Here is a 53,414-nt window from a genome sequence, read left to right as displayed (position 1 = left end):
CTGCCCAGCGCCTCGACCTTGCTGATGCCGGTGATCCAGCCGATCGCGCCGCCGACCCAGCGCACCAGACGCTGCATGATGCCCCAGTGATAAAGGATCGACACGATAGCCGCGAAAAAGACAATCACCGGCAGGGCGGCGATGAGGAAGGTGTTCGTGAAGGGATTGGAGCCCATGGGGCCGAAAATTGCCTCGATACCGACCTTGGAATAGTCGAGCAGCGCGATGACCCCGTTTGACATGCCCTGGATCATATCCACTCCCCACGGCGTGCGCAGGACGAGCAGAGCCATCACGGCCTGCAGGGCGAACGCCGCCCCGACGATGCGCAGCTTGATCCGTTTCTTGCCCGTCGACAGCAGGAAGGCGATAGCCAGGATCGCGAGGATCCCGAGGAGATTGATCACTATAGGTGGCATGCGGACCCCTTCGCAGTGCACTGGGAGCAACAAGGACTAGTTGCGGATGAAATCGGGCGCTACCTTGCGCGGCGGCCCCGATTAGTCAATTTGCGGTCGCACTTCCAGCTTCGGCTATCACCAGTCACGAAGGCACGCCCGTAATCACCATGACCGCACCGGCCAACGAACCCCGCATTCACGCTGCCACGACGCCGCTGGGCCTCTTCGTCTACACCCTCGTCTACGGCGGGATGACGGTGCTGGCCGGCGTGCTGGCCTTCAAGCAGGTGCAGCTTTACCCCACCGACCTCGCGGTCGAGGCGGGCATTTTCGCCTTCCTTCTACTGGTTGTGATCTCCAGCACCATCGCCCAGCTTTACGGAGAGAAGCTGGCCAACCGGATCGTTTGGTGGGGTTTCCTGCCGCTGCTCTTGGCCGCCCTGCTCATGCAACTCGTGCTCAACCTGCCCGCTTCGCCCGAAATGGCCGGTGGCCGTGCAGAGGACCTTGCCGCTTTCGAACGTGTTCACGCCACGATCTGGCGCGTCTGGGCGGCAGGCCCCGCGGCTTATATCGTTTCGCTCCTGCTCAACGTCTGGATCTTCTCGCGTCTTCGCGGGAACGACGAGAACACCGGTACGATCTCGCTCATGATACGCGGCGCGATTGCATCGGCCTTGAGCCAGGCCATCGATTCGGTGATTTTCATCACGCTGGCCTTTTATGGGCAGTTTCCGATCACCAACCTGCTAATCGGGCAGATCCTCGCCAAGGTCGTGCTCAGCATCGTGTTAGTCCCGTTCCTGATCACAGGCGGTGTGGCCTTCGCCAAATGGCTCGATAGCCGCAAGGCCTAAGGCCGGTCGATACCGTCCACGATATCGTCCTCAAGCTTATCGCCATGCAGGACCGATATATCACCGGTGGTTTCCAGCACGACGGCCCGTACCTTGCTCATTTCGAGGACGTTCGCCTCGCGCAGTTTGGCGATGACGTCATCTTTGGCGACGCGTGACGTTCGAAGCGCCTCGTCGATGAATTTTCCTTCCCACATGAGGAAGATCGGCCCGTTCTGTATGGCCTGCTCGAAGCTTTCGGACTGCTGACGCAATTTTGCGATCAGGAGTTGCAGACCGAACAGCGCCGCCAAAGCGCCCAATGCCTGAGCGAAAGCCGTCCATTCGCTGGCTTGTACGGCCCCGGCCAATAGCGAACCCGATGCGATGGTGACGACGAAATCGAAATTCGTCATTTTCGATAGGGATCGAAGGCCGATCAGGCGAATAACCAGAGTTACCCAAGCGATACCGATCAAGGAGAGGACGAGGGTTCGGGCGGCAATATCGAGCCAGGTTTCTTCGAAGAACATACGCCCCCAACCCACACGTGGCAGTGAAGGTCCGGACGTGATCTAGATTAGGCCGAACAACTCGCCCCGCCGAGCACGCAAAAGCGCGCGCAATGAGGGTGGTTGAGAGCCACGTCGCACGACGCCTCGGCCAATGTCTCGCCGAGATTGAAACCGGGATCATAGGGTATGAGCGTGCAGGCGACCACGCGTGGGGCCGCCTCGCCCTTGCGGTGCACGACCATGCGGCTGGTATTGCACATGACGTCGATGGGGGACTTGCCGAGGATGCCCCAGCAGGCGGTGGTGACCTCGGCGATGTCCTTGTCGGCGTCCATTTCGGGGAAGAGGACCAGCCGCGCCGGATCACGCGCGTCGATGGCAATGGCTTCGCTTTCGAACAGCGCCGCGTAGCATTCGCGCGCCTGCGCCTCGCCCTCGCCCGGCAACAGCCGTCCGGCGACCGCAATCGAAAAGCCGTGGTCCGAAAGCCAGCGCAGACCCGCGATGGCCGGCGCCCAGCTGCGCGGCCCGCGCTCGCCCTCGTGCACCTCGCGCGAGTGGTGGTCGAGGCTGACGCGCAGGGTCAGCCGGTCGCCATGTTGTTCGCGCAAGGCGAGCAAAACCTCTTCATGCCGCCGCATCGGCTTCATGGCGTTGGTCAGCACCAGCGCCTCGAAGCCCTGTTCCAGCGTGGCGGTGAGCATGGGCAGCATTTCGGGGTTCATGAAAGGCTCGCCGCCGGTGAACCCGATCTCGCGCGTATCCAGCCCCTTCGCCTCGGCCAGGAAGCGCGCAGCGTGATCGGCCGACAGATAGATCAGCGCGTCGTTGGTCGGACTGCTCTCGATGTAGCAGGTGGCGCAGGCGAGATTGCAGAGTGTGCCGGTGTTCAGCCACAAGGTCTCGAGCCTGGAGAGCGGCACCTGTGCGCGCGCTTCGCCCTTCGCAGTGACCCGCGGGTCGCTGAACTTTTCACGCGGGAGCGGCGCGGCATGGACCGCGAAGGGCGACGGCCCCACCGGAGCCTTGCGCGATTCCGTTCGCGCGCCGCTCATGCGAACTTCCGGCGCATGCGGGCGAGAAATTGCGCCCATTTCTTGGGGATCGGCCCAAAGACCGTCGGCTCCCACGCGCTGAAGGCCGCCGCTTTCGAAATCTCGCTGCGGGTCGGGTAGGCGATGATTGCGGAGCCTAGGGCAAAGGTGCTGCTCTTGCCGGTAATCGATTGCGCGAAGGGCAGCAGCAGCTCGCCGACGTTCTTGCCGACGATGCTCGCGCCGAGCACCTTCTTGCCCTTAAGCACCAGCTTGAGATGCCCCTTGTCGCTGGCTTCGGCGAGCGACCGTTCGTTGTGGTGGAAGGTTTCGGTCACCACGGTCACTTTCTCGCCATGCTTCTGGCGCGCTTCCTTCTCTGTCATGCCGATATGCGCCACTTCGGGCTCGGTATAGGTGACCCAGGGAAGCGCCGACCAATCGACCTTAGTCGGCACGCCCAGCGTGATCTCCAGCGCGACGTTCGAACCTTCATAGCCCGAGACATGCGTCAGGCGCGGTCCCTCGCGGCAATCCCCCACGGCGTAGATGCCCTTGACCGAGGTTCGGCGGCGATCGTCCACCTTGATGCCATTTGCGCCCATTTCGACGCCGATTTCCTCCAGCCCGAAACCCGTGCAATTCGCGCGGCGGCCGGTGGCGATGAGGAGATGCGAGCCCTCAACAGCCTCGCTGCCCACCTGCACGCGGACCACGCCATCGCGAGCCTCCACCCGCTCGGCCCTGCCCGATACGAAGCTCACGCCTTCGCCTTCCAGCACACTGCGGACGACGGCGACGCTGTCCGGATCGTCGCGGCCCATCAGTTCGCCCGGCTCGATCACCGTGATTTCGCTGCCGAGGCGGCGGAAGCCTTGCGCCATTTCCATCCCGATGACCCCGCCGCCGACGATCACGAGATGATCCGGCAGTTCGCCGAGATCGAACAGGTTCTCGTTAGTGAGGTAGGGCACTTCTTCCAGCCCCTTGATCGGCGGGACAGCGGGCTTCGATCCGGTGGCGATGACGATGCGCGGTGCGGTTAGCGTGCGCCAGCCGACCTCGACCGATTGCGGCCCGACCACCTGCGCCCAGTCGCGGAACACCTCGCAGCCCATTTCTTCGAACCGTTCCTCGCTGTCGTGCGGCGCGATGGCGGCAATGGCATCATGGATGTGCTTGTGCACTCCCGTCCATTCGACCCTGGGTGGTTCGAGCGTGACGCCGAACCGGCTCGGTTCGCGCGCTTCGGCGGCGCGCTTGGCCGCGGCGAGCAGCGCCTTAGACGGCACGCATCCGTCGTTGAGGCATTCGCCGCCCATCTTGCGCGCTTCGATCAGCGCGACGTCGAGCCCGAAGAGCGCGCAGCCACCTGCGGCGGTCAGACCGGCAGCACCGCCGCCGATCACGATCACGTCATGAGTGAATTTCATCGCTTGCTCCGTAACCCAATTTACCCGAGATGCGAATGAAACCCGCGAAATCTCTCGCCTTCCTTCGGTTGTCCGGACTGACCGGTTACATTGCATTGGCCATGACATGTTGAAAATTCTCGTGACCGGAGCGGCCGGCCTGCTGGGCGGCGAAGTGTGCGCGCGGCTGGTCGAAGCGGGCCACGCGGTCACCGGCCTTACCCATCGCAATCCCGAAATCCGCGCCAACGACGGGTCGCCTGTTCCCGTCGAAACGCTTCACGGCGATATTTCCTTGCCGCGCTTCGGTTGGGACGAGGATGAGTTTGCCACGATCGCACAAAGCCATGACCTGCTGCTGCATTGCGCGGCCACCGTGCGTTTCGATCTCGCGGAAGACGACTATCATGCGGTGAATGTCGAGGGCGTTCGCCACGCTCTCGCTCTCGCAGCAGCGGGGGGGATGGGTTTCCTCCATGTCTCGACCGCCTATGTCTGCGGCGCCCGCGATGGCGCGATCGCGGAGACCGATCCGCTCCCCGAAGGCGGTTTCGCGAACGGTTACGAGGCGAGCAAGGCGGCAGGAGAGCGCCTGGTCCGCGCAAGCGACTTGCGGTGGGCTATCGCGCGTCCGTCGATCGTGGTGGGCGAGCATCAAAGCGGCGCAATTCGCCAGTTCGACACGACCTATGCGGCCTTCAAACTGATTGCCGAAGGACGCGTGAAGCATATGCCCGCGCGCAGCGGCGCAACGCTCGATTTCGTCCCGCTCGATCATGTCGCGGCGGGACTGGTGGCGATGGCGGAGCGGATCAACGAGGCATCGGGGGGAACCTTCCACCTCCTATCCGGCCAGCCGCTGGCCGTGGAGGCCTTCACGGGGGCTATCGGCGCCTACCCGCAGTTTCACGAGCCCGAACTGGTCGCGCCCGAGGCCTTCGAACCGGCGCAGCTCCCGGCCTTGGAGCGACGGCTCTTCCGGCGGGTGGCAGGGCTCTATGCGAGCTATTTCCAGCGCGACCCGCATTTCGGGGATACGGGTTTTCGCGCGCTTACAGGTCTCGCGTGTCCGCCAACGGGCGACGCCTATATCCGGCGGCTGATCGACTATTGCATCGAATCCGGCTTCCTGCCGCGGGCCTAGCGGATATCGGGATAATGCTCGGCCATGCGGTGCCGGAGGCCGAACGCCCACAGGATGCCCACCTTGAAATAGATCCAGTTCGCCTTGAGCGGACCCCAGGCGGCGATCCTCCGGTCCGATGTATAGACCCGACGCGGGACCATTTTCACCCGCCCGAGCCGGGCAAATTTCACGCAGAGATCGGCTTCTTCCATCACCGCATCGCCCGGGGTGCAGCCTCCGATGGTCAAGAAATCCTTCCGGCGAAAAAACATGGCGTGGTCGCCGAACAGCAAGCGCACGCCGCGGAAGAAGAGATGCGGTCGGGTGATCAGCGGCGCATACCAGGTCTTGGCCCAATTGTGCAGCGTCGTGCCCCAGCGGGTCTTGTCCGCACCGCGGATGACGGGCGTGAAACTGGCAAGGGCAATCGCCTCGTTCGCCAGCGTCTCCTCGATGACGTGGACCATGTCGGGAGGAGGCAGCGTATCGGCATGCACCACGCAGATCGTATCGCCGGCGGCCTCTTCCACACCGCGATTGATCTGCAGCGCCCGCCCCCGCTCTTCTTCGAGCACGCGCCAGCCAGCAGCCCGCGCGATGTCGCGGGTCGCATCGGTGCTGCCGCCGTCGACCAGCAGGATTTCGAGCGGCTGCGGGTCGAGCTTGGCAAAGGCGTCGGCCAGCGCCGGCAGCGCCCGTTCTTCGTCGAGCGTCGGCACGAGCAGGGTGACGCTCATTCGAACTCCGGCCATTGCGCCAGGTCTTCAGCCGTGTCGATATCGGCCAGTTCGGGCAGCACTGCCGGACCGATCCCGTGGCGCACCAGCCGGGCGAGCGTTTCGGAGAGGACCGAGGGCGTGCTCCACGCCATGTCCCCGAAAAGGAAACGCACGGGCTCGCGGAAGCCGATGAGGTAATAGCCGCCGTCATTCGCCGGACCCAGAACGACGCGGCGGTCCTCCAGCGCGCCGGCGGCGGCTTGCAGCAGCGGCGCGGTGATGCCCGGGCAATCGCTTCCGATGAGCAGCGCAGGAGCGCCTACGCGCGCCATTTTCGAGCCGAGGTCGCCCTCGCCCTGATCGACGACGGCGACATCGCTGCCGAACAATTCATGAAAAGCCGCTATCTCCCCGCCGGTCACGCGCAGCTCGAAGTCGAGCCCGCTGCCCCGCGCGACCTCCACCGTCTGCGCCAGCAACCGCGCGTAGAGCCGCGCGGCCCCTTCCTCGCCGAGGGCGGGAATGAGGCGCGTCTTGACCTTGCCCGGCACGGGCAGGCGCGCAAAGATCGAAAGCCTGGGAGAAACCATCGCGCCCCACGATAACGCGCATGACGCGCGGCGAAAGGGGCGATGGCAGAAAAGGTGGTGAGCCGTGCTGGGTTCGAACCAGCGACCTACTGATTAAAAGTCAGTTGCTCTACCGACTGAGCTAACGGCCCGACCACGGGCGCTCACCTAGGGAGGGTCGCGCGAGGGGTCAAGCGTGGTTTGGCTTGCTTTTGTTTGTTCGGCCAATTTAGGTTAAAACACAGTCAGGAAACGCGCGCTGCGATCTGACGCAGGGTGAAACCGGTCACCGGATCGCGCCAGTCGGCCGCGACCTGCGCTGCGGGACCGGCGACGAAATCCCGCTGCCGAAAAAGCGGGTGCGGGATGGTCAGCTCTGGCGACAGCCATGTCCCGCCGCTCCAGAGGATGATGTCGAGATCGAGTGGCCGTCCGCGCCAGCGGCTGCCCTGCCGCCTGCGACCGAAAGCCACTTCGATGGTCTGCAATTCGCGCAGCATGCGCGGCGGGTCCCACGGCGCTTCGACAAGCGCGGCACCATTGGCGTAGAGACGCTGCGAGGGCCCGACGGGCCGGCTGGCACGGGTCCGCGACGCATCGATCACCGCGATTTGCCGCTCCTCCATCCGCGCCAGCGCCGCTGCCAGCACCCGTCGTGGATCTCCGAGGGAAGGCACCCGCATGTTCGACCCGAGGGCGATGACATAACGATGCGTCACGCACTGTCTCCGGGCAGTCGCGGGTGGCTCATCGCGCGGCCTAGATATCCTCGCAGATGCGCCCGTAGAGCTGGGGCCTGCGATCGCGGAAGAAACCCATTCCCGCCCGGTGCTTCGCCGCGCGGTCGAGGTCGAGGGTCCGGACCAGCACGCCGCTGTCGGAGGCTCCGTATTCGCAGGTGAGATCGCCCCATTCGTCGCTGATGAAGCTGTGGCCGTAAAAGCTCTGCTGGCGGTCGGCAGGACCTTCGTGGCCGATGCGGTTGGCCGCGCAGACGGGCATGCAGTTCGACACGGCGTGGCCGATCATCGCGCGGCGCCACATGCGGCTGGTGTCGAGGTCGGCGTCGTAAGGCTCCGAACCGATCGCCGTCGGATAAAACAAAACTTCGGCGCCCTTCAGCGCCATGACCCGCGCGCATTCGGGATACCACTGGTCCCAGCAGATGCCGACGCCGATGCGCGCGCCGAACACGTCCCACACCTTGAAGCCGTCATTGCCAGGACGGAAATAATATTTTTCCTCGTAACCCGGGCCATCGGGAATGTGGCACTTGCGATAGGTGCCCATGATCTGGCCATCGGGACCGATCATGGCGAGCGTGTTGTAATAGTGATGCCCGTCGCGCTCAAAGAAACTGGTCGGGATGGCCACGCCGAGTTTTCCGGCAAGCTCCTGCATGGCGCGCACGCTTGGGTCCTCGGCCAGCGGGCGAGCACGGGCGAAGAGTTCTTCTTCCTCCTCGCGGCAGAAATAGTCGCCGGCGAAGAGTTCGGGCGGCAGGATCACCTGCGCGCCCTTGCGCGCAGCCTCTTCGACGAGCGCGCCCACGGCGGCGATATTGTCGGCCTCGTCAGCCCGCGCGAGGGCGAGTTGCAGGACGGAAACAGTGAGTTCTCTCATGGGAGAGGAGCGTTATTTCTCCTTCAGCGCGAAGTCCACCTGGATATAGACCTGGCTGCGGCTGGTGCCGATCATCATGCCGGGCGATCCGCTTTCGGGTCGCGGGCCGGTCAGGACCGGCGGCGGCGGGGCCACGGGCGGCGGGGCGGCCACCTGGACCGCCATTTCGTTCATCGCTTCGGCGCCGCGCAAATACTGCTGCCCCTGCTGCCCGCCTGCATCGCGGATGTAGAGCACGCGGCTGATTTCCATGCCGGCCGCCTCGGCATAAGCCTCGGCGCGGTTGCGGGCGGCCTCGTAGGCATCGGCATAGGCGATGTTGGCGACTTCTTCCGGGTCGCTCACGGTGAGGCTGGGCCCGGACAGGACATTGGCCCCGGCCTCGGTCACGGCCGAAACGGCAGCGCCCGGGCGGTCCGGATTGTCCATCGTGACTTCGAACACATTGCTCGCCTGATACTGGCCCTTGCGGTCACCCCAGTCGATCCGGCGCACCGAGACGTTCTGCGTCTGGATATAATCTTCCTCGACGCCCAGTTCGCGCAAGGCCGCGACGATTTCCGCGATCTTCTCGGCATTGGCCTCGCTCGCCGCCTTGGCGCTGCGCGAATAGGTCTCGATACCGGCGTTGAACTGCGCGCGATCGGGGCGGCTCTCGGCCTGCCCGCTGGCGCTGACGGAAAGCAGCGTCTCGCCGTAATCGACACCGCGCGCTTCGTCGCTGCGGTCGGCACAGGCGGCCAGCGCCAGCGCCAGCGGCAGCGGCAGCGGCAGCGGCGCGGAAGCAGTCAGGATCAGTTCACGCATGAAAAATCCCCTCGATGTAACACTATTACGTCTAGGGGATTGGCTGCTCGCGAATGAACGCTGGCTGACGAAGTGGTCAGTCGGATTTCTTGAAGAGCAGCGTCATGCGGTCGCTCTCGCCTATCGCTTCGTAGCGCGCGCGATCCTCATCACCGAACTGGAGGACGGGAGGCAGTGTCCACACGCCGCGTTCCCAATTGGCGGGGTCGCGCGGGTTGGCGTTGATCTCGCTTTCGGCGGCCAGCTCGAATCCGGCGGCCTCGAAGATGGCCACTACGTCCTGAGTGCGCATATAGCCGCGCTGGCGGGCGCCGTAATCGTTATAGCTTGCGCCCTCGGGAGCGCGGTGCTGGACCACGCCGACCATTCCATCATCCTTCAGCATCATGCGCGCCGCCTTCAGAACCGTATCGGCTTCATTGCCCATGTTGAGGCCGTGCATCGAGCGGAAGATCAGCACGCGGTCGACGGTGCCGGCGAGCTCCTCGGGCATTTCGTCGATTTCGAAGGCGGCGGCATTGGCGGCGTTCACGCCCGCCATTTCGCCAACGCTCGTGGTGAAACGTTCGGTCCAGCCCTTTGCACGGGCTTCCTGCGCGCGGTCGCGATAGTCCTGCCCGTCGCTGTCGGGCTGGAAGGCGATATAGCGGCCGGCGGGCGAGAGATAGGGCGCCAGCACGCGGGTGTACCAGCCGCCCCCCGGGCCGAATTCGGCCACGGTCATGGTGGGCTCGACACCGAAGAAGTCGAGTGTCTGTTCGGGGTGGCGATACTGGTCGCGTGCGCGGTCGTCATCGCGCAGGTCGGCTGCGAGGACCGCGCCAATGGTCGGCACGTGATCGTCGGCGGCAAGCGGCGATGCCAGGAGGGCGGTCGCGGCGGCGGCAAGCAAAAAGCGCATAGTTCTGTCTCCCCTTGTGAAACGATTGATGCCCTCCTGCCCGTGCGCGCAGGCGATGACAAGCGTGCCTGCGCTTCCTACATGGCGCGGCAAAGGAGAAAAACATGGCTCAGGAACAGGTTATCGTCGCAGGCGGATGCTTCTGGTGCACCGAAGCAGTTATGAAGGATGTGATCGGCGTGACCGGCGTCGAAAGCGGCTATATCGGCGGCGACCAGCCAAATCCGACCTACAAGGAAGTCTGCACCGGCAACACCGGCCATGCCGAGGGCGTGCGCGTCACCTATGATGCGGACCAGATCGGCCTAGAGCAGATTCTCGATGTGTTCATGGGCACGCATGATCCGACCCAATTGAACCGGCAGGGCAACGATGTCGGTACGCAATACCGCAGCGCCATCTTCCCCGCCGAAGACCAGCGCGAAGCCGCCGAGGCCGCCATCGCCCGCTGGAACGAGGAGCACCCCGGCCAGAGCGCGGTGACAACAATCGAGACCGGTGAATGGTATCCGGCGGAAGACTATCACCAGGAATACTGGGAGGGCGAAGGCCAGCGGAACCCCTATTGCCTCGCGGTCATCCCGCCCAAGCTGATGAAGCTGCGGAAGAGCTTCCAGAAGTATCTCAAGGACGACGCCTAACAAAGAAGGGGCGGCCCGCGAAAGGCCGCCCCTTCTTTTTGTTCTTTGGTCAGGCTCAGCCTTCTTCGGTGGCCTTGCTGACGAGGATGTTCACCGAAACGCGGCGGTTCTGCGCCTTGCCTTCGGGAGTGCTGTTGTCTGCAGCCGGATCCGATTCGGACATGCCGGTCGGGGTCAGCATGCGCCAGGGCTGCCAGCCACACTTTTGCTGCAGGTAGTTCACGACGCGGCCTGCACGGCGCTCCGAGAGGACCTGGTTGTAGTCTTCGTTACCATCCGAGTCGGTGTAGCCGACGACAAGCAGGAGAGCGTTGTCCATGGCTTCGGCCTGCGAAGCGATGTCGCAGATCTCGCGCTGGCCTTCCGGCGAGATGTTCCACTTGCCGCTGTCGAAATAGACATTGGTCACGCCGCGGACGTTGTACTGGTCGATGTTCGCCATGCGGCCCTTCAAGGCTTCGGCAGCGGCGGCGTTGGCGTCGATGTCGGCGCGGTGTTCGGCGAACTGCTGCTGAGTCGCACCGCGGATCATCGCAGCGGTTTCCATGTCGCTCGCCTTGAGCTTGACCTGCTTGGCGACGAGACCGCCCTGGAACTGCAGGGTTTCGACTTCGACCGGCAGGCCATTCATCAGCTGGTCGGTGCGCAGCGTCTTGCTGCCGAGGCCGAGGAAGCCGCCGGTGGCCTTAACTTCGGTGCCTTCATCGACGATGATCGTTGTGTTCTGGCCGTTTTCCATCGTGACCTGGATCCTGTCGCCGCTGCGTGCGGTGATGATGCCTTCAACTTCAGGGCCTTCGGTCAGAGCCGAACCGTAAACGTCGATGTCGGTGCTGTCCTGGGCGGCAACCGGGGCTGCGAGCGGAAGGGCCAGGGCGGAAAGCAGGAGGGGGATACCTGCGGTTTTCGTAAATGCAGTCACTTGGGGTACTCCTAGATTATGCGACGCCGGATGGGGGGTATCGGCATCATGTCCGGTCACCCAGGGATGGGTGGTCCGGTTATGGAATGTCTACCTGATAGGCTTAACGTATATGCAGGCCGAAAGAGCCCACGGTCGAACTAACGAGGGCCTAGCTGTTGCCAGCGGCCTTTCACGAAAATGAACGAAGCTTTCAGGCTGGGCCGGCAGGGGGCGGTTCGGGCCGGGGGTGCGACGAGTTGAGCCGCACCCTGCCCTATTTGTGCCGCAAATCAATCCGTGCGGATCGCCCGGACGATGAAGAATCCATCGATTCCCCCGTTTTCGAGCAGCATTCCCGGGTCGGTGCGCAGGGTGCCGTCGTCCGAAGGGTTGATGCCATCGGGCAAATCGTCCTGGGCAATAGGCGCGATTCCGAGGCTGGAGGGTAGTTCCTGCCCCTCGCCTTCTTCGCGTTCGAGTGAGCAGGTCGCGTAGACAAGGACCCCTCCGGGCTTGAGCCATCCGGCGGCGCGGGCGAGCAGCGAGGCCTGGAGTTCCGCCATCTCCTCGATCTGGCGCTGGCCGATCCGGTGGATGACGTCGGGGTGCCGCCGCGCCGTCCCGGTCGCCGTGCAGGGCGCATCGAGCAGGATCGCGTCGAACTGGTGCTTGGGCTCCCACGCGAGCGCGTCGGCGCGCACGGCGGAAGCCTTTAGACCGGTTCGCTTGAGATTCACCTTGAGCAGGTCGAGCCGCCGTTTCGAGATATCGAGCGAGGTGACCTGCCAGCCCTGCGCGGCCAGCTGGAGCGTCTTGCCACCGGGCGCGGCGCACAGGTCGAGGACATGGCGCCCCTCGCCTGCCCCTAGCAGGCGCACGGGCAGAGAGGCGGCGAGGTCCTGCACCCACCACTCACCTTCCGCGAACCCGGGCAGCTTCTCGACATTCTCCCCGCGCGGCAGGCGCAGGTGGCCGGGCGTCAGGCTGTCGGCGGCGAGCCTGGTCTTCCAGATCTCAGTCTGGTCAGGATCCTTCAGCGTGAGGTCGAGCGGCGGCGGTTCGGCGAGGCCCCGCGCGATTGCTTCGGCCCGCTCGCCCCAGCGCTGCGCAACGTCTTCGGGCAGGGTGGGCGATTCAGGGAGCGCAATTTCGCGCTTTGTGAGGGTGGAAAAGACACCATGCGCCAGCCGCCGCGGACCGCCCGCCAGCAGCGGCAGGCAGGTCGCGATCACGGCATGCGGCGGAGTGTCGAGCCGCAGCCACTGGGCCAGCATCATGCGCAGCACCATGCGCGCCTTGGAATCATCCGGCAGCGCTTTCTTCGTCGCGCTGTCAATGCCTCTATCGAGATCGACCAGCCAGCGCAGCACTTCGCTCGTGATGGCGCGGGCGAGCGCCTTGTCCTCGAACTTGCGCACATCCTTCGTCGCTGCGTTGAAAGCGATGTCGAGCGTCTCGCCGCGCCGGAAGACAGCATCGAGCAAACGAAGCGCGGCGCGGCGCGCGTGAATTCCGGGGGGCTGTGCCATTGCCATGCGCCCCTACCCGCACTTGAAACCCTGCGCCAGCCTGCGCATTCTAGAGCCATGACCCATTCGACACGCTCAGGACAGGCAAAACGCGCGACCAAGCGGCCCGAGACATTCGAGAAGCCCGAACACTGGAGCAGCGAACCGCCGCCCAAGCCGCAAAAGGTCGACAACGAGGAAGACCTCAGTCCGACGCGCTATGGCGACTGGGTGAAGGACGGCATCGCGATTGATTTCTAGCTAGATCGCCTTGAGCGAAATCCTCAGGCCGTCGCGCGGCTTGGGGATCGGCCAGGGCTGCCAGTCCGGCTCCTGCACCAGTTCGATGCGATAGCGCGGCAGGAGCTGCGCCATCAGGATCTTCACCTGCATATAAGCAAAGTGCAGGCCAAGGCACATATGCGCGCCGCCGCCGAAGGGCACCCATGCGTATTTGTGCCGCGCCTTCACCTTTTCCGGCGTAAAGTGCATCGGGTCGAAGGCATGGGGGTTGTCCCAATTCTCTTCCTCGTGATGCACGAAATAGGCGTTGATGCCGACATGCGTCCCGGCCGGGATACGATAACCGCCGAACTCGAATTCGCGCAGCGCGCGGCGCGGGGTCGAGGGCACGGGCGGGACCATCCGCAGCGCTTCCTTGAAAGCCATTTCGAGCAGTTCGAGCTTGCCCATGTCGTCATAATCGAGATCGCGCGGGCGCCCGTCCGCGCCGATGCCGCCGGTCACGCTCTCCACTTCCTGCCGCAGCTTTTCCTGCCAGTCGGGATGCTTGGCGAGCAGCCAGATCAGCGAGGTCGCCGAACTGGTGATCGTGTCGTGCGCCGCCATCATCAGGAAGTTCATATGGTCGACCACTTCGTCGACCGGCATGAGGCTGCCGTCCTCATACTCGGCGGTGGCAAACTGGCTGAACATGTCCTGCCCCCCGCCCTCGGCGCGGCGGCGGTGGGTTTCGGCGGTAAAGAAATCGACGAGGAATTTGCGGCCGTCCACGCCGCGCTTCATCTGCGTGAAGGGCAAGGGCTTGCGCACCGGCGCCACCGAGGCCTGCACCATGTCGATAAAGGCGGTGTTGATCTTGTCCGCTTCCGGCCCCCATTCGATCCCGATGAAGCTGTCCGCGGCCAAATCGAGCGTTAGCGTCTTGATCGCAGGGTAGAACTGCATCGGACCTTCGCCCCAATCCTCCACCTTCTGCGCGATGCCGCGGTTGAGACTGCCAGAATAATGGCGCATCGGGCCCGGCTTGAAGGCGATCGACAGCGCGCGCCGATCGGCACGGTGATGGTCGAAATCCATCAGCATCAGCCCGCGCGGGAACAGCTGGTCGAGGATCGGGCCCCAGCCCTGCTCGGAGGAGAAGTTCTTGTTCCGGTCGAACAGCAGCAGCTCGTTCGCATCGGCCCCGATCAGGCCGACGTTCCAGCCGCCGAACGCCTTGTTCTTGTACACCCGGCCATAAATTTCAACCATGCGCCGCGTGAAGGCGTGCGGGTCCTTCAGCATCTTCAAGGTGTTGCCGACCAAGGGCCAGCCGCCTTCGCCCGGGATGTGGGCGAGATCGACTGCTGAGGGGGCACCCTCAGTCCAGTGGGTGGGGATCGGGTCGTGTGCTGCGAGAGTTGCCATGGGCCGACTATGCCAAGGCAAGAGTTAAGTAGCAATTAGCAATCTAAATCCAGCCGGAAATTTCGCGCCGGAGAAGTGTCTCCAGCATGACGAGGCCCGCATCCGAAGTGTTGAGACAGGAGAGCGCGGCAAATTTCTCGCCGCCTTCCTCGATAAACTGGTCGCGGCCCTGCATCGCCAGCTCTTCCAGCGTTTCGAGACAGTCGGCAGAAAAGCCCGGCGCGGCGATTGCCATGCGTTTCGTGCCCTTGGCCGCTTCCTCGGCGATGACGTGATCGGTGGCTGGCTCCAGCCATTTCGCGCGCCCGAAGCGGGACTGGAAGGTAGTGCGAATGCGAAACCGCCGGCCGTCTAGGCGCGCCTGCAGCAGGCGCGAGGTTTTCATGCAGTGGCAGTGATAAGGATCGCCGAGGTGCAGCGTGCGCTCGGGCATGCCGTGGAAGCTCAGGAGCAGGACCTCCGGCTCGAAGTCGAGCGCGCTCAGCTGGCGGGTGAGGTCCGCTTCCAGCGCGTCGATATAGGCCGGATCATCGTGATAGGGCGGCAGGGTGCGCAAGGAAGGTTGCCAACGCATCTTCCCTAGGGCTTCCCCAGCCTTGTCCACAACCGTCGCCGTCGTCGCGCCCGAATATTGCGGGTACATCGGGGCGAGCAAGATGCGCTCGCAGCCCTTGTCCATCAGCGCCTTCAAGCGCTCCGGGATCGAGGGCGTGCCATAGCGCATCGCCCAGTCGACCGTGACGCCATCGCCCAGCCGCACCTGCATGGCCTCGGCCTGCTGGCGCGTGATGACGGCGAGAGGCGAGCCGTCCTCGGTCCAGACTTGGCTGTAAGCGTGCGCGCTCTTCTTCGGCCGCGTGTTGAGGATGATGCCGCGCAGGATCGGCTGCCAGGCGATCGGCGGGATCTCCACCACGCGCCTGTCGGAGAGAAATTCGGCGAGATAGCGCTTCACCGGCCCCGGCTCGGGCGCGTCGGGCGTGCCGAGGTTGACGATGAGGACGCCCACGCTGCCGGACTTCACCGGGGGGTGGTCTGCGGGAAGGTTCTGCGGCTGCCAGGTCATAGAGAAACCGGCAAACGGTAAGAACGCTCGCCCGTCAAGGCAAAGAGCGCGTTGGCGACCGCCGGGCCTGCGACCGCCACGCCCAGTTCGCCGGGATCGAAGGGCTCGGCATCGCTGGCGACGAGATCGATCCGCATGTCGGGCACTTCGGCCAAGCCCGGCAGGCGCATCTCGCCCAGCGTGCGCGGCACGGGATGGCCGCTGTCGAAGGTCAGCGGCGCCCCCAGCGCGAGGCCGAGACCATAGAGAAGCCCGCCCTCGATCTGCTGGCGGGCAAGGTCGAGGTTCACCACACGGCCGATGTCGGCCACCGCGCTCAGTTGCGTCACCGCGATCCCGCCCTCGCCGCGGCGTACGTGGGCAACACAGGCGATGTGCCCTGCGGACAGCGGATCGCGGCCCATGCGGACCATGGCGACGCCCTCGCCGGAGCCGGACTGGCCGCCGTCCCAGTCCCCCAGCCGCGTGGCGCGGCGCAACGCCTCGGCCATGCGCGGTGCGCCGCCCAGCATCGCCATGCGATAGAGGAAGGGATCGCGTCCGGCGTTGCGCGCCAGTTCGTCGACGAAGCACTCGGTAAAGAAGGCGGTGTAGCCATGCGCCCCGCCGCGCATCCTTCCGGTCGGCAGGCCGATGCGCGCGGGAACGTGTTCGGTGGCGACATGGGCGATGGTATAGGGGGGCACGGCGCCCTCGACTGCGAAGGGATCGGCCTCTCCCACGCTCTCGCGCCGCGCAGCTTCGGGCACGTAATTGTCGAAGAGGCGATGGCCGGTTTCGCGCATCCACGAGGGCGCGGTGATCCGCGCGCGCCACGCCACGGGCTGGCCCTGCGGACCAATCGTGGCGCTGATCTCGCCCAAAACCGGGGCGCGCGGCGGCACCATCTGCAGGTCCTGCGCGCGCGACCATGTGAGCTGGACCGGTCGCCCGATCTCGGCGGCGATCTGCGCGACCTCGATCGCGTGCTGCTTCTCCAGCCGCGCATCGAAACTGCCGCCTGCCGAGACGGGATAAAGGATTACGTCGGAGGGTGACAGACCGATGGCCCTGGCCGCCGCATCGCGTGCCGCCGCTGGAGCCTGCGAGGCGATCCACAGTTCGAGCCGCCCGTCGGCCAGCCGCGCGGTCGCGGAAGCGGTCTCGAGCGGCGCGTGGAGGGCGGGCGCGACATCGTAGCGGCGCATCACCTGTGCCTCACCGATAAGGGAATCGGGTTCGCCGATCGTCTCGATCCGCTCCGCCCGGTCGCCCGCGTCTTCGCGAGCGCGTTCCATCGCGGTATCGAAGGCTACCTGCTCGACCGCGCCCGGCCCGGTGAAATAGGGACGCATCTTCGACAATGCCTGGTCGGCAATCCACCAGCTTTCGGCCACCGCGGCGAGCCAGCGCTTCGATTTGACCACGCCGACCAGCCCGCGCGTGCCTGCCGCCGCGTCCTCGTTGAAGCGCAGCAGTTCGGGCAGGCCGTGCGGACCGTGGCGGATCGAAGCGTAGACCATGCCCGGCAGGCGGATGTCGGCGGCGAAGATATGGCTGCCGTCGACCTTGGACGGCAGATCGAGCCGGGGGAAGATGGTCGGCGTCTCACCCTCGCCCGGCAGCGGTTCCTCGAAAGCGGGCATGGGCCGCAAGGGTGCCGGATCAGGCAGATCCAGTTCCGCCGCCTCGTCCACCAGCGCGCCAAAGGGCAGGCGGCGTTCCTGATGGATGACGAAGCCGTCGGCGACCTCGCATTCCTCCGGTTCCACCTCCCAGCGATCGGCGGCAGCGCGCACCAGCATGTCGCGCGCGCTGGCTGCCGCTTCGCGCAAGGGCATTTCGTAAGCGGCGAGGCTGGTCCCTGCCGCGGTGACGGAGAAGTCCCGGGTGCGGGCGAAGCGGGCGACGGTGCTGCCCTGCGGATCGTCGCTTGCGCCGAACAGGCCCTCCCATAGCGGCGACCACTGGGCGGCCAGCGGGAGGTTGGCGAAGAAGCCCGCCGGGGCGACGGGTTCGATCCCCACCTGCCGCCAGTCCGCGCCAAGTTCGGTCGCGGCGATCTGGGCGAGCAGCGTGCCGACGCCCTGCCCCATTTCGAGCTGCGGTACGGCAACGCTGACCACGCCGTCCTGCCCGATGGTCATCCAGCCGCCAAACAGCGCCTCGCCCTCGCGCGCGATGAGCGGGCTGGGATAGGCGCGCGGCCAGAAGGTCCAGGCGAGGAGCAATCCCCCGCCTGCCGCTGCGCCCGCCAGGAGCTTGCGGCGCGAGACCGGAAGGGCGCTCAGCTTCTCGCGGAGATCCATTCATCCAGCCGTGTCGCAATGGCGTGGAAGGGTTCGGCCATCGGCCCGTCGCCCGCCGCCGGGGGATCGCCCGTGTCGCTGCCCTGCCGGATCGCCATATCGAGGGGGATGCGCCCGAGGAAAGGCAGTTCCAAACGCCCGGCAGCCGCCTCGACCCCGCCCGCACCGAAGGGGTCGGAAACCTCGCCGCAATGGGGGCAGGCATAGCCCGACATGTTCTCGACCAGCCCGATGACCGGAACGCCCGCCGTGTCGAACAACTGCCCGGCGCGCGCGGCGTCGATCAGCGCCAGGTCCTGCGGCGTGGAAACCAGCACTGCTCCGGCAGGCTTGAATTTCTGGATCATGGTCAGCTGCACATCGCCCGTGCCCGGCGGCAGGTCGACCAGCAGCACCTCGGTCTCGCTGCTCCAGTGCGCTTCGAGCAATTGCGTGATCGCGCCCGAGGCCATCGGACCGCGCCAAGCCAGCGCCTTGCCGGGGGTGACGAGGTGCCCCATCGAAAGGTGCGGGACGCCGTACTTGCTCTCGATCGGCACCGGCTTGTTGTCGCGCGCATCCGGCCGCGTGCCCTGGCTGCCGAAGATCACCGGCTGCGAAGGCCCATAGATATCGGCATCGACGAGACCGACCTTCACGCCCTTCTTCGCCAGCGAGATGGCGAGGTTGGCGGTCAGTGTGGACTTGCCCACACCGCCCTTGCCCGAACCCACGACGATGATCATCGGCCCCTTGCGCTCGGCCGTCATGACGACGCGCACATCGGTAACGTCCGCGCGGCCGGAAAGCGCCTCGGTCACGGCCCGTTCGAGCGCGCCGCGCGCGTCCTCGCTCACTCCGGCAACGTCCATCACGACAGTGGCGCGCCCCTCGTTGAGGACCGACCCGGTAACGCGGGCGGCAATTTCGGGCGGCAAATCGGCGGAAAAATCGGCGCGGCTCATGGATCGCGCTGCTGTATCATCGAAAAGCGCACCGCAACCCCTGTTTTTCCTCCAAACCCTTCCTATAAGACACTTATGAAAATTCTGGACGGGTTTGGACAAAGGATCGGCCTCGCAATGGCTGGCAAGAATCCCTGGGGCGCGGGCGGCGATGGTTCGTCGGGCTCCGGTGACGGTGATGCGCCGAAGGGCGACAAGGGAAGCGGCGACAAGGGCAACGGCCCGCGCAACCCCTGGCTTCCCCCCGGCTCCGGCGGCGGCGACGGACGTCGCGGCCCCAATATCGAAGACATCTTCAGGAACCGCGGCCCCGAAGGCCCGCGCCGTAAGGGCGGCGGTGGTGGCGGCGGCCCCAATTTCCGCTTCCCCCAGCGCCCCGGCGGCAAGAGCTGGTTCCCAGTCGCCGTGGTCGGGATCATTGCGCTCGGCCTCCTGGCGACAAGCGTGCACCTGATCGGTCCGCAGCAGCAGGCCGTGGTGAAGACCTTCGGCAATTTTACGGACACGCTCGATTCGGGCCTCCAGTTCTCCGCCCCCTTCCCGATCCAGACGGTCGACGTGGAAGATGTGCAGGGCGTTCGCGCGGTGCGCATTCCGGGGAACAACAACCAGGTGAAGCTGATCCTGACGGGCGACCAGAACCTCGTCGATCTGAGCTATATCGTGCGCTGGAACATCAAGGACCTCGGCGATTACAAGTTTCGCGTGGTCGATCCGATCGAAACGGTGAACGAAGTCGCCGAAGCGGCCATGCGTGCCGCGGTTGCCGAAAAGCAACTAGACGAGACCTTCTCGGGACAGGGCCGCGCCGCAATCGAACTCGATGTGCGCGAGCGCATGCAGCGCACGCTCGATGGGTATCAGGCCGGCATCCGCGTGCTGGGTGTGGAAATCGAAAAGGCCGACCCGCCGGGTCAGGTGGTCGACGCCTTCCGCGATGTGCAGGTGGCCGAACAGAACGCCGACGCCGCGCGCAATCAGGCGCAGGGCTATGCCCAGCAGGTGCTCGCGCAGGCACAGGGTGAGGCCGAAGCCTTCGACAAGGTTTACGAACAGTATCGCCTCGCCCCCGAAGTGACCCGCCAGCGTCTCTATTACGAGACCATGGAGCGTGTGCTTTCGAAAACCGACAAGACCATCGTGGAAGCCACGGGCGTGACGCCCTACCTCCCGCTTCCCGAAATCCGGCGCCGGGCGCAGCAGACCGAAGGCCCCGCCACCACCGTGACCGCGCCGGGAGGACAGTAAGATGCAGCGTATCTGGGAAGATCACCGCTATTCGATCATCGCGGCCGGCCTCGCGCTCGTGGCGCTGATGCTGAGCGCCTATGTCGTGCCCGAGGAAGAGCAGGTCGTCATCGTGCGCACCGGTGAACCGGTCGGCACGATCAACACGCCGGATGGCAACATGGGCGCGGGCCTGCACTGGCGCTGGCCCTTCGTCGACAAGGTCGTGCGGATCGAAAAGCGCCTGCTGGACCTCGAAATGAACGACGAGGAAGTCCTTTCGAACGACCAGCAGCGGCTGCTCGTCAACGCCTATGCGCGCTTCCGGATCACCGATCCCGTGCGCATGGTCGAACGCGCCGGCTCCACGGAAGGCGTGCGCACCGCGCTCGAGCCGATCCTGAACTCGGTACTGCGCCAGGAATTGGGTCGCCGCACCTTCCAAGCCATGCTGACCGCCGAACGCGGCTCTGCGCTGCAGAACGTGCGCGCCAATCTCGATCGCCAAGCCCAGCAATACGGGGCCGAGGTGGTGGACGTGCAGATCACCCGCACCGACCTTCCCGAAGCGCCGCTGCAATCGGCCTTCACCCGGATGGAATCGGATCGCCAGCGCGAAGCGCGCACGATCCGCGCGCAAGGCGGACGCGATGCCCGCATCATTCGCGCCGAAGCGGACGCGGAAGCCGCGCGCATTTATGCCGACGCATTCGGCAAGGACGCGAACTTCTACGACTTCTATCGCGCGATGCAGAGCTACGATGCGACCTTTGCGGCCGAGAACGGCGATGCGGCTAGCAGCATCATCCTCTCGCCCGATAACGAGTACCTGCAGCAGTTCCGCGGACGGCGTTGACGCTTCGTCGAAGCATTCCGTCCCGCGATCAGGCCGTTCAAGACGCGTTCAGCGCGCGGGGCCAGCATGAGGAACCGGAACCGCAGGCGTGGGGCTGCATACGATATGCAGGGGCCCTCGCCCGCGACAATTTTACGAGGATACTGAGAAGGACGTGAAGCCAGTGCGATATGCCTATTCCGTAACCGCCACCCTCCTTGCCGGTGGCGCCGCCCTTTCCCTTGCCGGGTTCCCGGCCGGAGCGCAGGTCGCCCAGAACGACGACAGCCAGATGGCCCGCGTGGTACCCCGCGCCGGCGCGCCCGAAAGTTTCGCCGACCTGACCGAACAATTGCAGCCGGCGGTGGTCAACATCTCCACCCGCCAGCGGATCGAGATTGCGAGCCGCAACACCAATCCCTTCGCGGGCACGCCGTTCGAAGACCTCTTCAACCAGCGGCGCGGCGAAAGCGGGGATGCCGAACCGCAGTTCCGCGAAGGCCAGTCGCTGGGTTCGGGCTTCATCATCTCGGCCGATGGCTATGTCGTCACCAACAACCACGTGGTGAACCCTCCCGGCCAGCGCGCCGAGCTGGAAGAGGTGACCGTCACCCTTCCCGACGGCAACGAATACGAAGCCGAAGTCGTGGGCACCGACTCGCAGTCCGACCTTGCCGTGCTCAAGATCAGCCGACGCGAGGCCTTTCCCTTCGTGACCTTCGGCGATTCGCGCCAGGCGCGCGTGGGCGACTGGGTGATTGCCATCGGTAACCCCTTCGGCCTGGGCGGCACGGTCACCAGCGGCATCGTTTCCAGCGTGCTGCGTAGCGCGGGTGGCGGCGCTTACGACCGCTACCTCCAGACCGATGCCAGCATCAACCGCGGTAACTCGGGCGGTCCGCTGTTCGACATGCAGGGCAATGTGATCGGCATCAACAACGCCATCATCTCGCCGACCGGCGGCAGCGTGGGCATCGGTTTTGCGATCCCCGCCGAAACGGCCGAGCCCATCGTCGACAAGCTGGTCCGCGGTGTCGAGATCGAGCGTGGCTATCTCGGCATCCAGATTCAGCCGGTGAACGACGATGTCGCCGCCTCGCTCGGCTTGGCGCGTAACCGCGGCGAGATAGTGCAGATGGTCCAGCCGGGCGAAGCCGCCGCGCGTGCGGGCATCGAGCCGGGCGATATCGTGCTTACGGTCAACGGCCGCGAGGTCACGCCCGACCAGACACTGTCCTACCTCGTCGCCAATATTGCGCCGGGCACGACCATTCCGGTCGAAGTCATCCGCGATGGCCAGCGCCGCCAGATCAACGTCACCGTCGGCAAACGTCCGAGCGAGGAAGAGCTTCGCCAGAGCCAGATGTTCGATCCCGACGCTGAGCCGGAAGACGACATGGCGCCGAGCGACAACGAGGTGATCGAGAACAGCCTCGGCCTGCAGGTTCTCGAGCTGACGCCTGCAATCGCCCGCCAACTGGGTGCAGATGCCGGCACCCGCGGCCTGGTGGTTGCGTCGGTCGACCAGAACTCGGACGCAGCGCGCAAGGGTCTGCGCCGCGGGGACATCCTGCTGACAGCGAACTACAACCCGATCGTTGCAGTGGAAGACCTGGAAAAGATCGTCCGCGGCGCGCAGTCCGACGATCGCGATGCGGTCCTGCTGCGGGTGCAGCGCCGTGGCGGTTCGCCGCAATATATCGCGGTGCGCATGCGCTAAAGCGCTCTGGCTTCCGCAAACGAAAAGGCCCTCCCGGTTCGCGCCGGGAGGGCCTTTTGCTTTATCGCCCCAAGTTCAGGGCCGGTCGGGCGACCGGGTCGGCGTCGGCGAGGGACGCGGCCGGTCGCGGCCGATGACCCCGTCGAGGAAATCGTCGTCGACCGCTTGCGGTGCCCCGTCGGCCCCGCGCCCGGTGGAAGGCGGCTGTCGAGGCGGCGGGACGCGCTGCATCGGATCGCGAGGGCGGGCCCCGTCTTCACTGCCGCGCTGGCCTTCGCCGTCCGGATAAGGCAGCGCGCCATCGGGACCCGGAGCGCCGCGGCCCGGTTCGATCAGATTGCCCTGCTCGTCGATATAATAATACTCGTCCGGATCGCCGAAGAAGAAGTCGTCCTCCTCATCAAGCTGCCACTCGGGAAGCTGCAACTCGGTGTCGAATTCCTCGACCGGACGATCCTTGACCGCATAGCGCATGAAGGCGGCAAAGGCCTTCGCGGGTGCCCGTCCGCCCTGAAGCCCGCCGACGCGCTTGTTGTCGTCGCGGCCCATCCATACACCGGTGGTCACGCCCGAAGAGAAGCCGACGAAATAGCCGTCTTTGTTCGAGCTGGTCGTGCCCGTCTTGCCGGCCACCGGGCGGCCGATCTGCGCAGCCCGGCCCGTACCGGTCTGCACGGCCGCCTGAAGAAGGTCGGTAATGCCGCGCGCGACATGTTCGGGCACGAGCTGCGTGCTGCGTGTGCGCTGGTGCTGGTAAAGCAGCTCGCCATCGGCGGTGGTCACCTTGACGATTCCATAGGGTTCGACCGAAGCACCGCCCGCCGAAACCGCTGCGAAGGCGCGCGTCATATCGAGCAGGCGTACCTCGTTCGATCCAAGGACCATGGCGGGGTAGGTGTTGATCGGCGTCGTAACGCCGAAGCGCCGGGCCATGGAAGCGACCTGGCTGAAGCCCACCTCGTTGCCGAGTTGGGCCGCCACGGTATTGATCGAATAGGCAAACGCCGTGCGAAGGTTCGTCTCGCCAATGTTGCGACCGTTCGAGTTGCGGGGGCTCCAGCCGCCAATTGAAACCGGCGTATCCACCACGCGATCGTTCGGCGTGTAACCGGCTTCCAGCGCGGCGAGATAGACAAAGAGCTTCCAGCTCGACCCGGGCTGGCGCAAGGCGTTGGTGGCGCGGTTGTAATTGGTTTCGACATAGTCCGTACCGCCGACCAGCGCGAGGATTGCCCCGTCGCGGTCGAGACTGACAAGAGCGCCCTGCGCGCCATCGGGCGCGTTGCTCTGGATCGCGGCCGAGGCAGCCTTCTGCATACCCGGATCAAGCGTGGTCCACACCTCGATCGGCTCATAGGTTTCCGGCAGCAGCAGGTCGAGCTGGGGCAACGCCCAATCGGTGAAATAGCGCACCGAATTCGTACCCTGCTCCTGCTTGAGCTTGACCGCCGAGACGTCGACCTGCGCCTCGCTCGGGCTGATCCGCCCCTGTTCGCGCATCAGCCGCAGCACCACGCTGGCGCGGCCGACGGCGGCATCGACATCGGCGGTGGGCGAATAGCGGCTCGGCGCCTTGACCAGTCCCGCGATGATGGCGGCCTCAGCTGTCGAAAGCTCGGTCGCGGGGTGGCTGAAGAACTTCCGGCTCGCCGAATCGATGCCATAGGCACCGCCGCCGAAATAGACCTTGTTGAGATAGAGCTCGAGGATCTGTTCCTTGGAGAATTTCCATTCCATCGCCATGGCGAGGATTGCCTCGCGCAGCTTGCGATCAATCGAGCGGTTGGAGTTCAGGAACACGTTGCGGGCGAGCTGCTGGCTGATCGTCGAGGTTGCGCCGAGCCGGTTCTCGCCTGTCGCCCAGACATAGACGGCGCGCGTGAGGCCGTAGGGATCGACACCCGGATGCGCATAGAAGCGGCGATCCTCGACCGAGATCATCGCATCCTTCATGACTTGCGGAATTTCCTCGCTGCTCAGCCAGCGGCCATAGCTCGGACCGATCTCGACCAGCTCTGATCCGTCGCGCGCGCGCACGACGATGGTTTGCGCGTTCTGTGTCGCCTTGAGCTGGTAGAAGCTGGGAAGAGAGCGGGCGGCAAAGCCCACCGAAATGGCGAGGAACACGAGGCCGAGCAGCGCCAGCCCGCCACCCCACAGGAACAGCCGTTTGAAGATGCGCCTCACGCGACTGTAGTCGCGCTGGCCTTCCGCCTCGGCGCGGCGAGCCCGTTCGGCACGCTTGCTGCCCTTGCGGCGGCTGCCTCTCTTATTCATTCGTTCCGGCTTCCCTCGTCATTCTGGGCCCTGCGGCCCGAACGCCGCCCTATATCCGCCACAATCTGCCATGGCGAGATGGAACCTCGCGTGAACACGGATTGGCGTGCGCCTTTCGCAAGGCGCTCTCAATCCTCGGGCTCGAAATCGAGCGCGGCGGAGTTGATGCAATAGCGCAGGCCCGATTCGCCGGGTCCGTCCGGGAAGACATGACCCAGATGCCCCTCGCACTTGGAACAGACCACCTCGGTCCTCACCATGCCATGGCTCACATCGCGATGCGCCTCGACCGCGTCGTCCTCGGCCGGCGCCGTAAAGCTCGGCCAGCCCGATCCGCTGTCGTATTTTTCGCTGCTGTCGAACAGCCGCTGCCCGCACGCGGCGCAGTGGTACTCGCCGGTCGCCTTGTTCTTCTCGTATTTGCCGGTGAAGGCGCGCTCCGTGCCCTTTTCGCGCAACACGTGATACTGTTCGGGACTGAGCTTTTTGCGCCATTCGGCGTCCGTCATCTCGAGCTTGTCGGTCACGGCTTGTCCTTTTCCTGAGGCTTACCCATATAGGGGCAACAGCAGGCAGCGCGCGCGGTTCCTTTCGGGGGATCGGGCTGCAGGCGACGATTTGCTTGACGATTCGCAGCCTCGCCGCTAAGTGCGCCGCTTTCCGGCGGTCCTACCGCCTTTTTCGACACGACCAGAAGATTTTTCGCCGCTCTTCCTGCGGCCCGACCGAGGACAAACATGGCCAATACGCCGCAAGCCAAGAAGCGCATTCGTCGCAACACCCGCCGCGCCGAGATCAACGGTGCGCGCATGAGCCGCATCCGTGGCTTCGTGAAGAAGGTCGAAACGGCCTGTGAAGCCGGCGACAAGGACGCCGCCCAGACCGCTCTGAAGAACGCCCAGCCCGAACTGGCTCGCGGCGTCGCTCGCGGCGTGATGCACAAGAACACCGCATCGCGTAAGCTGAGCCGCCTCACGAAGCGCGTCGCCGCGCTCTGATTCGCTTCCTGGCTTCGGCCGGATAAGCATTTTTCGAAGGGGTCGTCGCGTCATGCGACGGCCCCTTCGTGCTATCTTGGGACGCGATGGGTTGCATGCCAAAATGCAACGCCGGTTGCCTCTCAAAAGAACTGAAGGAATCCCCGCGATTCGCGTTTGATTTCAAGCGAAATCGTAGGCTTTTCAAACACATCAACGCAGCCCTGCGGGACAGGGGTGAGTCAACAACTATATTTCGACTTTTTACAGTTATCCCCCTTGCGACTCATCTCGTGAGCGACCTACACAATAGTCCTGCTCGGGGGGGACAGCCCGAGTATTCACATCGATGGCCTATGGGGAGGGACCACCCGTGAATCACGCGATTCCGGGTACGGCAGAGCCGTGCCTATTCACCCTCACCGGCCTTTGAAAAATACGCGTAACTGGCGGCCTTGGACGGGTCCGCTCGGGGGGAATGTTTGTAATGGCAAAATCGACAAGCGGGCCTTTGGGCAAGCGGAAGGCAACTGACGAAATGGAAGATCTGGATGCGGTAAACCTGGCGGCCGATTGGGCCGACATCAGCCAGGGGCTGCGCAAGGATCTGGGCCACCAGCTTCACAGCCAGTGGATCAAGCCGATCCAGTTGGGCAAGATCGATGCCGAAACCGGCACGCTCGATCTTTTCCTGCCGACCGAATTCAGCGCCAACTGGGTCAAGGACCGGTTTGCCGACCGGCTGAGCCTGGCGTGGAAGATCGCCCGCAGCGAAGTGCGCAAGGTCGCCATCTCGGTCCACCCGGGCCGCCGCCAGGTTGCCGACCTTCGCCTGCACAGCGATGGCCGCCGCCCGGCGAACGACGCCGACACCTCGATGATGGCCATCGGCGCCGACACGCTCGGCGATACCGGCTTCACCTCGAGCGTGGGCCTCGACGCCAGCCTCACCTTTGCTGCTTTCGTCACGGGCGAAGCGAACATCCTCGCCTTCAACGCTGCGCAGCGCATGGCCGCGACCGAGAAGCCGCAGTTCAGCCCGCTCTATCTCAAGGCCGCCACCGGCCAGGGCAAGACGCATCTGCTGCACGCCATCGGCCACACCTTCCTGCAGACGCACAACCGCAGCCGCATCTTCTACTGCAGCGCCGAGCGGTTCATGGTGGAATTCGTCCAGGCCCTGAAGGCCAACCGGATGATCGAATTCAAGGCGCGCCTGCGCAGCTTCGACCTGCTGCTGGTCGACGATATCCAGTTCATCATCGGCAAGGCTTCGGCGCAGGAAGAACTGCTTTACACGATCGACGCGCTGCTGGCCGAAGGCAAGCGCCTGGTCTTCGCCGCCGACCGTGCCCCGCAGGCATTGGACGGGGTCGAACCACGCCTTCTCTCGCGCCTCTCCATGGGTCTTGTCGCCGACATCCAGCCGGCCGATATCGAGCTCAGGAAGAAGATCCTGCACTCCAAGCTCACGAAGTTCGCACCGCTGGCCGTGCCCGAGGATGTGCTCGACTTCCTCGCCCGCACGATCACGCGCAACGTGCGCGAACTGGTCGGCGGCCTCAACAAGTTGATCGCCTATGCGCAGCTGACCGGCCAGGAAGTCTCGCTCCAGCTCGCCGAAGAGCAGCTGACCGATATCCTTTCGGCCAACCGCCGCCGGATCACGATCGACGAAATCCAGCGCACCGTGTGCCAGTTCTACCGCATCGACCGCAGCGAGATGTCGAGCAAGCGCCGCGCGCGCGCCGTCGTCCGCCCGCGCCAGGTCGCGATGTACCTCTCCAAGGTGCTCACCCCGCGCAGCTATCCCGAAATCGGCCGCAAGTTCGGCGGCCGCGATCACTCCACCGTCATCCACGCCGTGCGCCTGATCGAAGACCTGCGCCAGCGCGATGCCGACATGGACGGAGACGTGCGCAGCCTGCTGCGCCAGCTCGAAAGCTGATCGCCCGCATCATCCCAGCCCTTCGGTTCGCTTCCAAAAGGGGGGACTGCTCGTCGACAGGTCCATCGCAGAGGCCTGTCGACAGCCAACACACATGATGCCAACAGGCTTTCCATGAGCCTGTCCACCGACCCGACCGACGATGGCAACGCCCGCTACGCCCTGCCTGCCACGCTGATAGCGTGCCTGCTGCGCGGCGTGTCCGGCCGCTGCCCGCGCTGCGGCGAGGGCAGCCTATTTCGCAAGTGGTTGAAACCCGTCGACGCCTGCGATCATTGCCAACTCGACATCTCCGGCCAACGTGCCGACGACTTGCCGGCCTATATCGGCATCTTCGTGACCGGCCATCTGCTCGCGCCGGTTATCATCGCACTGGTGACCGGCTTTGCGCTTTCGGCCATGGCGCTGCTCGCCATCGTCATTCCGCTGGCGGTGATCATGCTGATCGGCCTGCTCCAGCCTTCCAAGGGCGGCGTGATCGCTTTGCAATGGTGGAACGGGATGCACGGCTTCCGGAAAGAACGCGCCGAGGAGCCGCCCGCGTGAGTCTGTCGCCCGATCGCCTCGATCGCTTCGCGCGCCACATCGTCCTTCCCGAAGTCGGCGGGGCGGGACAAGTCGCACTAGCGGGCAAGCACCTCGTGCTGGTCGGCCTCGGCGGCATCGGCAGCCCGGCGCTGCAGTATCTCGCCGCCGCCGGGATAGGAAGACTGACGCTGGTCGACGACGACAAGGTCGACGCCTCAAACCTCCAACGCCAGACGCTCTACAACGAACGCGACATCGGCCACGGCAAGGCCATTTCCGCCAAGCGCTGGGTCAAGCTGTTCGACCCCGAACTCGACGTCGAGATCAGCGACCGCCGCATCGACGCCGCCCGTGCCGACACACTGGTGACAGGCGCGGACCTCGTGCTCGACGGGACCGACAATTTCGCCACCCGCCTCGCCGTTTCCGATGCCTGCGTGCGCGCGGGCGTTCCGCTCCTTTCGGCCGCCGTCGGTCGCTTTCAAGGCCAGGTCGGTGCCTTTGCGGGCCACCTGCCCGACCAGGCCTGCTACCGCTGCTTCGTGGGCGACGCTTTCGATGCCGAAGACTGCGACACCTGCGCCGAAGACGGCATGCTCGGCGCCATGGCCGGCTGGGTCGCCACCTTCGCTGCCCTGCACGCGTTACGCGTCCTGCTCGACGGCGTGAGTGCATACGGCGACCCGCAATGGAGCCGCGTGAACCTGCTCGACGGGATGAAGCCGGGCATGCGGCAGTTCACCATTGCTAAGGACCCGGAGTGCAAGGGGTGTGGAGGCGCCTAACTACTTCCCATTGTCACGCCCGCGAAGGTGGGGACGACCTTTCGGAAGCTAGAACCTCACCCACCCATTCCGGCACGAGCTTGCTCGCCCGGCCCTGACGGCTTTCGTGAAACCAGTAGGAGCCTTCGCCGCGTTCGAGGTTGAGTTCGAGCGTGCGTGCACCGAATTCGCGGGCGTCGCGCACGAAGCCGGCAGCAGGATAGACCGCGCCCGAGGTACCTATGCTCACGAACATGTCCGCGCGGCGCAGGGCGTCGTAAATGCGCTCCATCTCGTAGGGCATTTCGCCGAACCAGACGACATCGGGGCGCAGCGCCGCCTCGCCGCAGCCGGGGCATTCGGGGCGACCGAACAGCGGCTCGCTCCAGCGGTGGCGCGCATCGCAGCGGGCGCAGAGCGCGCTCAGCAGTTCGCCGTGCATATGGAGCACGCGGCTCGCCCCGGCGCGTTCGTGCAGATCGTCGACATTCTGGGTGACGATCAGGAGGTTGCCGTCCCACCTCTTGTCGAGCAGCGCCAGCGCCTCGTGCGCGGGATTCGGCTCGACCTGCTGCACCGCCTCGCGCCGCGCGTCGTAGAAGCGGTGGACGAGGTCGGGATCGCGGCTGAAGCCTTCGGGCGTGGCGACGTCCTCCACCCGGTGCTGTTCCCACAGGCCGCCCGAGTCGCGAAAGGTGTCGATGCCGCTCTCGGCGGAAATCCCTGCGCCCGTGAGGACGACGATATTGCGGATGTCGCTCATAGCCGCCATGAACCACGGGAAACGAGGGGAAGACAATGGCCAATATCGGTGTGATCGGCAGCAAGGGCGCCATGGGCGAAGCCCTGCGGCGCGTGATCGAGGCTTCGGGCCACGACTGTGCCGGCGGTGCCGACAAGGGTGACGATGTGGGCGAACTGGCCAAGGTCAGCGACGCTCTGGTCGATTTTTCCGCTCCGGCCGCGCTGCAGGCGAACCTCGATGCCGCCGTGCGGGCGGGCGTGCCCATCGTGATCGGGACCACCGGGCTCGATTCGAATCACCATGAAATGATCGAGACAGCGGCACGCGAGATCGCCGTGTTGCAGACCGGCAACACCTCGCTCGGCGTGACGCTGCTTGCCCATCTGGTGCGCGAGGCGGCGGCGCGGCTGGACGAGGACTGGGACATCGAGATCGTCGAGATGCACCACCGCCGCAAGGTCGACGCGCCTTCGGGCACGGCGTTGCTGCTGGGCGAGGCGGCGGCGAAAGCGCGCAAGGTGTCGCTCGACGATGTGAGCGAGAGCGGGCGCGACGGGCAGACCGGGCCGCGCACTTCGGGCGCGATTGGCTTTGCCGCGCTGCGCGGTGGCTCGGTGGCGGGCGATCACAGCGTGATCTTCGCGGGCGAGGAAGAACGCATCACCCTCTCGCACAGCGCGGAGAACCGGACGATCTTCGCGCGCGGCGCGATCCGGGCGGCCGAGTGGCTGCGCGAGGCAGAGCCGGGCCGCTATTCGATGGAAGAGGTGCTGGGCATCTGAAGCCATGACCCTGCGCAACTATCTCCACCAGCAGATCACCATCGGTTCGTGGCCCGACGGGCGGCTGACGGGGCTCAATAAGCTGCTGATCTGCATGATCCTCGCCGCCGTGCTGGTGGGCGTCGTTTCCACCGAGCCGGCGATCCTGAACGAATGGCGCAGCGAGATCCTGATCGCCGAGATCCTCTTCGGCGCCTTCTTCCTAGTCGAATATCTCGCCCGCATCTATTCCGCGCCGGAGGAGGAAGGCCTCGGCTCGCCCTGGGGGAAGCGCTGGCGATTCATCCGCTCGCCTATCGGGCTGATCGACCTTGCGGTTGTGCTCGTCAGCCTCGCGCCTTTTTTCATTGCCAATGCGGCGGCGCTGCGCTTGTTGCGCCTGATGCGCGTGTTCTCGCTCGCAAAGCTCGGGCATTTCTCCGCCGCCATGCGCGAGATCCTGACCGCGCTGAAGGAGCGCAGCTACGATCTGCTGGTCTGCGCCGCGCTGGCGCTCAGCCTGCTGCTGGTCGGCGCGAGCGGGCTCTACTGGCTTGAAGGCCATTTGCAGCCGGATCATTTCGGCAGCATCCCGCGCGCCTTGTGGTGGGCGGTCATCACGCTCACCACCGTGGGCTATGGCGACGCCTACCCGATCACTGCGGCGGGCAAGCTAGTGGGCAGCTTCGTCGCGCTGGGCGGGGTGCTGCTGGTCGCGCTGCCGACCGGCATCTTCGCTGCCGCCTTCTCCGACGCCATGCAGCGCCGCCGCGAGGCCGTGGCGCGCGCGCTAGCCGAGATCTAGAACGGATGACGCTCCGCCCATGACCAAGGACCAGATTTTCGAGTTCTTCCGGCGGCTCGCCGAGGACAATCCCTCGCCCGAGACCGAGCTGAAATATGGCAATTGCTACCAGCTGGTGGTCGCCGTGGCGCTCTCCGCGCAGGCGACCGACGTGGGCGTCAACAAGGCCACGGCCAAGCTGTTTCGCGAGGTCACAACGCCTGCACAAATGATTGAACTGGGCGAAGAGGGGCTGAAGGAGCACATCAAGACCATCGGCCTGTTCAATTCCAAGGCCAAGAACGTGATCGCGCTGAGCCAGCTGCTGGTCGACGAGTATGGGGGCGAGGTTCCGGATACGCGCGAGGACCTGGTGCGCCTGCCCGGCGTGGGCCGCAAGACGGCCAATGTCGTGCTTAATTGCTGGTTCGGACAGGAGACCTTCGCGGTCGATACGCATATCCTGCGCGTCGGAAACCGGACGGGGCTGGCGAAAGGCAAGACCCCCGAACAGGTCGAGGCAAAACTCGAGAAGCGCGTCCCCCAACCCTTCCGGCTAGGCGCGCATCACTGGCTGATCCTGCACGGCCGCTACGTCTGCAAGGCGCGTACGCCCGAGTGCTGGCGCTGTCCGGTTGTGGACTTGTGCAGCTATCGGAAGAAGGTGCTGGAGAAGCCGAAGGGGCGCTGAGCGATTTCGCTCAAGGAGCTACGTTTCGACCCCATCGCCGCGCAGTTGCGAACTGCGCCGCAACAGCGCCGGTTTCAGAAATCCCCACCATATCGCGTTGTAGGCTGCCGACGCATAAAGCGCGATTTCGTCGGTAAGGAACGGTATGTCGGGAAGACTGATGAAGCGCGCATAGACAGCCGAACTTAGTGCGAGCCAGACCAGTCCCGCCACACCGAGAACCCGCTGATGGCGGCCGAACCAGCGAACGATCCCATCGCCCGGACGATCCCCTGCCTCAGACATCGTCCGCCGAGACCATCTCGCGCCGGTCGATCTCGCCCGTCATCACCGCCACCGTGGTCGCTACGGCCGCGTCGCCGCTGACGTTGGTGGTGGTGCGCATCATGTCCATGATGCGGTCCACGCCCGCCACGAAGGCAATCGTTTCCAGCGGCACGCCGACCGCGCCGAAGACCAGCGCCATCATGATCAGGCCCGCGCCCGGGATGCCCGCCGCGCCGACCGCGCCGAGCGTCGCGAGGATCGAGATCAGGAAATAGTCGCCCATCGACAAATCGACGCCGAATATCTGCGCGCCGAACAGCGTCGCAAGGCCGAGATACATTGCCGTACCGTTCATGTTGATCGTCGCGCCGAGGCTGATCACGAAGCTCGCGACCGAGTTCGACACGCCGAGGTTCCGCTCGGCGCAGCGCAGGGTGACGGGCAGCGTCGCGTTGGACGAGGCGGTCGAATAGCTCACCGCCATCGCATCGATGATGCCGCGGAAGAAGTCGCGCACGGGCAGCTTGGCAAGGAACTTGATCATGCTGCCGTAGATGAGGACGATGATAAGCAGGCAGCCGAGGTAATTGAGGCCGACCAGCTTGGCGAGGCTGACCAGCGCGTCGAGACCCAGCGTGCCCGCGACCCAGGCCATCAGCGCGAAGACGCCAAAGGGAGTGAGTTCCATCACCACCATGGTGACCTTCTGCATCACGACGGCGCCGCTATCGAAGACCTTCTGGACCGGCGCGCCCTCTTCCTTGGCCATCAATATGCCCACGCCCACCAGCAGCGAGAAGACGATCAGCGGCAGCACCGCCACATCGGCCATCACCTGCACCGGGCTTTCCGGCACGATGGAAAGGATCATGTCGACCGCCGTGGTCTCGTTGGGGACAGGCGTTTCGCCGCGCTGGATGGCGCTGGTGTCGACGCCGGAGCCGGGCTGGATGAAAGTGCCGAGCGCTAGGCCCAGCCACACTGCAATCTGGCCAGTGATGACGAAGAGCAGCATGGCCCGTCCGCCCACAGCGCCCAGCTTGCGCAGATCGCCGATGGCGGCGACGCCGGAGACGAGGCTGAAGAAGATCAGCGGGACAACCAGCATCTTGATCGACTTGATGAAGAAGTCGCCGATCCACTTGATGCTTTCCGCTTCCGGCCCCCAGGCGTAGCCGGTCAGCACGCCCAGCAGGAGCGCGGTCAGCACGCGCTGCCACAGCGGAATTTCGAACCAGACCCTCAGCATTGCTGTCCCCTCAGACGTGTTCTTTTATGCCAGCGCGTCTTTCGCGATCGCCGTATAGATGCGGCTTAGCGTGGAAAGGTCCTCGATGGCTACAGCCTCGTCGCGCTTGTGCATGGTGGCGTTGACGAGGCCGAATTCGATCACCGGGCACACGGCGCGAAGGAAACGCGCGTCCGAAGTGCCGCCGGTGGTGGAAGGCTCGGGATTGACGCCCGTTTCCTCCTTCACCGCGCGCGCGATGATGTCGCTGAAGGTGCCCGGAGGGGTGAGGAAGGGCTCGCCCGAGATGATCGGCATGGCCTTGCCGCCGTGCTTCTCGGCAATCGTTATGACTTTTTCGGACAGCGAGGCGCCCGAATGCTCGTCGTTGAAGCGGATCGAGATGCGCGCCTTCGCCGCTTCCGGAATGACGTTGTGCGCCGGGTTGCCGACCTCGAGATCAGTTATCTCGAGGTTGGAAGCCTGAAACCAGTCGTTGCCTTCGTCGAGCACCAGCGCGTCGAGCTCGGCCAGCATGGCGACCAGCTTGGGGATCGGGTTTTCGGCAAGATGCGGATAGGCGACGTGGCCTTGCGTGCCTTCGACTTCCAGCCAGATGTTCACCGAACCGCGCCGCCCGATCTTCATCATGTCGCCGAGGCGATTGACGCTGGTGGGTTCGCCGACGAGGCACAGGTCGGGCTGGTGGCCCGTCTCGCGCATATAGTCGATCAGCGCGCGCGTACCGTGGAGCGCGGGGCCTTCCTCGTCGCCGGTGATGATGAAGCTGATCGTGCCAGCGTCCTGCGGCACGTGCTTCACCGCTTCGACCATGCAGGCAATCGAGCCCTTCATGTCGACCGCGCCGCGGCCGTAGAGCAGGTCGCCGCGGACTTCGGGCTCGAAGGCGTCGCTCGCCCAGCCGCCGCCGGGAGGGACAACGTCGAGATGGCCGGCAAAGGCGAAGTGCTTCGAACCTTCGGGTCCGCGTCGGATTGCGAAGAGGTTTTCGACCGGAGCCTCGGGCGTGCCCGGCGCGCCCTCACCGCGGGTGAAGCGATGCACTTCGAAACCGAGCGGCGCGAGCATCGCCTCCATCCGGTCGAAGACGGAGCCCGTGGCGGGAGTGACGCTTTCGGCGGCCATCAGCCGCTTGGCGAGTTCGAGAACTTCGGTCATGTTCGTTCCGCTAGCAGGAGTGCGCGCCAATGCCCAAGCTCGATCTCGACGCCATCCCCCAGACCAATGCGACGGGCTATCCGCCGCCCTATGATGCGGACGTCGAAGGACGTCACTATCGCCGCCTCGCGCCGGTCGGTGGGCTGACCAAGCTGGGGGCAAGCCATGTCGTGCTCCAGCCCGGCGCCTTTTCCTCGCAGCGGCACTGGCACGAGGGGCAGGACGAGCTGGTGGTGATCCTGCAGGGCGAGGCGATACTGATCGAGAACGAGGGCGAAATCCCTGTCGGGCCCGGCGACATCCTCGCCTGGCCGGCGGGCGAGAAGAACGGCCATCGCCTGCATAATCGCGGCGACATTCCTTGCGTCTTCCTCGCCATCAGCGGCGGCGACCGGGACACCGACCGGGGCGAATACCCCGATATCGACATGGTCTTCACGCCCGAGGGATACTTCCGCAAGGACGGCACGCCCTACCCGACCAAGCGCGTGCCCTAGTCGCGCTCCGGTTCCGGTAGGGGCCCCGGCGCAAAGGCTGCATCGAGATATTCGGCCATGCGGATGCCCGCCTGCGTCACGCGGCGCTGCGAGATGGGGATGGCCCGCTCGATATCCTCCTGCGTCAGCGCGGTCTCGTCGGGCAGGTCGTCACCTTCGCAAGGCGCGCGGTCGAAGGCGTTGGGGTAAACGAAATCGCGGCTCGTTTCCCAGCTCTCGCGCCCCCAGTCGGCGGGCGCGCCGCCGCCCAGATCGGCGCGTTCTTCGGCACTGTAGCGGCGCACCAGCGGCACCTCGGCCGACGTGATCGCGCGTTCGGCCAGCGGGCCGTCCCAGATCCAATGCAGGTTCAGCCCCGGCGCGATGCCATAAGCGGTGTCGATGTCGTTGCCGCCGCGATCCTCGTGATCGCCCGAATGGAGCGGCATGTGCACATCGCCGATGAAGTGGACGAGGAAGGCCAGCGCCTCCAGCCGGACGTTCGCGGGCAGGTTCTCGTCTGCGAGGATGCGCTGGTTGCGCTCGATCTGGGCGAGGATGCAGTTCTGGCCCGAGCAATTCCGCCTCGGCTCGTACGCCTCGCACACTGGCGTGGTGCGGTAATGCCATGCGAAGGTGTAGCCCCAGCGCCAGTAGTCCTTGCGCAGGCAATCGGGCCACACGCTTGCATCTTCGAGGCTCGCAAGATCGCAATCGGGCACACCCAGTTCGGGCGCGGCCTTCAGCAGGCGCGCGATCCCGGTGCGGGTTTCCGGCTTTACATTCTCCAGCGCGATTTCGGCCGTCGTGCGGTGGGCGAAGAAGCCCCATGCCTGCGCTTGTGCGGGCAGCAGCGCGAGGGCTGCCGCAAGCAGCGTCAGGAGACGGTTTCGTATTGTTCGATGACCCATTCTTCGTTTTCCGATGCGGTGATCCACGCCTGCATCCATTCGTGCTCCCACACGGCCTGCATATAGGCCGCGGCAAAGCCCGGGACGGGGATCTGGTAGCTGATGAAGCGGCTGACGACGGGGGCGAAGAACACGTCCGCCGCGCCGAAGGTGCCGAAGAGGAAGGGCCCGCCATTGCCGAACCGGCTTCGCGCTTCCGCCCAGATGGTGAGGATGCGCAGGATGTCGGCGCGGCACGCCTCGCTCGGCTCGAAACCGTCGAAGCGTTTGCGCACGTTCATCGGGCATTCGCTGCGCAGCGCCTGGAAGGAGGAGTGCATTTCGGCGACCATAGAGCGGGCCATGCCGCGCGCGGTATCGTCCTTGGGCCAGAAGCGTTCGCGCCCGACCTTGTCGGCAAGGTATTCCAGGATCGCGAGGCTGTCCCACACCACCGTTTTGTCGTCCCACAGCAGCGGGACCTTGCCATGCGATGGCTGGATCTCGCCGCCCTTGCGATCGGCCTCCCAGTTCTCGCCGAACAGGGGCACGACGATTTCCTCGAACGACAGCCCCGATTGCTTGGCCGCGAGCCAGCCGCGCAGCGACCAGCTCGAGTAGTTCTTGTTGCCGATGATGATCTTCATGCGGGCTCCACCTTTCCCGTGTTGTCCGCGCCCTAGGCGTTCATCCTTGCGCTGTCGAGCCTGAACGGTGGAACGCCTGGAACACAGTCCTGCGATGTAATCTGCCACCACGGCGCGCGCCTGTTCGGGAGTTATGTCCTTGTGCATTCGCAAGGGCTTGCACGGGGTCAGGGGAGTAGGAAAATGCAATTCGCGCGCCTAGGGTGTGCCCATGACCCTGCGCCCCTTCCACCTCGCCTTTGCCGTCCACGATCTCGATGCCGCCCGCGCCTTCTACGGCGAGCTGCTCGGCTGCGCGGAAGGGCGCAGCAGCGACGACTGGATCGACTTCGATTTCCACGGCCACCAGATCGTCGCCCACCAGGCTCCCGGCCTCGTCGCCGACCGCGCGCGGACGAAGGTCGACAGCGAAGACGTGCCCGTTCCCCATTTCGGCGTGGTGCTGACGATGGCCGAATGGGACGCGCTCAAGACCCGCTTGGAAGCCGCCGATGTCGACTTCATCATCCCGCCCACCGTGCGTTTCAAGGGTAAGCCCGGCGAACAGGCCACCATGTTCTTCCGCGACCCCAGCGGCAACGCGCTGGAGATGAAGGCCTTCGCCGACGACGCGATGCTGTTCGCTACCTAGCCGGACATTCCAAGTCTTCGCCATCGCCCCTCGCTGCCTGCGGAAACGGAACCGATTACGTGGCCCGTGCGCTGTTTCGGTAAGCGCAAATCGAAGGAGCAAGAAATATGGGAAGCCTGTGGACCCTCATTGTCATAGCCGGACCACTGCTACTTCTCGCCGTGATCGTTTACGGCTGGAAGAAGAACCGGGACGCTCCCAAATGGAAAACGCGTCGGGCCGAACATGGGGCGGAAGAACTCCGCGAAGATATGGCTGAGGAGCCTGACAAGAAGGTCGACCTATAACCGGCTGCCGCCTCCAAATGGCGGATGACGCCCGCCGGTCGGCTAGCAAATGTGGCTAGACTCCGGCATCCCGTAGCAGCGCGGCCCTCAGCTCCCCGATACCCATGCCCTTCTCGCTCGAGGTTACGTGGATCTGCGGATAGGCGGCGACGTGTTTCTTCGCCTCGGCCTCGACCGCGGCGACGGTCTTGGCCAGCTCGCTTGCCTTGATCTTGTCGGCCTTGGTGAGGACCACCCGATAGCCCACCGCGGCTTCGTCGAGCATCTTCATCATCTCGCGGTCGACATCCTTCAGCCCGTGGCGGCTGTCGACCAGCACGAGGTTGCGAACCAGCACCTGCCGTCCGCGAAGATAGGTCTTCACGAGGTTCTTCCACTTCTCGACGACCTTCACCGGCGCCTTGGCAAAGCCGTAACCGGGCATGTCGACGAGGCGGAACTGGGTCGGTTCGCCCACTTCGAAGAAGTTGAGTTCCTGCGTGCGGCCCGGCGTCACCGAGGCGCGCGCGATCTTCCTGCGCCCGGTGAGCGCGTTGAGCAGCGAGCTCTTGCCGACGTTCGAACGGCCCGCAAAGGCGATTTCGGGCACGGTCGGCTCGGGCAGGAATTTCAGCTGCGGGGCCGAGAGGAGGAACTCCACCCGGCCGGAGAACAGCTTGTTGGCGCGCCGTTCCAGCTGGGCGAGTTCGGCGGCTTCTTCGTCGGTCACGGCTTCGCCTCTGCCGCTTCGGCGGCTTTTTCGGCCTTTTCCTTCTCGGCCGCCGCCTTCAATTGCGGGTGCTTGGAATAGAGATACTTCTGCTGCGCCAAAGTGAGCACGTTGGAGGTCACCCAGTAAAGCAACAGCCCGGCGGCGAACGGCGCCATGATGAACATCAGCACCCAGGGCATGATGCTGAAGACCTGCTGCTGGACCGGGTCCATCGCGCTGGGGTTCAGCTTGAAGGTCAGCCACATGGTCACACCCAGCAGCACGGCGAGGATGCCGATGGCAAGGAAGCTCGGCGGGGTGAACGGCAGCAGGCCGAACAGGTTGAGGATCGTCGCCGGATCGGGCGCGGAAAGATCCTCGATCCAGAGGAAGTTCTGGTGGCGCATCTCGATCGCGAGGTAGAGCACCTTGTAGAGCGCGAAGAAGATCGGGATCTGCAGGATCAGCGGCAGGCAGCCGGCCAGCGGGTTGACCTGTTCTTCCTTGAACAGCTTCTGCATTTCCTGCTGCTGCTTCACCTTGTCGTCTTTGTGGCGCTCCTGCAGCTTCTTCATCTTCGGCTGGATCGCCTTCATCGCGGCCATGGAAGCGAACTGCTTCTGCGCGATGGGGAACATCAGGCCACGCACGATGATCGTCAGGATGATGATCGCGACGCCGAAATTGCCGACGAGGGCGAAGATGTTCTTCAGCAGCCACAGGAACGGTTTTTCGAACCAGCGGAACCAGCCCCAGTCGATGGCTAGGCCGAACTGCGGAATTCCGGCGTCCTGATAGGCGTCGAGGATTTCGCTGTCCTTGGCGCCGGCGAAGAGGCGCGAAGTGGTGGTGACCTTGCGGCCCGCCTCGACCCGGACGGGGTCATAGATCATGTCGGCGCGGTAGAGGTCGCCGCCGAGGGAACGGAAGGTCGCATCAGGATCGGTACCGGCCTGCGGCACAAGCGCGGCGAGCCAGTAGATATCGGTGAAGCCGAGCCAGTCGGTCGTGCCCGAGGGGCTGACCTTGCGCTCTTCCTCGACGTCCGAATAATCATAGCCGTATTCGACGGCCTGGCCGAAGGAGCCGATGGGACCCGAATGGGCGATGAAGAAGTCGTCGCTCATCGTGGTGCTGGTGCGCCCGACGAGGCCGAAGGGCTGCGCGACGATGCCGTTCTCGCCCCTGTTCGACACCGCCTGCTCGACGGTGATCATGTAGTTCTCGTCGATCGAATAGGTCTGTTCGAGCAGCACGCCGTTGCCCGCATCGTGGCGCAGGGTGACCGGGTTGCCGACCGAAAGCGTGTCGCCGTCGGATTCCCACAGCACATCGTCGGAGATCTTGGCGCCGTTCACGAGGAAACCGAACTGCGCGTATTGCTGCACATCGGTGCCGCGCGGGGCGAAGATGCGCACCGGCTCGCTGTCGCCATCGGGGCTGGCGGCGTAATCCTTGAGCACGATGTCGTCGATCATCGCGCCGCCAACTGCGATGGAGCCGGCGACCTTGGGCGAATCGATGCGAATGCGCTCGGCCGCGCCGAGCGAGCTTTCGAGGTCGACGCTGGTGGCCGCGCTCTCGCCGATTTCGCCGCTGGCGGCCGCCGCTGCTTCAGCCGGCGTATCGACCGTTTCCGCGGTGACCGGAACGTTGTCCGGCTGCGGATAGAAATGGTCCATCGCCCACTGCCAGCCGATCAGCACGGCCAGTGAGAGGGTGAGCACGAGCACGAAATTGCGTGAATTTTCCAAGGTCGATCCCGGTGGTAGTTGTCTTCGTCAGATGGGAAGGGTGTGTTGCCACGTCAAGACACCGGCCCCTCAAGGAACCGGGTCATGGCCGCAGCCCCCCCAGGGTTGGCAGCGCAATAGCCGCTTGAGCGTCAGCCATCCACCCTTGATTGCGCCATGCTTCTGCAAGGCCTCGATGGCGTATTGGCTGCACGACGGCGTGAAGCGGCAGGTGGGCGGCAGGATGCGGCTCGGGCCGAGCTGCCACAGGCGGGCGATCCAGATCAGCGGGTACTTCACGCGCGCCGCGATCGGGAGTGGCGCAGGCGGCGGGCGCGGTCGCCTTCGCCGCGGCTTGCGCGGGCCAGCGCTGCTTCGAGTTCCTCTGCGAGCTTTGCAAAGTCGCGCTCCACTCCGCCCTCGCGACCGATCAGGATATGGTCGTGATCGGGCAGGCCCCCGTCCGGCAGCGCGGCCCAGAGCAGTTCACGAAAGCGCCGCTTCATCCGGTTGCGGACCACGGCGTTGCCGATCTTCTTGGTCACGGTGATGCCGTAACGCTTGCCCTGCCCCTCGTTCGGGCGGGTGAGCAGCACGAAGCCCGGCTTCGCGTTGCGCGTACCGCGATTGGCGGCGAGAAAATCGCTGCGTTTGCGGATGACGGACAGGCTCGGATGCATCGGCGTTACATACGCGAACGGGCCCCCCGAAGGGAGCCCGCAGCTTCGCTCAGACTGTAAGGTCACGCGCGAGGCGCGACCGGTCAGTCAATCACGCACAAAGGTTCTTGCGGCCGCGAGCGCGACGTGCACGAAGAACCTTGCGGCCGCCCGGGGTGGCCTTGCGCGCGAAGAAACCGTGGCGACGGGCGCGCACGAGGTTCGAGGGCTGGAAAGTCCGCTTCATGGGAACACCTTCAGTAAAATACGTTGCTGCCGGGCGAATCGCCGCGACGAAAAAGGGCCGCCAGTGGCAGGCGACCGCTCTTGGAAGGGGCGCGCTTAAGGAAATCGGGGACGAAGGTCAAGCCTGAAGGCGCGCCCGCGCGCTCCCGATCACGCAGGCCTCGACAATATAAGGACTTCTTGCCAGACCGCCAGACAACAAGGGGGAATTGGTTTGGTCGCACTGGTTCGTACGGTGGCCTATCTCGGGCTGGAGGCACGCCGCGTCGAGGTGCAATGCAGCCTCGCGCCGGGCCTGCCGAATTTCAACATCGTGGGGCTGGCCGACAAGGCGGTGGGCGAGAGCAAGGAGCGGGTGCGCGCCGCGCTGTCCTCCATGGGCCTCGCGCTGCCGCCCAAGCGGATCACCATCAACCTCTCGCCCGCCGACCTGCCCAAGGAAGGCTCGCATTACGACCTGCCCATCGCGCTCGCCGTGCTGGCGGCGATGGGAATCACCGATGCCGAGCAGCTGGAAGACTGGATCGTGGTCGGCGAACTGGCGCTCGACGCGCGCGTCCAGCCTTCACCCGGCGTGCTGCTGGCGGCGATCCACGCGAGCGAGGCAGAGAAGGGCCTGATCTGCCCCGCCGCGCAAGGGTCGGAAGCCATCTGGGCGAGCGAGGTCCCGGTCCTGGCTGCGCCCGATATCGCCAGCCTGCTCAACCACCTAAAGGGCACGAGCCAGCTGCCCCCGCCCGAACAGGGCTCGGTCGAGGATGCGGGCAAGGCCCCGGATCTCAAACAGGTGAAGGGGCAGGAAACCGCCAAGCGCGCGCTGGAGATCGCAGCGGCGGGTGGACACAATTTGCTGATGATCGGGCCGCCGGGCGCGGGCAAGTCGCTGCTGGCGAGCTGCCTGCCCGGCATCCTGCCGCCGCTCTCCCTGCCCGAGGCGCTTGAGGTGAGCATGGTGCAATCGGTTGCCGGACTGCTCGAGGAAGGCCGCATCAGCCGCGCCCGCCCGTTCCGCGCGCCGCATCATTCGGCGAGCATGGCCGCGCTCACCGGCGGCGGGCTGAAAGTGAAGCCGGGCGAGGTCAGCCTCGCGCATCTGGGCGTGCTCTTCCTCGACGAACTGCCCGAATTCCAGCGCGCCGTGCTCGATTCGCTGCGCCAGCCCCTGGAGACCAACACGGTCGATGTCGCGCGGGCCAATGCGCATGTGACCTTCCCCGCCAATGTCCAGCTGGTCGCAGCGATGAACCCGTGTCGCTGCGGGCATCTGGGCGACCCCGCACTGGCGTGTTCGCGCGCCCCCAAATGCGCCGCCGATTACCAGAGCAAGGTGTCCGGCCCGCTGCTCGACCGCATCGACCTCCATGTCGAGGTCGACCCGGTCAGCGCTGCCGACCTCGCCCTGCCCCCGCCCACCGAGGGCACGGCGGAAATCGCCGCACGCGTGGCAGCAGCCCGATCCGTCCAGTCCGCCCGCGCCGAGGCCAGCGGCGCGCGCACCAACGCCGAACTGCAAGGCGACGCGCTGGAGGAATTCGCCGGGCCCGACGAAAAGGGCCGCGAACTGCTGATGCAGGCGGCCACCGCGATGCGGCTGTCGGCGCGCAGCTACACGCGAATGCTGAGGGTAGCGCGGACGATTGCGGATCTGGCGGGGGCGGAGAAGGTAGGACGCATCCATGTGGCGGAGGCGCTCAGCTACCGGAGGCAGCCGCCGAGAGCGTGAAGTATTGAAGGGCAGCTATTGGGTGGATTCCTGCCGTCAGATCGTCAGGCCATTCCAACTGCCATCTGTTAAGTCGGGCTGATCGCTTGCGAACGCTGGATCGAAGTCCGGCTGCCACGGAAAGATCCCCGCACGGTCCGGCCAAACGAGCTGGAGGCACGGGAAATTGTCACTGCGGTAAAACCACTGGCTCCAGCCGAGATGCTCGGCGTAGAAGTCTCGAGAGACAGGAACGAACACAGCCTGATGTTTGCCGAATATACCCGAGAGTTTTGTCTCCGGTTTCGGAAAATTCCCCTCGCGAATATTGCGGTGAATGTCCCAGAAAATATCGTGCGACACCTGCTTCGGCAATGAGAACACAATGATTTCTGGGTGGCCTAGGCCATGGAAGAAGCCGGTTGAGTAGGTGAAGTCAGGTTCCTGCTTCTCTAGATCGAAAACGCGTGTGCCGAACCACCCATGCTCCCGGATTTGGGCAAGAAAGTCGCGATCTGCGGGGTCAATTTCAGTTTCAGGGAGTTCGAGTGCTGTTTTCATGCCCCTGAACTTGAACGGAAATAGTGCTCTTCACAATGACCGTTATCGGGTCGTTAGCGGAAAGTAGCCTGGCCTACTGTTCCTCGCTCATGTCGAGGTTGAGCTTGACCGTTTCATGCTCGTGGTCGCCCTCGAACTTGGCGAGGAAGTCGGCGATGGGCATGGCCTGATCGGGCACTTCGCCCACACCGGGCGCGGGTGCGGGCGCAGCCATCCCGTCGGCAGGCGTGGTCTTGACGTGGAGGTAGGGCACCCAGACTTCGCCGTAGTCGGCCTGCTGGTACCACACGTCGAGCACGTCGTAGCTCGCCCAGGTCCCGTCGGGCTCCTTCAGGCGGAGGCCTTCGCCAATGCGCGGCACGCTCATCGCCTTGATGCGAAACTGCGTCTGGTGCGTCTCGTTCTGGACTTCGATTTCGATCACGTTTTTTATCCGGCTTAAAGGGGCATGCGCCCCGATTCACCGCAAGGTATCTCACAAAGGTGTTTCGATGGTTTTAACGATGACGTCACACCGCCAGAGCCTGATTTGACGTCACTTTTGCAAAGCCTCGTTAACCAGGTTGCCGAAGTGGCTGCGAGGCCTGGCGAGCGCACTCAGGTCTCGAATTCCGCAGCATAGGGCGTGTTTTTCACGAGGTGACGGTTGAAATCGGGCGCGCCGTCGTCCCACCAGACCGGCCCGCGTTCGCCCAGCCCTACCTTGGCGTCATGCACACGAGCGCGCGCCGCCTTCTCCGCTTTTGCATCATCGGAGCGCCTGGCCGCCGCGACGGCGCGCCGCGCGTCCATCAATTCGTGCACGAGCGATTCGCGTTTCGCTTCAGGCAAGGCCGGGTTGCTCGCCCGCCATAGCCTTCCGCGCACCACGATATAGCGGCCGTCGGCGGTTCGCTGGATCTCGTCGGTCAGGCTGCGTCACGGCCCTTGCGGCGGGCTTCCAGCTCGATCACCGAACCGCATTCGAGCGCCTTGCCCGGCTTCGCCTTGGTGCCATCGGCGCGCACGCCGAGATTGGCGCGTTCGACGAGGTGGAGGTCTGCGGGCCCGAGGATGCGGCCATCGTGACTCAGGATCGAGGTCGGCCCGATCGGCAGGCGGTCGCGCTCGTCTACCAGAACGGGATTTTCGGTGACTTCGTGACCGTATTTCTGGCCCCACTGGCGCAGCGCGACCATGGCGGGGAGGAGGTCGAAGCCTTTTTCGGTCAGGCGGTATTCGATCTTGCGGCGGTCGTCCGGGCAGGGATCGCGCTTGAGGATGCCGTGTTCGACCAGCTTGGCCAGCCGGTTCGAGAGGATGTTCCGGGCAATGCCCAGCTCGCTCAGGAATTCCTCGAAGTGATGCAACCCGTTGAAGCTGGCGCGCAGGATCATGAAGCTCCAGCGTTCCCCCATCACTTCGAGAGCCTGCGGCAGGCCGCATTCGGTCAGTTCACGCAAGGGTTCACGGATATCGCCCATAAAATCAGTCCTTCCAGAGCAACCTATCTAGCGCAATTCCGGCCCATGCCAAATTATTCGAGAAAAGGGTTGTGGAATGCAACCTATCTAGGTAGGTAGCGATTCGCAACCAGTTGTAAAGAGAAACTGATATTGTAGTTATCGCAACTGGTGTTGAGCAAATTGCATCAGCCGAAAGGTATCGACCATGACCCTCTCCAACTCCCCCTCCACCAAGCTCGGCGTGTTCGGCGCCGCTGTCCTCTACACCGCCGCCGGCTTCGGCGCGCTCGTCGCCCCAACGGTTGTCGAAGCTCGCAGCAACGGCCCGTTCTACACCGCCGAGCTGGCCCAGCCCGCTGCCGAGCGCACCGTGATCGCAGGCGGAGTCGCCTGGACCTGCGAAGGCACCAAGTGCGTCGCCGGCAAGGGCACCTCGCGCCCGCTGCGTGTCTGCCGCGAACTGCAGCGCGACACCGGTGACGTGGTTGCCTTCACCTCCAAGGGAAAGGCGCTGGAAGCCGACAAGCTGGCCAAGTGCAACGGCTGATCCCGGCCACGAAATCCCCTACCCCCTCTCCATCAGGGTGGTCCTCGATGCCCCGGCACTTTCAAGCGCCGGGGCTTTTTCGTGAGAGGTCAGATAAGTCCGCGGCCCGTGAGTTCGCGTTCGAGCGAGGCCGCATCGGTAAAGTGATGGACCTGCCAGCCGCATCCGCGCGCGGCCTCGATATTGGCCGGGTTGTCGTCGATAAAGAGCATGGCCCCCGGCGCATGGCCGAAACGCGACGCCGAAAGGGCGAAAATCGCCGGATCGGGCTTGGCAATCCGCTCCTCGCCCGAGACGACGATATCGATGAAGCGGTCGAAGATGCGTTCGTGCGGGCGGAAACCCGCCCAGAACTCGGCACCGAAATTGGTGATCGCGAAAAGCGGAACGCCCGCTGCTTCGAGCCGCTCGACCAGCGCGTGGCTGCCGGGGACGGGGCCGGGAATGGTCTCGTTGAAACGCGTCGCATAGGCGCGGATTTCTTCGGCGAAATCGGGATAGAGCGCAATTCGCTCGGGCACCATCTGCGATAGCGGACGGCCCGCGTCATGGAGGAAATGCCATTCCTCGGTCACGACCTCACCCAGCACCTTTTCAAGGCGCGCGGGATTGTCGGTCATCTTCTCGAACAGGGCGGACAGCTGCCACTGGTACAGCACGCGCCCGACGTCGAAGACCACCGCTTCGACCTTTCTATCGCTCATCGTTCACCTGCAAATGCGAACGGCCCGCACTCCTCGCGGAGCCGGGCCGGTCGATAGACACTCGCGGAAGAGACCTTCCGCGCAGCCGAGGCTTAGCCCTGGCGGGCCTTGAAGCGACGGTTGGTCTTGTTGATGACGTAGGTGCGGCCGCGACGACGGATCACGCGGCAATCGCGGTGACGGCTCTTGAGCGACTTGAGGCTGTTGCGGATCTTCATCGTTTCTCTCTGATCAAATAAATACGCGCCGGAGATAAGGTCCGGCGCGCCGAATTCAAGCGCGCCCGTTAACGGCGCGGGTGATTCTGGTCAAGGGTTTCCTCACATTGCTCAAGGCCTGTGCTCGTTTAGTTGCTCATGCAAGCGGTCGTCGCCAAACAGAAGTATCGAAGGCGGGCCGCTCACGGGTAGCACACGATTTGGTAAGAGCAATTGCCTAGAGGGCGCTGCGACATGGCCGGTCCCGGCCAGAGATTCAGCCCTTGCGCATCGCCTTTCCAACGCCCATTCGGGCCGGCACGCCTTGGGCTAGAGGAACAAAGAGAGGTTTTTACGTGAGCGATATCCGGATCGATTCCGCCTTCGACAGCGGCAATATCGAAACCCTGTCGGTGGACGGCGCAACTGCGCGGCTGGCGATCCCGCTGGATACGAACAGCGAGTTCAAGCAGTGGTTCCACTTCCGCGTGGCAGGCGCAAAGGGCCGCGAGCTGGTGCTCAAGATCACCCAGCTTTCCGACAGCGCCTATCCTGACGGCTGGCCCGATTACGACGCCTGCGTTTCGGAAGACCGCGACTATTGGGGCCGCGCCGCGTCTTCCTATGACAAGGACGAGGAAGGCGGCACGCTCACCATCCGCTACACGCCCGCCAGCGACATCGCCTGGTTCGCCTATTTCGCGCCCTATTCGATGGAGCGCCACCACGATCTCGTCGCCGAAGCCGCGGCCTCGGAAGGGGTCGACCATGTCGCGCTCGGCAACACGCTCGACGGCCAGCCGATCGACTGCCTCGAAATGGGCGAAGGCAGCTTCAACGTGTGGCTCTATGCGCGCCAGCACCCGGGAGAAACGCAGGCCGAATGGTGGATGGAAGGCGCTTTGGAAGTGCTGACCGACCCCGCCGACAGCGTGGGCCGCAAGCTGCGCCAAAAGTGCCGCCTGCACATCGTGCCCAACTGCAACCCCGACGGGTCGAAGCGCGGGAACCTGCGCGTCAACGCGGCGGGCGCGAACCTCAACCGCGAATGGGAAAATCCGAGCGCGGAACGCAGCCCCGAAGTGCTCGCCATCCGCAACCACATGGACAAAACCGGCGTCGATTTTGCCATGGACGTCCATGGCGACGAGGCGATCCCCGTCAGCTTCCTCGCCGGTTTCGAAGGCATCCCTTCGTGGACCGACGAGCAGGGCAAGGGCTATTACGAATACGAGGCGATCCTCGACCGCCGCACGCCCGATTTCCAGACCGAGCAGGGCTATACCAAGGCCGCCCCCGGCAAAGCGAATTTGTCGATGAGCACCAACCAGGTCGCCGAACGCTTCGGCGCGACGGCGATGACGCTGGAAATGCCCTACAAGGACAACAAGGCCGATCCCGAGCCCGAACAGGGCTGGTCGCCTGAACGCTGCAAGATGCTCGCACGCGACTGCCTTGCGAGCCTCGTCGAATGGATGGACGCGCGCGGGGCCTGATCCCGCCCTACCGGGTCAGCGCACGATCGGCTCGAGCAGCCTGATCGTGCGCGCGCCCGCGTCCACCTCAACTCTCGCCCCATGCGGCAGGCTCAGCTGGCCGCGGTGATGGCCGATGTTCGCGCCGACGAAGGCGGGAACGCCGAGCGACGCAAGATGGTGGTCCAGCACCTCGTCGAGCGTCTGGCCGCGATAGTCCGCATCGGTGCTGGCGCAGCTGCGGCAGCGGCCGAAGACCACCGCCGACGCCTTGCCCAATATGCCCGCAAGCGCCAGCTGCTGCAGCATGCGGTCGATGCGGTATTCCTCCTCGTTCACATCCTCGAAGAACAGCACCGCGCTGTCGCAATCGGGCAGGTAAGGCGTGCCCATCAGCGTCGAGAACACGGTGAGGTTTCCGCCCAGTAGCCTCCCCTTGGCGAACCCTGGCGCGATCGTGCGCCCTTGCGGCCCCTGCACGAGGTCTGCCCGCTCGCCGCCAAGCGTGGGTGTCTCGCCAGTGAAGGCCAGTCGCCACAGGCTCTCCCAGCTCTCCTTCGGCCAGGGGCTGGCGGCGTTGGGCGCGTGGAGACTCGCAAATCCGGTTTTGGCAGCGATGGCGAGGTGCAGCGATGTCACGTCGCTATAGCCCACCAGCAGCTTGGGATTGCGCCCGACCAGCTCCCAATCGACCAGTTCGAGCAGGCGCGCTCCGCCCCAGCCGCCGCGAATGGCGAAGATCGCCGCGATTTCGGGATCGCCGAATAGGGCGTTGATATCGGCGGCACGCTCGCTGTCGCTCCCGGCGAGGTAGCCCTCGCTGCGCGACACATGGTCTGCGAGCTTTGGGACCAGCCCCATGCCAGAGATGTTGTGCCGGGCGTAGGCGATCTCGCCTTCCGAGACCGCGCTCGCCGGAGCGATCAGGCCGACGGTGTCTCCAAGCGACAGCCGACGCGGTCGCCTCGCGCTGCGGGCTGCGGCCATTGAGGGCAGGCCGAGCGCCGCTCCCGTCGATGCAAGGAAGCCAAGGGCTGTGCGCCGGTCCATCATGCCTGCCGCATCTAGCGGAACATGCCGGCCCGGGCCAGCGGCGGGTCAGGTCGCGGCGAGTTTGGCCGCGACGCTTTCGGGCGTGCCGGTCACGAGCAGCGGCTGGCTGCCCACCATGCCCACCAGCGTCTGGCCGTTTTCGCCCACACGCAGCCACGCCACATTGCTGGCGACGACCAAGTAATTGCCGCCGCGCGATTCCAGTTGGACGAATTTCATTGTCGCTGACTCCGGACGCATGGTGCGCCACGACGTCTTGCTAAACGTAAATGGTGAAGGAAGCGTTAGACCAGGCTCGCCGGACCGAAGGCGTCGGGCAGGAGCGCGCTCAGCCGCGTGCGGCGGACTTCGTCCGGGCCGACGCAGAGGATTTCCGGATCGGTCCCGCCCAGCTGGGCCAGCTCGTTCAGCACCTGGCGGCAGCGGCCGCAGGGCGTGATCGGCATGTCGCCCGGCCCGGTCACCGCGACCTTCTCAAGCCCGCCGCGCACTCCGTCGGCCATGGCCTTGGACACGGCGACCGTCTCGGCACAGAGCGCCAGACCGTAGCTCGCGTTCTCGATATTGGTGCCAGTCACCACGCTGCCATCGGCGAAGAGCAACGCGCTGCCCACGGCAAAACGCGAATAGGGAGAATAGGAATGTTCGGCTGCGCCGCGGGCGGCAGCGATCAGGTCGTCATCGGTCATGGGGTCGGTTCCTAGGGGCGCACGACCAGCCAGCGCAAGGGCTTCTCGGCGGCGGCGCTGTCGTAGGCGGAATTGGCGGTCCAGACGGTCCACGGCCGCCCGGCGTAGAGGGGTTCCTCGACATCGCCGGTCAGCCAGAGCGCGCGTTCGAGGCGGCGTGCGGGGCGGTAGAGGTCCTCGAATTCCTCGCTCGGCGCAAGCACCACGGGCGCGCCGGTATGCGCCTCGATCTGGTTGACCAGAGTAAGAAGTTCGCTCTGCACCGCGGCATCGGAGACGCGCTCGAAACATTCGTCGGTGGTGCGGGTCAGCTTGATGGCCGCGGGCAGCAGGTCGGCATCGCGCGGCACGATGGTGACGTAATTGGCCGACTGGCCGTCCGCCGTCTCGCACGGGTCAAACAAATGCACCGCGCCGACCTGCAGCCCCGCCTTGCGCGCAGAGGCGAGATTGCGCGAGAAATTGGCATCCTTGCCGCGCGCCCCGCGGCTGGCCTCAAGATAGACGAAGCTGGCTCCCAGCCCCTTCAAGACCTCGAAATCGATAGCGCCGTCATTCTCGCCGACGAAAGCGCCCTGGTCGGGATATGCGGTTTCGTCCGGGCGCCAGCCGCGCTGTTCGTATTCGGCATAGAGCCAGTAGCCGGCGCCGATCAGCCCTGCGAGCAGCAGCAGTTTGAGGAACAGACCGGAGCGGCCCTTCTTCTTGCGTTTCGCCATCGCCCGTCAGCCCTTGATATGGAGGACGCAGATGAGCGTGAAGAGGCGGCGAGCGGTGGCGAAATCAGTTTCGACCTTGCCTTCCAGCCGTTCGAGCAGCAGCTCGGCGGCGCGGTTGTGGACGCCCCGGCGAGCCATGTCGATCGTCTCGATCTCGCCCGGCGTCGCCTTGCGGATGGCCTGGTAATAGCTGTCGCAAATGGCGAAATATTCGCGGATCGGGCGGCGGAAGCGCGCAAGGCCCAGCAGCAGTTCCTCGACCAGCGTGTCCTCGCTGTCGGCGATGGTCATCAGCAGCCGCCCGTCTTGCACCGCAAGCGTGAGATGATAGGGGCCGCTCGCTCCGCGCTCCGCCGCGCGCAGCGGTTTGAAAGTGTTTTCCTCGATCAGGTCGAAGATGGCGATACGCCGTTCCTGCTCGATATCGGCGTTGCGCCAGATGATCGTCTCCTCGTCGAGCTCGATCTTGGCAATGCGGTGGTCGCCGGAAGGGGTGGTTGAATCGCTCATCGTCCGATGCTGCTTTCGCAAGCACAGCGATGCGGGGCAAGTGGACTTTGAGTCTTCCCCGATATCCACAAGCTGCTGCGACAAATCAGCACGGGCAATCGCTTGTCCCAAGAGTCCCCGACAGCCATGGTGCCGCGCATGGCCGACACCGATCTCCTCTTTCCCGCTACCGATTCGACTCCTGCCAAGGACGTGCAGGGCACCACGCTACCCAGCAATGTCGAGGCCGAGGCCGCCTTCCTGGGTGCGGTGTTGATCGACAACCAGGTGGTGGGCGAGCTCAACACGCCCTTGCAGCCGCACCATTTCTACGAGCCGGTGCACGAGCGTATCTACGAACGCGTGCTCAAGCTGATCGACCGCAACTCGGTTGCGACGCCGGTGACACTGAAGCCCTATTTCGAAAGCGACGAGGCGTTGAAGCAGCTGGGCGGCGTGACCTATCTCGCCCAGCTCACCGCCGACGGGCAGGGCCTGCTCGCCACCGGCAAGCTGGCCGAACAGATCTACGACCTCGCCCTCCTGCGCGAGCTGGTCCATGTCGGGCGCAACCTCGTCGAAGGCGCGCTCGACACTTCGGACGAAGTCGCGCCGATGGAAAGGATCAGCCAGGCCGAGGCCGATCTCTACAAGGTCGCCGAAGGGGCAACCACCGGCAACGAAGCACAGGATTTCCGCACTGCAGCGCTCGGCGCGCTCAAGATGGTCGAGGCGGCGATCAATTCGGGCGGCAAGTTTTCCGGCAAGACGACCGGTCTCGAAACAATCAACGACAAGACATCCGGCCTGCACAATTCCGATCTCATCATCCTCGCCGGGCGTCCGGGTATGGGCAAGACCTCGCTTGCTACCAACATCGCCTTCAACGCCGCGCGCCGCCTGATGGACGACAAGAAGATTGGCATCGAAGGCAGCGAGAGCCCGGGCGCGGCGACCGCCTTCTTCAGCCTTGAAATGAGCGCCGACCAGCTGGCCACGCGTATCCTTGCCGAGACGGCGGAAATTTCCTCGGAAAAGCTGCGTTCGGGCCGCTTGAGCAAGGAAGAGTTCCAGCGCCTCTCCTTCGCCAGCCAGGAATTGAACGAGCTGCCCCTCTATATCGACGACACGCCCGGCCTAACCATCGGCGCGCTGCGCACTCGCGCCCGCCGGTTGAAGCGCCGCCACGATATCGGGCTCGTCATCGTCGACTATTTGCAGCTGCTCCAGGGCTCGGGCCGCGCGAACGACAACCGCGTGAACGAAATTTCGGAAATCAGCCGCGGCTTGAAGACGCTGGCCAAGGAACTGCACGTCCCCGTGATCGCGCTCTCGCAGCTCAGCCGTGCGGTGGAGCAGCGCGAAGACAAGCGCCCGCAGCTCTCCGACCTGCGCGAATCGGGCTCGATCGAGCAGGATGCCGACATGGTGTGGTTCATCTTCCGCGGCGAATATTACCACAACGCGCTGAAGCCCGACACGCCGGACGAGACCAGTAGCGAAGAAGTGCGGATGAAATACGCCGATTGGGAAGCGCGCCACCTCGAACTGGTCAACCGCGCGACGCTGATCGTGGCCAAGCAGCGTCACGGTTCGACCGGGAACGTGCCGCTGCTGTTCCAGAGCGAGTTCACCAAGTTCTCCTCGCCCGAAATGCGGGGCGGGTACGAGGATGATTACGAATAGGTCATGCCTCCGGCTGCGAGCCGCATTCATAGCGACCTTCGACCGACACCTCCTGCCCTCCGCGGGCAAGGGTCATTGTCGCGACCATCGGGGCAGGTCCTGTCGCCGGTGCCGGCGTTTCCCGAATTTCCGCTTCCTGGGTGACCATAATATCGACGGACAGCCCTCCCTCGCCGGTGAAGCTCGCGGCCGATTGCAGCGCGTTATAGCCGCCATCGCCATCCAGCGAGACTTCTTCGGGCTGCCCATCGAGGACCACCAGCCCTTCGCCGCCCTCGATGTTGGCGGAATTCGCAACAGCTGCAAACAGCACTTCGTTACCGCGGGAGAAAACGCAGCCCAGCTCGCCCATCAGATTGCGATCGCGCCGCAGTCCTTCGTCCAAGATGCCCGGGACCAGCGTTGCCTGCGAGACCGGAGCGGCGGGAGTGGGATCTGCGGACGAGGTCAATGTCTCGTCGGCCCGCTCCTCAATGGGATCGGAACAGGCTGCCAGGGCGAGCAAGGCGACGGGCGCGAGTGCAAATTTCATGGGTATCTCCTATGCTATCCCAAGGCAGGGAAGCCAGATGCGTTCCACAAAGGCGTCAGAACCCCAGGTTGGTCCGCCGCGCCACGGTGTAGTCGATCACCGAAACCAGCACCCAGCCCGCCCACCAGCGCACCCGGTTCCACAGCGTCGCGCGCTGCTTGTGCTTTTCCGGCGTGATGCGCTCCGACGCTGCGATATGGTGGCTGACGAAATCCCGCATTCGGTCGGCCAGCGCCTTGTCCTCGATCCGCAGCATGATCTCGAGATTGAGATAAAGGCTCCGCATGTCGAAATTGGCGCTGCCCACATAGACCGCGTCATCTAGCACCAGCAGCTTGGTGTGCAGCTTGCAGGGGGAAAATTCCCAGATCTTCGCGCCGCGCTTGAGCAGGTATTTGTAGAGCGAGCGGGTCGCCCCGATGGTCGCGCCATTGTCGCTCTTGGCGGCCATCAGCAGCCGCGTCTGCCCCTTTTTCGCCA

Annotated in this window: 63 protein-coding genes and 1 tRNA gene (2 of these 64 cut by a window edge); 21 read left to right on the top strand and 43 right to left on the bottom strand. The window is 64.9% G+C overall.

Annotated features, from left to right (window positions below):
* On the bottom strand, positions 1 to 419 hold the start of the coding sequence (locus tag ED21_RS10965) for a NupC/NupG family nucleoside CNT transporter (protein WP_034922345.1). It extends 925 nt beyond the left edge of the window; 419 of the gene's 1,344 nt are visible here — the first part of the coding sequence; its start codon is at positions 417 to 419; the stop codon falls past the left edge of the window.
* 149 nt (positions 420 to 568) lie between these two features.
* On the opposite strand from ED21_RS10965, the gene ED21_RS10960 reads away from it, so the two are divergent.
* Positions 569 to 1,258, top strand: a complete 690-nt coding sequence (locus ED21_RS10960; protein WP_006833973.1) for a queuosine precursor transporter — start codon at positions 569 to 571, stop codon at positions 1,256 to 1,258.
* On the opposite strand, the gene ED21_RS10955 is transcribed toward ED21_RS10960, so the two are convergent.
* Genes ED21_RS10955 through ED21_RS10945 form a run of 3 tightly spaced genes read right to left on the bottom strand, consistent with a single transcriptional unit; the run spans position 1,255 to position 4,219 of the window.
* Positions 1,255 to 1,770, bottom strand: coding sequence for a DUF421 domain-containing protein (locus tag ED21_RS10955; protein ID WP_006833972.1), 516 nt, complete (start codon positions 1,768 to 1,770; stop codon positions 1,255 to 1,257). The two genes, ED21_RS10960 and ED21_RS10955, sit on opposite strands and share 4 nt — an antisense overlap.
* A 47-nt stretch (positions 1,771 to 1,817) precedes the next feature.
* Positions 1,818 to 2,807, bottom strand: coding sequence for a radical SAM protein (locus tag ED21_RS10950; protein WP_006833971.1), 990 nt, complete (start codon positions 2,805 to 2,807; stop codon positions 1,818 to 1,820).
* Positions 2,804 to 4,219, bottom strand: coding sequence for an NAD(P)/FAD-dependent oxidoreductase (locus ED21_RS10945; RefSeq protein WP_006833970.1), 1,416 nt, complete (start codon positions 4,217 to 4,219; stop codon positions 2,804 to 2,806). Before ED21_RS10945 ends, ED21_RS10950 begins: the two co-directional genes overlap by 4 nt.
* Before the next feature lie 106 nt (positions 4,220 to 4,325).
* On the opposite strand from ED21_RS10945, the gene ED21_RS10940 reads away from it, so the two are divergent.
* Positions 4,326 to 5,342: an SDR family oxidoreductase gene (locus tag ED21_RS10940; protein WP_006833969.1), complete on the top strand. Its 1,017-nt coding sequence runs from the start codon at positions 4,326 to 4,328 to the stop codon at positions 5,340 to 5,342.
* On the opposite strand, the gene ED21_RS10935 is transcribed toward ED21_RS10940, so the two are convergent.
* From ED21_RS10935 to ED21_RS10905, 7 genes are all read right to left on the bottom strand, one after another.
* Positions 5,339 to 6,061, bottom strand: coding sequence for a glycosyltransferase (locus ED21_RS10935; protein WP_006833968.1), 723 nt, complete (start codon positions 6,059 to 6,061; stop codon positions 5,339 to 5,341). The two genes, ED21_RS10940 and ED21_RS10935, sit on opposite strands and share 4 nt — an antisense overlap.
* Positions 6,058 to 6,633: a TIGR04282 family arsenosugar biosynthesis glycosyltransferase gene (locus ED21_RS10930; RefSeq protein WP_006833967.1), complete on the bottom strand. Its 576-nt coding sequence runs from the start codon at positions 6,631 to 6,633 to the stop codon at positions 6,058 to 6,060. Before ED21_RS10930 ends, ED21_RS10935 begins: the two co-directional genes overlap by 4 nt.
* A gap of 55 nt (positions 6,634 to 6,688) precedes the next feature.
* Positions 6,689 to 6,764: transfer RNA gene (locus tag ED21_RS10925), tRNA-Lys, on the bottom strand.
* A gap of 93 nt (positions 6,765 to 6,857) precedes the next feature.
* A complete protein-coding gene (gene folK, locus ED21_RS10920; protein WP_034922342.1) occupies positions 6,858 to 7,331 on the bottom strand; it encodes a 2-amino-4-hydroxy-6-hydroxymethyldihydropteridine diphosphokinase in 474 nt (157 codons plus the stop codon).
* A 40-nt stretch (positions 7,332 to 7,371) separates the two neighbouring features.
* Positions 7,372 to 8,235 (bottom strand): N-carbamoylputrescine amidase, encoded by an 864-nt coding sequence (gene aguB, locus ED21_RS10915; RefSeq protein WP_006833965.1) that lies wholly within the window; start codon positions 8,233 to 8,235, stop codon positions 7,372 to 7,374.
* A 12-nt stretch (positions 8,236 to 8,247) separates the two neighbouring features.
* Positions 8,248 to 9,042 (bottom strand): SIMPL domain-containing protein, encoded by a 795-nt coding sequence (locus ED21_RS10910; RefSeq protein ID WP_006833964.1) that lies wholly within the window; start codon positions 9,040 to 9,042, stop codon positions 8,248 to 8,250.
* Positions 9,043 to 9,118: 76 nt separating this feature from the next.
* Entirely contained in the window at positions 9,119 to 9,943 is an 825-nt protein-coding gene (locus ED21_RS10905) for a class I SAM-dependent methyltransferase (RefSeq protein WP_006833963.1), read from the bottom strand.
* A gap of 104 nt (positions 9,944 to 10,047) precedes the next feature.
* Between ED21_RS10905 and msrA the strand changes: the two genes are divergently transcribed.
* Complete coding sequence (gene msrA, locus ED21_RS10900) at positions 10,048 to 10,584, top strand: peptide-methionine (S)-S-oxide reductase MsrA (protein ID WP_006833962.1); 537 nt, start codon at positions 10,048 to 10,050, stop codon at positions 10,582 to 10,584.
* A gap of 55 nt (positions 10,585 to 10,639) precedes the next feature.
* Here msrA and ED21_RS10895 read toward each other — a convergent pair whose 3' ends face one another.
* Positions 10,640 to 11,506, bottom strand: coding sequence for an OmpA family protein (locus tag ED21_RS10895; RefSeq protein WP_006833961.1), 867 nt, complete (start codon positions 11,504 to 11,506; stop codon positions 10,640 to 10,642).
* Between the two features lie 272 nt (positions 11,507 to 11,778).
* Positions 11,779 to 13,023: an RsmB/NOP family class I SAM-dependent RNA methyltransferase gene (locus tag ED21_RS10890; protein ID WP_006833960.1), complete on the bottom strand. Its 1,245-nt coding sequence runs from the start codon at positions 13,021 to 13,023 to the stop codon at positions 11,779 to 11,781.
* 51 nt (positions 13,024 to 13,074) lie between these two features.
* Between ED21_RS10890 and ED21_RS10885 the strand changes: the two genes are divergently transcribed.
* Positions 13,075 to 13,257, top strand: coding sequence for a DUF1674 domain-containing protein (locus ED21_RS10885; RefSeq protein ID WP_006833959.1), 183 nt, complete (start codon positions 13,075 to 13,077; stop codon positions 13,255 to 13,257).
* Here the strand turns inward: ED21_RS10885 and ED21_RS10880 are convergent, their stop codons facing one another.
* From ED21_RS10880 to ED21_RS10865, 4 genes are read right to left on the bottom strand one after another with little or no spacing between them, the layout of a single operon-like run.
* Positions 13,258 to 14,646: a cytochrome P450 gene (locus tag ED21_RS10880; protein ID WP_006833958.1), complete on the bottom strand. Its 1,389-nt coding sequence runs from the start codon at positions 14,644 to 14,646 to the stop codon at positions 13,258 to 13,260.
* Positions 14,647 to 14,689: 43 nt separating this feature from the next.
* Positions 14,690 to 15,712 (bottom strand): ferrochelatase, encoded by a 1,023-nt coding sequence (gene hemH / locus ED21_RS10875; RefSeq protein ID WP_006833957.1) that lies wholly within the window; start codon positions 15,710 to 15,712, stop codon positions 14,690 to 14,692.
* Positions 15,709 to 18,000 (bottom strand): molybdopterin cofactor-binding domain-containing protein, encoded by a 2,292-nt coding sequence (locus ED21_RS10870; RefSeq protein WP_006833956.1) that lies wholly within the window; start codon positions 17,998 to 18,000, stop codon positions 15,709 to 15,711. Before ED21_RS10870 ends, hemH begins: the two co-directional genes overlap by 4 nt.
* Positions 17,979 to 18,944, bottom strand: a complete 966-nt coding sequence (locus ED21_RS10865) for an Mrp/NBP35 family ATP-binding protein (protein WP_006833955.1) — start codon at positions 18,942 to 18,944, stop codon at positions 17,979 to 17,981. Before ED21_RS10865 ends, ED21_RS10870 begins: the two co-directional genes overlap by 22 nt.
* A 117-nt stretch (positions 18,945 to 19,061) precedes the next feature.
* Between ED21_RS10865 and hflK the strand changes: the two genes are divergently transcribed.
* The 3 genes from hflK (at position 19,062) to ED21_RS10850 (ending at position 22,726) form a co-directional block, all read left to right on the top strand.
* Entirely contained in the window at positions 19,062 to 20,192 is a 1,131-nt protein-coding gene (hflK, locus tag ED21_RS10860; RefSeq protein WP_034922424.1) for a protease modulator HflK, read from the top strand.
* 1 nt (position 20,193) lies between these two features.
* On the top strand, positions 20,194 to 21,027 hold the full coding sequence (gene hflC / locus ED21_RS10855; RefSeq protein WP_006833953.1) for a protease modulator HflC: 834 nt from the start codon (positions 20,194 to 20,196) through the stop codon (positions 21,025 to 21,027).
* A gap of 163 nt (positions 21,028 to 21,190) precedes the next feature.
* On the top strand, positions 21,191 to 22,726 hold the full coding sequence (locus ED21_RS10850) for a Do family serine endopeptidase (protein ID WP_006833952.1): 1,536 nt from the start codon (positions 21,191 to 21,193) through the stop codon (positions 22,724 to 22,726).
* Positions 22,727 to 22,801: 75 nt separating this feature from the next.
* Here the strand turns inward: ED21_RS10850 and ED21_RS10845 are convergent, their stop codons facing one another.
* Both ED21_RS10845 and msrB read right to left on the bottom strand, forming a co-directional pair.
* The gene (locus tag ED21_RS10845; RefSeq protein ID WP_006833951.1) at positions 22,802 to 25,003 is read right to left on the bottom strand and encodes a transglycosylase domain-containing protein; all 2,202 of its coding nucleotides are present in this window, start codon (positions 25,001 to 25,003) and stop codon (positions 22,802 to 22,804) included.
* Between the two features lie 128 nt (positions 25,004 to 25,131).
* Positions 25,132 to 25,512 (bottom strand): peptide-methionine (R)-S-oxide reductase MsrB, encoded by a 381-nt coding sequence (gene msrB, locus ED21_RS10840; RefSeq protein ID WP_083800445.1) that lies wholly within the window; start codon positions 25,510 to 25,512, stop codon positions 25,132 to 25,134.
* A gap of 228 nt (positions 25,513 to 25,740) precedes the next feature.
* On the opposite strand from msrB, the gene rpsT reads away from it, so the two are divergent.
* From rpsT to ED21_RS10820, 4 genes are all read left to right on the top strand, one after another.
* On the top strand, positions 25,741 to 26,001 hold the full coding sequence (rpsT, locus tag ED21_RS10835; protein WP_006833949.1) for a 30S ribosomal protein S20: 261 nt from the start codon (positions 25,741 to 25,743) through the stop codon (positions 25,999 to 26,001).
* Between the two features lie 466 nt (positions 26,002 to 26,467).
* Positions 26,468 to 27,928 (top strand): chromosomal replication initiator protein DnaA, encoded by a 1,461-nt coding sequence (dnaA, locus tag ED21_RS10830; RefSeq protein ID WP_034922338.1) that lies wholly within the window; start codon positions 26,468 to 26,470, stop codon positions 27,926 to 27,928.
* Positions 27,929 to 28,042: 114 nt separating this feature from the next.
* Entirely contained in the window at positions 28,043 to 28,474 is a 432-nt protein-coding gene (locus tag ED21_RS10825; protein ID WP_006833947.1) for a DUF983 domain-containing protein, read from the top strand.
* A complete protein-coding gene (locus ED21_RS10820; RefSeq protein ID WP_006833946.1) occupies positions 28,471 to 29,241 on the top strand; it encodes a HesA/MoeB/ThiF family protein in 771 nt (256 codons plus the stop codon). The genes ED21_RS10825 and ED21_RS10820 overlap by 4 nt, the downstream gene beginning before the upstream one ends.
* Positions 29,242 to 29,254: 13 nt before the next feature.
* Here ED21_RS10820 and ED21_RS10815 read toward each other — a convergent pair whose 3' ends face one another.
* On the bottom strand, positions 29,255 to 29,983 hold the full coding sequence (locus ED21_RS10815; RefSeq protein WP_006833945.1) for an NAD-dependent deacylase: 729 nt from the start codon (positions 29,981 to 29,983) through the stop codon (positions 29,255 to 29,257).
* Between the two features lie 35 nt (positions 29,984 to 30,018).
* On the opposite strand from ED21_RS10815, the gene dapB reads away from it, so the two are divergent.
* Genes dapB through nth form a run of 3 tightly spaced genes read left to right on the top strand, consistent with a single transcriptional unit; the run spans position 30,019 to position 32,201 of the window.
* A complete protein-coding gene (gene dapB, locus ED21_RS10810) occupies positions 30,019 to 30,747 on the top strand; it encodes a 4-hydroxy-tetrahydrodipicolinate reductase (RefSeq protein WP_006833944.1) in 729 nt (242 codons plus the stop codon).
* Positions 30,748 to 30,751: 4 nt separating this feature from the next.
* The gene (locus tag ED21_RS10805; protein WP_006833943.1) at positions 30,752 to 31,531 is read left to right on the top strand and encodes an ion transporter; all 780 of its coding nucleotides are present in this window, start codon (positions 30,752 to 30,754) and stop codon (positions 31,529 to 31,531) included.
* Positions 31,532 to 31,550: 19 nt separating this feature from the next.
* Positions 31,551 to 32,201 carry an endonuclease III gene (nth, locus tag ED21_RS10800; RefSeq protein WP_006833942.1) on the top strand — a complete coding sequence of 217 codons (651 nt, stop codon included), beginning with the start codon at positions 31,551 to 31,553 and terminating at the stop codon, positions 32,199 to 32,201.
* 18 nt (positions 32,202 to 32,219) lie between these two features.
* Here nth and ED21_RS10795 read toward each other — a convergent pair whose 3' ends face one another.
* From ED21_RS10795 to dapE, 3 genes are read right to left on the bottom strand one after another with little or no spacing between them, the layout of a single operon-like run.
* Complete coding sequence (locus ED21_RS10795) at positions 32,220 to 32,486, bottom strand: hypothetical protein (RefSeq protein ID WP_006833941.1); 267 nt, start codon at positions 32,484 to 32,486, stop codon at positions 32,220 to 32,222.
* Positions 32,479 to 33,717, bottom strand: coding sequence for a dicarboxylate/amino acid:cation symporter (locus tag ED21_RS10790; protein ID WP_006833940.1), 1,239 nt, complete (start codon positions 33,715 to 33,717; stop codon positions 32,479 to 32,481). Before ED21_RS10790 ends, ED21_RS10795 begins: the two co-directional genes overlap by 8 nt.
* A gap of 24 nt (positions 33,718 to 33,741) precedes the next feature.
* Positions 33,742 to 34,875, bottom strand: a complete 1,134-nt coding sequence (gene dapE / locus ED21_RS10785) for a succinyl-diaminopimelate desuccinylase (RefSeq protein ID WP_006833939.1) — start codon at positions 34,873 to 34,875, stop codon at positions 33,742 to 33,744.
* 29 nt (positions 34,876 to 34,904) lie between these two features.
* On the opposite strand from dapE, the gene ED21_RS10780 reads away from it, so the two are divergent.
* Entirely contained in the window at positions 34,905 to 35,372 is a 468-nt protein-coding gene (locus tag ED21_RS10780) for a cupin domain-containing protein (protein ID WP_006833938.1), read from the top strand.
* Here ED21_RS10780 and ED21_RS10775 read toward each other — a convergent pair.
* Positions 35,369 to 36,262, bottom strand: a complete 894-nt coding sequence (locus ED21_RS10775) for a S1/P1 nuclease (protein ID WP_006833937.1) — start codon at positions 36,260 to 36,262, stop codon at positions 35,369 to 35,371. The two genes, ED21_RS10780 and ED21_RS10775, sit on opposite strands and share 4 nt — an antisense overlap.
* The gene (locus tag ED21_RS10770) at positions 36,229 to 36,888 is read right to left on the bottom strand and encodes a glutathione S-transferase family protein (RefSeq protein WP_034922414.1); all 660 of its coding nucleotides are present in this window, start codon (positions 36,886 to 36,888) and stop codon (positions 36,229 to 36,231) included. The genes ED21_RS10775 and ED21_RS10770 overlap by 34 nt, the downstream gene beginning before the upstream one ends.
* A gap of 211 nt (positions 36,889 to 37,099) precedes the next feature.
* Here ED21_RS10770 and ED21_RS10765 point away from each other — a divergent pair, with 211 nt between their 5' ends.
* Both ED21_RS10765 and ED21_RS10760 read left to right on the top strand, forming a co-directional pair.
* The gene (locus ED21_RS10765; RefSeq protein ID WP_006833935.1) at positions 37,100 to 37,519 is read left to right on the top strand and encodes a VOC family protein; all 420 of its coding nucleotides are present in this window, start codon (positions 37,100 to 37,102) and stop codon (positions 37,517 to 37,519) included.
* 107 nt (positions 37,520 to 37,626) lie between these two features.
* The gene (locus ED21_RS10760) at positions 37,627 to 37,806 is read left to right on the top strand and encodes a hypothetical protein (RefSeq protein ID WP_006833934.1); all 180 of its coding nucleotides are present in this window, start codon (positions 37,627 to 37,629) and stop codon (positions 37,804 to 37,806) included.
* Between the two features lie 55 nt (positions 37,807 to 37,861).
* On the opposite strand, the gene yihA is transcribed toward ED21_RS10760, so the two are convergent.
* From yihA to rpmH, 5 genes are all read right to left on the bottom strand, one after another.
* Positions 37,862 to 38,515 (bottom strand): ribosome biogenesis GTP-binding protein YihA/YsxC, encoded by a 654-nt coding sequence (gene yihA, locus ED21_RS10755; RefSeq protein WP_006833933.1) that lies wholly within the window; start codon positions 38,513 to 38,515, stop codon positions 37,862 to 37,864.
* The gene (gene yidC, locus ED21_RS10750; RefSeq protein ID WP_006833932.1) at positions 38,512 to 40,251 is read right to left on the bottom strand and encodes a membrane protein insertase YidC; all 1,740 of its coding nucleotides are present in this window, start codon (positions 40,249 to 40,251) and stop codon (positions 38,512 to 38,514) included. The genes yihA and yidC overlap by 4 nt, the downstream gene beginning before the upstream one ends.
* 69 nt (positions 40,252 to 40,320) lie before the next feature.
* Positions 40,321 to 40,530 carry a membrane protein insertion efficiency factor YidD gene (yidD, locus tag ED21_RS10745; RefSeq protein WP_006833931.1) on the bottom strand — a complete coding sequence of 70 codons (210 nt, stop codon included), beginning with the start codon at positions 40,528 to 40,530 and terminating at the stop codon, positions 40,321 to 40,323.
* Positions 40,527 to 40,910, bottom strand: coding sequence for a ribonuclease P protein component (gene rnpA, locus ED21_RS10740; RefSeq protein ID WP_006833930.1), 384 nt, complete (start codon positions 40,908 to 40,910; stop codon positions 40,527 to 40,529). Before rnpA ends, yidD begins: the two co-directional genes overlap by 4 nt.
* A gap of 91 nt (positions 40,911 to 41,001) precedes the next feature.
* A complete protein-coding gene (gene rpmH, locus ED21_RS10735; RefSeq protein WP_006833929.1) occupies positions 41,002 to 41,136 on the bottom strand; it encodes a 50S ribosomal protein L34 in 135 nt (44 codons plus the stop codon).
* A gap of 213 nt (positions 41,137 to 41,349) precedes the next feature.
* On the opposite strand from rpmH, the gene ED21_RS10730 reads away from it, so the two are divergent.
* On the top strand, positions 41,350 to 42,858 hold the full coding sequence (locus tag ED21_RS10730) for a YifB family Mg chelatase-like AAA ATPase (protein ID WP_034922334.1): 1,509 nt from the start codon (positions 41,350 to 41,352) through the stop codon (positions 42,856 to 42,858).
* A gap of 36 nt (positions 42,859 to 42,894) precedes the next feature.
* Here ED21_RS10730 and ED21_RS10725 read toward each other — a convergent pair whose 3' ends face one another.
* The 4 genes from ED21_RS10725 to ED21_RS10710 form a co-directional block, all read right to left on the bottom strand.
* A complete protein-coding gene (locus tag ED21_RS10725; protein ID WP_006833927.1) occupies positions 42,895 to 43,398 on the bottom strand; it encodes a DUF4262 domain-containing protein in 504 nt (167 codons plus the stop codon).
* Positions 43,399 to 43,471: 73 nt separating this feature from the next.
* Entirely contained in the window at positions 43,472 to 43,822 is a 351-nt protein-coding gene (locus ED21_RS15810; RefSeq protein ID WP_006833926.1) for a hypothetical protein, read from the bottom strand.
* 173 nt (positions 43,823 to 43,995) lie between these two features.
* The gene (locus ED21_RS10715; RefSeq protein WP_006833925.1) at positions 43,996 to 44,229 is read right to left on the bottom strand and encodes a hypothetical protein; all 234 of its coding nucleotides are present in this window, start codon (positions 44,227 to 44,229) and stop codon (positions 43,996 to 43,998) included.
* A 77-nt stretch (positions 44,230 to 44,306) separates the two neighbouring features.
* Complete coding sequence (locus tag ED21_RS10710) at positions 44,307 to 44,861, bottom strand: helix-turn-helix domain-containing protein (RefSeq protein WP_006833924.1); 555 nt, start codon at positions 44,859 to 44,861, stop codon at positions 44,307 to 44,309.
* Between the two features lie 187 nt (positions 44,862 to 45,048).
* Between ED21_RS10710 and ED21_RS10705 the strand changes: the two genes are divergently transcribed.
* Positions 45,049 to 45,390 (top strand): hypothetical protein, encoded by a 342-nt coding sequence (locus ED21_RS10705; protein ID WP_006833923.1) that lies wholly within the window; start codon positions 45,049 to 45,051, stop codon positions 45,388 to 45,390.
* An 89-nt stretch (positions 45,391 to 45,479) separates the two neighbouring features.
* On the opposite strand, the gene ED21_RS10700 is transcribed toward ED21_RS10705, so the two are convergent.
* Positions 45,480 to 46,094: an HAD-IA family hydrolase gene (locus ED21_RS10700; RefSeq protein ID WP_006833922.1), complete on the bottom strand. Its 615-nt coding sequence runs from the start codon at positions 46,092 to 46,094 to the stop codon at positions 45,480 to 45,482.
* A 92-nt stretch (positions 46,095 to 46,186) separates the two neighbouring features.
* Positions 46,187 to 46,312 (bottom strand): type B 50S ribosomal protein L36, encoded by a 126-nt coding sequence (gene ykgO, locus ED21_RS10695; RefSeq protein WP_006833921.1) that lies wholly within the window; start codon positions 46,310 to 46,312, stop codon positions 46,187 to 46,189.
* A gap of 335 nt (positions 46,313 to 46,647) precedes the next feature.
* Between ykgO and ED21_RS10690 the strand changes: the two genes are divergently transcribed.
* Entirely contained in the window at positions 46,648 to 47,787 is a 1,140-nt protein-coding gene (locus tag ED21_RS10690; RefSeq protein ID WP_006833920.1) for a M14-type cytosolic carboxypeptidase, read from the top strand.
* 15 nt (positions 47,788 to 47,802) lie between these two features.
* Here ED21_RS10690 and ED21_RS10685 read toward each other — a convergent pair whose 3' ends face one another.
* From ED21_RS10685 to ED21_RS10665, 5 genes are all read right to left on the bottom strand, one after another.
* On the bottom strand, positions 47,803 to 48,819 hold the full coding sequence (locus ED21_RS10685; RefSeq protein WP_006833919.1) for an LD-carboxypeptidase: 1,017 nt from the start codon (positions 48,817 to 48,819) through the stop codon (positions 47,803 to 47,805).
* Between the two features lie 45 nt (positions 48,820 to 48,864).
* On the bottom strand, positions 48,865 to 49,038 hold the full coding sequence (locus ED21_RS15640) for a hypothetical protein (RefSeq protein WP_006833918.1): 174 nt from the start codon (positions 49,036 to 49,038) through the stop codon (positions 48,865 to 48,867).
* Between the two features lie 65 nt (positions 49,039 to 49,103).
* Positions 49,104 to 49,508, bottom strand: coding sequence for a cytidine deaminase (locus ED21_RS10675; RefSeq protein ID WP_006833917.1), 405 nt, complete (start codon positions 49,506 to 49,508; stop codon positions 49,104 to 49,106).
* Between the two features lie 11 nt (positions 49,509 to 49,519).
* Positions 49,520 to 50,227, bottom strand: a complete 708-nt coding sequence (locus tag ED21_RS10670; RefSeq protein ID WP_006833916.1) for a glycoside hydrolase family 25 protein — start codon at positions 50,225 to 50,227, stop codon at positions 49,520 to 49,522.
* Positions 50,228 to 50,233: 6 nt separating this feature from the next.
* On the bottom strand, positions 50,234 to 50,737 hold the full coding sequence (locus tag ED21_RS10665) for a UPF0262 family protein (protein ID WP_006833915.1): 504 nt from the start codon (positions 50,735 to 50,737) through the stop codon (positions 50,234 to 50,236).
* A 138-nt stretch (positions 50,738 to 50,875) separates the two neighbouring features.
* Here ED21_RS10665 and ED21_RS10660 point away from each other — a divergent pair, with 138 nt between their 5' ends.
* On the top strand, positions 50,876 to 52,402 hold the full coding sequence (locus ED21_RS10660) for a replicative DNA helicase (protein ID WP_034922408.1): 1,527 nt from the start codon (positions 50,876 to 50,878) through the stop codon (positions 52,400 to 52,402).
* A gap of 1 nt (position 52,403) precedes the next feature.
* Here the strand turns inward: ED21_RS10660 and ED21_RS10655 are convergent, their stop codons facing one another.
* Positions 52,404 to 52,934, bottom strand: a complete 531-nt coding sequence (locus tag ED21_RS10655) for a hypothetical protein (protein WP_006833913.1) — start codon at positions 52,932 to 52,934, stop codon at positions 52,404 to 52,406.
* Between the two features lie 55 nt (positions 52,935 to 52,989).
* Positions 52,990 to 53,414, bottom strand: partial view of a phosphatidylserine/phosphatidylglycerophosphate/cardiolipin synthase family protein gene (locus ED21_RS10650; protein WP_006833912.1) — the final stretch only. The gene runs 763 nt beyond the window's last position; 425 of the gene's 1,188 nt are visible here — the last part of the coding sequence; its start codon lies beyond the right edge, outside the window — the gene reads right to left on this strand; its stop codon occupies positions 52,990 to 52,992.

This window comes from Erythrobacter sp. SD-21, assembly GCF_000181515.1.
Taxonomy (GTDB): domain Bacteria; phylum Pseudomonadota; class Alphaproteobacteria; order Sphingomonadales; family Sphingomonadaceae; genus Qipengyuania.
The sequence above is the reverse complement of the archived record's forward strand: the minus strand, read 5'-3'. Positions and strand labels throughout refer to the sequence as shown.

Bases quoted from the DNA above. Each gene is read 5' to 3' on its own strand.
- ED21_RS10960 (WP_006833973.1), top strand. From the start codon at position 569: ATGACCGCACCGGCCAACGAACCCCGCATTCACGCTGCCACGACGCCG.
- ED21_RS10795 (WP_006833941.1), bottom strand. From the start codon at position 32,486: ATGTCTGAGGCAGGGGATCGTCCGGGCGATGGGATCGTTCGCTGGTTC.
- ED21_RS10880 (WP_006833958.1), bottom strand. From the start codon at position 14,646: ATGGCAACTCTCGCAGCACACGACCCGATCCCCACCCACTGGACTGAG.
- ED21_RS10705 (WP_006833923.1), top strand. From the start codon at position 45,049: ATGACCCTCTCCAACTCCCCCTCCACCAAGCTCGGCGTGTTCGGCGCC.
- msrA (WP_006833962.1), top strand. From the start codon at position 10,048: ATGGCTCAGGAACAGGTTATCGTCGCAGGCGGATGCTTCTGGTGCACC.
- hflK (WP_034922424.1), top strand. From the start codon at position 19,062: ATGGCTGGCAAGAATCCCTGGGGCGCGGGCGGCGATGGTTCGTCGGGC.
- ED21_RS10655 (WP_006833913.1), bottom strand. From the start codon at position 52,934: ATGAAATTTGCACTCGCGCCCGTCGCCTTGCTCGCCCTGGCAGCCTGT.
- ED21_RS10685 (WP_006833919.1), bottom strand. From the start codon at position 48,819: ATGATGGACCGGCGCACAGCCCTTGGCTTCCTTGCATCGACGGGAGCG.
- ED21_RS10665 (WP_006833915.1), bottom strand. From the start codon at position 50,737: ATGAGCGATTCAACCACCCCTTCCGGCGACCACCGCATTGCCAAGATC.
- ED21_RS10805 (WP_006833943.1), top strand. From the start codon at position 30,752: ATGACCCTGCGCAACTATCTCCACCAGCAGATCACCATCGGTTCGTGG.
- ED21_RS10815 (WP_006833945.1), bottom strand. From the start codon at position 29,983: ATGAGCGACATCCGCAATATCGTCGTCCTCACGGGCGCAGGGATTTCC.
- ED21_RS10790 (WP_006833940.1), bottom strand. From the start codon at position 33,717: ATGCTGAGGGTCTGGTTCGAAATTCCGCTGTGGCAGCGCGTGCTGACC.
- aguB (WP_006833965.1), bottom strand. From the start codon at position 8,235: ATGAGAGAACTCACTGTTTCCGTCCTGCAACTCGCCCTCGCGCGGGCT.
- ED21_RS10765 (WP_006833935.1), top strand. From the start codon at position 37,100: ATGACCCTGCGCCCCTTCCACCTCGCCTTTGCCGTCCACGATCTCGAT.
- ED21_RS10675 (WP_006833917.1), bottom strand. From the start codon at position 49,508: ATGACCGATGACGACCTGATCGCTGCCGCCCGCGGCGCAGCCGAACAT.
- ED21_RS10950 (WP_006833971.1), bottom strand. From the start codon at position 2,807: ATGAGCGGCGCGCGAACGGAATCGCGCAAGGCTCCGGTGGGGCCGTCG.
- ED21_RS10725 (WP_006833927.1), bottom strand. From the start codon at position 43,398: ATGAAAACAGCACTCGAACTCCCTGAAACTGAAATTGACCCCGCAGAT.
- ED21_RS10710 (WP_006833924.1), bottom strand. From the start codon at position 44,861: ATGGGCGATATCCGTGAACCCTTGCGTGAACTGACCGAATGCGGCCTG.
- ED21_RS15640 (WP_006833918.1), bottom strand. From the start codon at position 49,038: ATGAAATTCGTCCAACTGGAATCGCGCGGCGGCAATTACTTGGTCGTC.
- msrB (WP_083800445.1), bottom strand. From the start codon at position 25,512: ATGACGGACGCCGAATGGCGCAAAAAGCTCAGTCCCGAACAGTATCAC.
- ED21_RS10700 (WP_006833922.1), bottom strand. From the start codon at position 46,094: ATGAGCGATAGAAAGGTCGAAGCGGTGGTCTTCGACGTCGGGCGCGTG.
- ED21_RS10660 (WP_034922408.1), top strand. From the start codon at position 50,876: ATGGCCGACACCGATCTCCTCTTTCCCGCTACCGATTCGACTCCTGCC.
- ED21_RS10885 (WP_006833959.1), top strand. From the start codon at position 13,075: ATGACCCATTCGACACGCTCAGGACAGGCAAAACGCGCGACCAAGCGG.
- ED21_RS10940 (WP_006833969.1), top strand. From the start codon at position 4,326: ATGTTGAAAATTCTCGTGACCGGAGCGGCCGGCCTGCTGGGCGGCGAA.
- ED21_RS10670 (WP_006833916.1), bottom strand. From the start codon at position 50,227: ATGGCGAAACGCAAGAAGAAGGGCCGCTCCGGTCTGTTCCTCAAACTG.
- ED21_RS10930 (WP_006833967.1), bottom strand. From the start codon at position 6,633: ATGGTTTCTCCCAGGCTTTCGATCTTTGCGCGCCTGCCCGTGCCGGGC.
- ED21_RS10775 (WP_006833937.1), bottom strand. From the start codon at position 36,262: ATGGGTCATCGAACAATACGAAACCGTCTCCTGACGCTGCTTGCGGCA.
- hemH (WP_006833957.1), bottom strand. From the start codon at position 15,712: ATGACCTGGCAGCCGCAGAACCTTCCCGCAGACCACCCCCCGGTGAAG.
- ED21_RS10845 (WP_006833951.1), bottom strand. From the start codon at position 25,003: ATGAATAAGAGAGGCAGCCGCCGCAAGGGCAGCAAGCGTGCCGAACGG.
- ED21_RS10870 (WP_006833956.1), bottom strand. From the start codon at position 18,000: ATGGATCTCCGCGAGAAGCTGAGCGCCCTTCCGGTCTCGCGCCGCAAG.
- ED21_RS10935 (WP_006833968.1), bottom strand. From the start codon at position 6,061: ATGAGCGTCACCCTGCTCGTGCCGACGCTCGACGAAGAACGGGCGCTG.
- ED21_RS10955 (WP_006833972.1), bottom strand. From the start codon at position 1,770: ATGTTCTTCGAAGAAACCTGGCTCGATATTGCCGCCCGAACCCTCGTC.
- rpsT (WP_006833949.1), top strand. From the start codon at position 25,741: ATGGCCAATACGCCGCAAGCCAAGAAGCGCATTCGTCGCAACACCCGC.
- dapB (WP_006833944.1), top strand. From the start codon at position 30,019: ATGGCCAATATCGGTGTGATCGGCAGCAAGGGCGCCATGGGCGAAGCC.
- ED21_RS10865 (WP_006833955.1), bottom strand. From the start codon at position 18,944: ATGAGCCGCGCCGATTTTTCCGCCGATTTGCCGCCCGAAATTGCCGCC.
- ED21_RS10825 (WP_006833947.1), top strand. From the start codon at position 28,043: ATGAGCCTGTCCACCGACCCGACCGACGATGGCAACGCCCGCTACGCC.
- hflC (WP_006833953.1), top strand. From the start codon at position 20,194: ATGCAGCGTATCTGGGAAGATCACCGCTATTCGATCATCGCGGCCGGC.
- ED21_RS10905 (WP_006833963.1), bottom strand. From the start codon at position 9,943: ATGCGCTTTTTGCTTGCCGCCGCCGCGACCGCCCTCCTGGCATCGCCG.
- ED21_RS10760 (WP_006833934.1), top strand. From the start codon at position 37,627: ATGGGAAGCCTGTGGACCCTCATTGTCATAGCCGGACCACTGCTACTT.
- dnaA (WP_034922338.1), top strand. From the start codon at position 26,468: ATGGCAAAATCGACAAGCGGGCCTTTGGGCAAGCGGAAGGCAACTGAC.
- dapE (WP_006833939.1), bottom strand. From the start codon at position 34,875: ATGACCGAAGTTCTCGAACTCGCCAAGCGGCTGATGGCCGCCGAAAGC.
- ED21_RS10910 (WP_006833964.1), bottom strand. From the start codon at position 9,042: ATGCGTGAACTGATCCTGACTGCTTCCGCGCCGCTGCCGCTGCCGCTG.
- rnpA (WP_006833930.1), bottom strand. From the start codon at position 40,910: ATGCATCCGAGCCTGTCCGTCATCCGCAAACGCAGCGATTTTCTCGCC.
- ED21_RS10780 (WP_006833938.1), top strand. From the start codon at position 34,905: ATGCCCAAGCTCGATCTCGACGCCATCCCCCAGACCAATGCGACGGGC.
- ED21_RS10890 (WP_006833960.1), bottom strand. From the start codon at position 13,023: ATGGCAATGGCACAGCCCCCCGGAATTCACGCGCGCCGCGCCGCGCTT.
- rpmH (WP_006833929.1), bottom strand. From the start codon at position 41,136: ATGAAGCGGACTTTCCAGCCCTCGAACCTCGTGCGCGCCCGTCGCCAC.
- nth (WP_006833942.1), top strand. From the start codon at position 31,551: ATGACCAAGGACCAGATTTTCGAGTTCTTCCGGCGGCTCGCCGAGGAC.
- ykgO (WP_006833921.1), bottom strand. From the start codon at position 46,312: ATGAAGATCCGCAACAGCCTCAAGTCGCTCAAGAGCCGTCACCGCGAT.
- ED21_RS10770 (WP_034922414.1), bottom strand. From the start codon at position 36,888: ATGAAGATCATCATCGGCAACAAGAACTACTCGAGCTGGTCGCTGCGC.
- ED21_RS10945 (WP_006833970.1), bottom strand. From the start codon at position 4,219: ATGAAATTCACTCATGACGTGATCGTGATCGGCGGCGGTGCTGCCGGT.